This is a genomic window from Streptomyces sp. NPDC055239 (genome assembly GCF_053606205.1).
Map to the genome: position 1 here is coordinate 113,787 of NZ_JBSGRD010000006.1, position 57,671 is coordinate 171,457.

A 57,671-nucleotide genomic window follows, 5' to 3' on the forward strand; every position below is an offset into this window, starting at 1 on the left:
GTCCTGGGGGCCGTCGTCGCCGTTCGCGACGGACGAGGTGGAGGCGGGCTTCCCGTCACGGGTGAACGGGCCGTAGCGCACCTCCATCTTGGACTGGTTGGTGGTGACGAGGTCGGCCTTGCCGTCGCCGTTGAAGTCGCCGGACTTCAGCTGGTCCGTGAAGCCGCCCGGCAGCGGGCCGGCCTTGGTCAGGCCGTCCGCGGAACCCCAGACCACGGCGTCGACCTTGCCGTTGTTCACGACGAGGTCGGTGTATCCGTCGCCGTCGAAGTCGCCGGTGGCACCCGCGCCGAAGCCGCCGTTGTCCTCGGGGTCACCGGGTACGCCGGGGGTGGTGCGGTCGATCTGCTTGGGGTGCGCGGTGTCGGCGCCGGACGCCGAGCCGTACACGATGGAGACGTAGCCCGCGCCGGCCACGCCGTCGACGGTGCCGCCGGGGGCGGAGATGGCGAGGTCGGCGTATCCGTCATGGTTGAAGTCGGTAACCGGCTTGGCGGCCGCGGTGGGGGCGGCGCTGGCTGAACCGGTCGTCAACGCGATGGCGAACGGCGTCGCGAGCGCGGTGACGGCGACTGCGGCTATGAGTGAACGTCGCACTGATCCTCCTGTGGGGAAACTGCTGTGACGTAAGGGAGACAAGGGCTCTACGTCGATGGTTGTGCGCTACAGGTTCACCGTTACGTTGCCTGACATTCCCGTTACAGAAGCCGGTGTTCCTGTTACAGAGCTTGCGACTTACCAGGGCAGATGCCGCCCCCTGGAACTCTGTGCGCCCTGGGCGGCGTCTTGGCTGTAGTCACCACGGAACAGCCGCACAGCCGCACGGAGGTCAGATCAATTCATGGCGCACGACGAGAACGAAGCGGCGACCGACCAGCCGATCGACGGGGTGGCCGGGGCTGACGGCCCCGGCGGGGCGCTCGACGTCGGCAAGGGCTACCGCCGCCCGCTGTACGGCTTCACCCTCCGCGTATCCGCCCTGACCGCCGTGGTCGGCATCGCGATCCTGGCCGGCGGATTCGCGGCGGCGTGGGACACCTTCGAGGGCGTCCGGGAGTACGCGGACCGCAACATCGCCAACGAGGACTCCTACGTGGCCTACGCCGAGGACGCCATGCCGGAGCTGGCGAGGGTGCTCTTCGTGATGACGCCGCTGCTGCTCGTCCTGGGGCTCCTCGTCGTCTCCGTCCTGCACACCGCGTATGCCGTCGGCGACGCCCACGCCACGCGCGACGGCGGCCCGTTGACCACCCGCGAGCTGTGGCGGCGCACCCGCAGCCGCCTTCCCGCCGCTGTCGCGGTCAACGCGCTGACCGGCCTCGCTGTGGGCGCGGTGGCGATGGTGGGCCTGATGCTGTGGACCGTCGTCGAGAACGGCGACGTGCCCGGCGTCGAGCCCACGCCCATCGGCGAAACCGCGACTCCGCAGTACACGCTGGTGGGGTGGGTGCTGCCGTACGCCGTGGGGTACGTCGGCCTGCTGCTGTACTTCCGCCTGTCGTCGGCCACCGCCGAGACGGTCGTCGAGCGCCGCTCCCCGTTCGCGGCCCTTTACCGCTCCTGGGTGCTGACCCGTCGCGCACGCCTGCGCACCCTCGGCACGGGCACGCTGGTCACCGTGGCCACCGCGCTCGTCTTCTGGCTCGCCCTGTACGTCGCCGCTCCCCTCACCCACTTCACCGGGCTCGGCATGCTGTGGCTCAGCGACGACAACGTATGGATCACGGGTGTGCTGGTGATGGTCCTGCCATCGGCCGTGGCCTTCCTCCTGCTGCCCCCGGTGGTCATGCCGCTGGTGTGCGCGACGTTCGCCCGTCTCCACGGGGATCTGCGCGATCGCGAGGAGGCGGGGAGCGTCGTTCGTACGGTGGGGTGACGTCGTAGGGCGGGGCGGGGTGACGAGGTCAGCGCAGGGCGCGTCGCGCCGCGTACACCAGGATGACCGCCGTCACCAGGATCGCCCCGGCAAGGGCGCCACTCGCCGCCCACTGCATGGCGTCCATGTGGGAGAAGGGCAGATACTCCTTCGACCAGCCGACCACCCCGTCGCGCCGCAGACAGGCCGCCCTGTCCTTCTCCTCCACGCAGCTGCCCCAGCCGAGGAGTGAGCCGTCATCGGTCACGTAGGAGGTGTCGACCTCCAGGGCGTTGACGGGGACCACCGGAGCATCGCCTTCGGCGAACCGGCCGCCGCCCGTCGTCTCCGTCACCGTGGGCGCGAACATCATGGTCATCCGCGACCAGACGGCCTTCACCACCAGCAGGGCGACGAACGTCACCACCATCGCGGGCAGCGTGCGCCGCGTCAGGAGCCCGGCGGCGGCGCCGATAAGGAGGCCGAGTACGGCCAGGGCCACCGTGACAGGGCCCGTGGTGTCGAACCCGCCGCTGCTGGTGAAGTCCGCGTTCACGGCCATGTGGTTCGCCAGCGGCGTCCACAGGGCCTTCATGGCGATCCCGGTGGAGAGCGCCGCCACCGCCGCGAACAGGGCGGCCATGCCGAGCTTCGTCGCCACCCAGTTCCAGCGGCTGCGCGACTGTACGCACACGAACTTGGCGGTGCCGCTCTCCAGGTCCCCCGCGAACAGCGGAGCGCCGATGAACACGCCGATGATCACGGGCAGGCCCGCGAGCGCCAGACCCAGCAGGTCGAGCCGTTGGTAAGCGGCGTCGAGGGCCGCGGTCGCCACGGGGGACGGATCCGACACTTCGACGGCCGCCACCGCGTTGCTCGCGTCCTTGGCGAGCCACGCCAGAACCACCGTCGTGACGGCGGCCACCGCGAGCAGCAGGAGGAACGCCGTCCGGTGCTGGCGCCACACCAGCCAGGCCATCCCGCTCGGGCCGAAGCCGCGCGCCCGCGCCCGTGCCTGCCGCCCCGTCGCTCCGGGGGAGCCGCCGCCGTCCGCCCGGAGCGCCTGTGTCGTCGTACTCACTTCACTACCTCCGGACCGGCGCCGAGCACATAGGAGTTGGGGCTGATCAGCGGCGTGGAGCTGCTCTGTGCCAGATAGGCGAGCACCACTTCCTCAAGGGTGGGCGCGGCGGTGTCCCAGAAGTCGCCGACCGGTCCGCCGGGGCGGACAAGGGCGGTGGTGTACCGCGAATCGCCGTGGGTCTCCACGACCGTGTGGTGCTCGAGCCCTCCGGGAAGACCGTCGGGCCCGGTCGGCACCCGATCGGTGGGCGCGGACAGCATCCGGTGGACGCTGATGATCTCGTCCACGTCACCGGCAAGGCGCAGCCCGCCCTCGGCGACGAGCAGCAAGTAGTCGCACAGCGTGTCGAGTTCGGCCACCAGGTGGCTGGAGAGCAGGACGGTGATGCCGCGCTCGGCCACCTCGCCGAGCAGCGCGGCGACGGTCTGCCTGCGCACCAGCGGGTCCAGATCGGCGAGCGGCTCATCGAGCAGGAGCAGGTCGGGGCGCTTGCCCAGGGCCACCGCGAGGGCGACCCGGGTGCGCTGGCCGCCGGACAGCTTCCCCACCTTGGCGTCGAGCGGAATGGAACCGGCCCGCAGGAAGTCCTCGGCCAGCTCCTGGTCCCAGTGCGGGTTCAGCTCGCGGCCCGCCCGCAGCGTCTCGGCGACCGTGAAGCGCGCGAACAGCGGCTTCTCCTGCGGCAGGAACGCGACCCGCTGCCGAGCCTCCGTCCCACCGGCGGGCTCGCCGAAGACCGTTGCCTCGCCCGCCGACGCGTCGCGCAGTCCCGCGAAGATCTCCAGCATCGTCGTCTTGCCCGCGCCGTTCGGACCCACGAGTCCGCACACGCGCCCTGCGGGCAGCCGGAACGTCGCGTCGCGCAGCACCCAGCGGCGCCCGTACTGCCGTCCCAGGCCGCGCACTTCCAGGGCGGTCCGCCCCTTGTTCCGCACGGCCGCCTCTCCTGACGCCCCGCTCATCCCCGTCCCCCGTTCCGCTCGTCCGTACTGCTGCGGGAAGTGCCCGCCGCCGTCTGCTGACGCTCCTGAAGCGCCAGTTCGACCAGATCCCGCACGTCTTCCTCCACCAGACCCGCGGCCAGCGCCCGCCCGGTCCACTCCGCCAGTTCGGCGTAGAGCGGCGACTCGACGACGGGCGCGTGACCCCGGTCCGCTTCCACGGCTGCGGCGGCGATGAACGTGCCCACTCCCTGCCGCAGCTCCACGACGCCGTCCCGCTCAAGCTCCCGATAGGCCTTGAGCGTGGTGTTGGGGTTCACGGCACAGGTCTCGGCCACTTCACGAGCGGTCGGCAACCGGTCACCGGCCTTCAACGCACCGGCTCTGACGGCCCGTTTGGTCTGCTCGACAATCTGCTGGTACGCCGCGACGCCACGGCGCCTCTCGATGTAGTACCGCATCCATCTCACCACTTGTCCACTAGTTAACTAGCTGAATACTGGAGATGGGGTGCTCTGATGTCAAGCACGAGGGCCCCGCGCAACCCGTGGAAGGGTTGGCGGGGCCGCGTGTCGGAGGGTGGCGGGGCGGAGTACACCCGGCATGCCTCAACCGCCGAACATCGCCGCACCTTCACGGCCCTTGGTCTGGTTCGCGGTGACGTAAGGCCGCATTTCTGCCTCGTACGCGGCGAACGCCGTCAGGTGATCGCCGACTGCCCCGGCCAGTTGCCGGGCCAGCGTGCGCGCGCCGATGAGCGCCTGCGACGTACCCATGCCGCTGGTGGGTGCGGCGCAGTACCCCGCGTCGCCGAGCAACGTGATCCGGCCCCGCGACCATGTGTCCAGGTGGATCTGGCAGGCGGAGGCGAAGTAGAAGTCGTCCGCTGCCGTCATCGCCTCCAGCAGGCGGGGCGTCTCCCAGCCGTGCCCGGCGAACGCCTCCCGTACGGCCTGCTCCTGCTCGTCCCGGCCGCGCCGGTCCAGTGCGGGCGAGGCGGTGGCGAAGGACAGGCTGACCATCAGCCTGTCCGGGTCGGCCGCGCTGAAGGCGTAGATCGCCGTGCCCTCGGTCTGCCTCAGCGCACCACTGTGGTCGAAGCCGAGGTGGTTGACGGCGGTGAAGCCGGCGCCGGACATGCCCAGGTGCCGTACTGCGTCGGAGTGCGGGCCGAAGGCGAGTTGGCGCACCTTGGAGTAGACGCCGTCCGCTCCGACGACGAGGTCGAAGCGCCGGGCGGTGGCCCGCTCGAACTCGACCATGACGCCGGTGCCGTCCTGGCTGAGCGCACTGATCGAGTCGTCGAAGAGGTACTCCACGTCGGCGGCGCTGAGCCGGTACAGGATCTGGGTCAGTTCCTGCTTGGGCACTTCGAGTTCGCCCGCGAACACCTCGGCGGGGAGGCTTCCGGTCTCGGCGCCCGCCTCGTCCAGCAGCGCGGTGCCGCGCATCTTCGTGTCGAGCCCGCGAACCTCGTCGAGGATGCCCATCTCCTCCAGTACGTCGAACGCCGCGCCGCGGAAGTCGACGGCGTACCCGGTCTCCCGGAGAGCCGGGGCGCGTTCGACCACGGTCACGTCGTAGCCGTCGCGGTGCAGGAAGTAGGCCAGGGCCGGGCCGGCCACGCTGGCACCCGAGATCAGGACCTTCGTCTTCGTCGTCATGGGCAGGACCGTAGCCATCGTTTGACCATTTGGTCAATCCATATGGATGAACCACTCGGTCAAATCTCCGCTATGCTGTGCGCCATGGGAAACCGAGAAGATCTGCTGGCCGGGGCCAAGCAGTGCCTGATCGAACGCGGCTGGGCCCACACCACGGTCCGGGACATCGCCTCGGCCGCGGGAGTCAGTCACGCCGCCATCGGCTACCACTTCGGCTCCAAGGACGCGCTTCTCACCCAGGCGTTGGTGCGGGCGGTGGACGAACTCGGCGCCGAACTGGACCGAAGCGTCCCAGGGGGCAAGCCGGAAGAGCGCTGGCAGGCGCTGATCGACAGCTTCACCACGCACCGGTCGTTGTGGGTGGCTCAACTCGAGGCCGCAGTGCAGGCCGAGCGCTCACCAGAGGTGCGCGCACACCTCGCCGAAGGGCAGCGCGAGGGGCGGGAGGGCCTCGGCGGCTCGGTGCCGCTCGCGCTGCTGACCGGGCTGATGCTGCAGTGGCTGGTGGACCCGGATCACGCGCCGTCCGGCGCCGAGGTGGTCCAGGAGCTTGGCTCGCTGGCCAGCAGGCTCTAACGAGCCGAGTGCGGGGGCACTGCCGCGTACGTGAGGAAGTGGGCCCAGGTGGCGTTCGCGAAGGCGAGTTGGGGGCCGCGGGTGTTCTTGGAGTCGCGTACGTGGATGGTGCGGGGGGTGGGGGCGATTTCGACGCAGTCGGAGCCAGGCTCGTTGCTGCTGTGACTGCTCTTCCGCCAGGCCACTTCTACGCAGTCGGATCCGGCCTCGTTGCTGCTGTAGCTGCTCTTGAACCACTCCAATTCGGAACCGTCGTCCGTAGCGGAGTTGATGTTCATGTCTCTCCCAGCAGTTTCTCGACGAAGGCCAGTGACTCTCGCGGGGTGAGAGCCTGTGCCCGGATGCTTCCATACTGCATCTCCAAGTACTGCACCTCCCTGGGAGTGGTCACAAGACGGCTGATGTGCTGCACCTCCGCATAGCCGAGAGTGGTGCCGTCTTTGAGCTTGAACAGCCGAAACGAGCCGCCTAGACCCGCGTGATCGTCTAGATCGGTGGGCATCACCTGGATCTCGATGTTGCGCAACCGGCCGACGCTCAGAAGCCGTTCCAACTGGCCCCGGTGCACTGCTCTGCCTCCGATGGGTCGCCGGAGAGTGACCTCTTCCTGTACGAAGCTGAAGACGGGCTCCGGCTTTGTGTGGTCGATGACCTCCTGCCGGGACATACGTGCTCCGACTTCCCGCTCGATGATCTCCTCGGAGTACAAAGGACGGCGCATGCCGAAGATCGTCTGGGTGTACTCCCTTGTCTGCAACAGCGCGTGGATCGTGTGATTGCTGTAGGCGCCAAGCTCCACCGCCTGTGCCTCCAGCTTCGCCAAGTCCCGGACTTTCTTCGGGTACTGGGCCTCCGCCACGTCCTTTTTCATCGCGGCGATTTTGCCGCCCGCGCCTAGAACCCCGTCCGCCTTGTCCAGAAACTCCGGCCGAGGAATCCGCTTCCCGCGCTCGATCTTGTAGACGAGGTTCTCGCCGTACCCCACGGCCCTGCCGAACTCGGCGGCCCCCAGTCCAGCCGCCTCCCGCCAGAGCCTGATCTGGCGGCCCACAGCGACCACCGTCCCCGACTCGTCCTCGGGATCAACGTCCCAGCCGGGCTCATCCGTACCGTCAGTGTTCACCGCGTCCACCTCCGCCGTGCCGCCCGTCCCCAACGGTGCTTACATACTGAGTGTCACGCCGGACAGGCTGTACAGGTCAGGACAGCCGCTGGACAGTCGCGTACGCATGGGCGTCATCGCTGTTCAGCGTACGCACGCCCGGCCACGCTGAGTGACATGAATCAGGAAGTCACCCAAACCAGCTCCCCAACCCGCCAGTTCACCGTCCTGCTCTCAGCGACGCGAAGAGGCGCACGCCTGGCCCGGCTGCTCACGGAGCGTCAACTGGCCGATTGGCGGACGCCGTCCGACGCGGCGGAACACGTCACCGCCGAGCTCACAGCGAACGCGACCCTGCACGGCAGCGTGCCGGGTCGCGGATTTCGGCTGACCCTCGCGCTGGACGCGACCCGCACGCTCCGTATTGAGGTGACCGACACTCGCGGCGACCGGCTCCCACGTACACCGGACCCGGCTGGAGGCCATGCGGAGTTGGAGTCCGGCCGGGGCCTGCTTCTGGTCGCCGCGTACGCGGATCGATGGGGTGTGGAGGAAGGTCCCGCCCCTTGCAAAACGGTCTGGGCGGAGATCGCGCTGCTGCCGGATCGCGGGGTGACGTGACCCGGAGGGGCCCGACGCCAAAGACAAAGAACCAGGTAAAGGGTTGGGGAAACCCCACCCCACCCCGCCAGTCCCTCGCTGTCACCCACAAGGGTGATCATTGCCAACTGGGCTGGCGATCAAGGAACTTGGTAGGAGATTGTCGGCGCTGTCAGGGAGTCGCGACAGGACGCGATACCCCGCGACGTGTAAGTGACGTACAACCGCACGTCACACGAATCGGCCCCCGCCGGGACAGCAATCCCGAACGAGGGCCTGATCACCAAGGAAGAAGACGCTTCCCGATGACTGAGCAGCACTTTAGCGCCCGAGGGCGCACGCACTCCGGCGGTTCCGGTCGATCAAGTCGTTCCCACCGCACCCGACTCGGAGTTGGTCACGTGGTCGAACACCACCCCGAGCAGTTCACCGTCGTCGGAAACCATCTCGCCCAGCACCCCGACCTCTCCCTGACCGCGATCGGCCTCGCGACGCACATTCAGTCGCTCCCGGACGGCGCCCTGGTCGGCATCAAGGTCCTGGCCGCCAAATTCCCCGAAGGGGAGACGCGGATCGCCGCAGGACTGCGGGAGTTGGAGGCGTACGGCTACCTGTCCCGGACCAAGGAGCGCCTGCCGTCCGGACGGATCGTGACGCGGACGATCTCGTACAACGTCCCGAAGAGCGCTGTCCGCCGACCCACCGCACACGCCCCCGCGCCCCGCCTGGAACTGGCGCCGGAGCCCGAGGAGCCCGAACCAGCGGCCCCCGCCGGGCACCACCCGCCCGCTTCGGGGCAACCAGAGCCGGGCGGCCCCCCGACCCACCGCGCCGCCGCCGACCTCCTGTCCGGCCTCCGCACGCTCTCGCCCCGCCTCCTGCTCGCCGAGCGCGACGTGCGCCGCCTCGCGCCCGCTGCCGCCGCCTGGCTGGAGCGGGGCGTGGCCCCCGCCGACGTACAGCAGACGCTCGCGTCCGGACTGCCACCGGAGCCCCTGCGCCACCCAGCTGCCTTCCTCGCCCACCGCCTCACGGCCCTGCTGCCCCCAGCGATCCCCCCTGCACCGAAAGCGCCCCGCCCCGACCCGCTCCAGACCTGCGAAGCCTGCGACCGAGCCTTCCGGTCCCCTGAACCGGGCCAGTGCCGAGCCTGCAGCCACTCCGGCGCGACCGCAGCATAGGAGCCGACCGCAAGAGAGCGTCCTGTGTTCACGACCATGTGGCCGTGAAATGGACGTTTCTACAGGCCTGTGTAGATCCATGAAGAGGCCTGGTGAAGGCCGGTCAAAAGTGATCTGACGGGCGACTCTTCAGATATCTCTTCGCCACCGAACCGAGCGTTCCCGGTCGATTACAGTGCTGCGCAGAAGTGCAGGGGAGAGCAGGGACAAGCAGGGGAGGAGGTGCGATGAGTACCGCAGCAGCCACCGGAGTCTGGGGCCGCTCCGAGCAGCAGGACTTCCGTAGCCGCGTCCGCGGCACGCTGCTCGGGGGCGCCGTCGGGGACGCGCTCGGCGCACCCGTCGACTCGCTGAGCCTCAAGGCGATACGCGAGGCGCACGGAGCCGAAGGGCTCACCGAACCCGCCTCCGCGCACGGCAGGCGCGGCGCCGTCACCGCTGCCACGCAGCTCACCCTCTTCACCGTCGACGGACTCATACGCGCCCAGGTGCGGCGCGACACCGGCGCCTGGCATCCGCCCACCGATCTGCACCGCGCCTACCGCCGCTGGGCGGCCACCCAGAGCGACTGGGGGCCCGACGAACGGCGCAAGGAAGACGGATGGTTGGCCCGCGAGGAGTGGCTCTACTCACGACGGTCGCCTGCCCGCTCCTGCCTGCTGGGGTTCGGGGACGAGAAGATGGGGACGCTCGAGGCTCCCAAGAACCCGGAGGAGAAGGGGACAGCGGCCGTCACCCGGTCCGCGCCCTTCGGGCTCCTGGTCGGGTGGGAGCCGCAGCTGGTGCTTCAGCTGGCCGTGGAGTGCGCGGTACAGACACACGGCCACCCCACCGCCTATCTCGCGGCCGGCGCCCACACCGTCATCGTGCACGGGCTCGCTCGCGGAGAGTCCCTGGACGGTGCCATCCAGCGGACACTCGCGCTGCTTGCGGCCCGACCCGGCCATCAGCCCGTCACCGACGCCCTGAAGCATGCGCTCGGAGCCGTGCGGCAGGGCATGCCCAACCCCTCGCGCGTGGAGGAGCTGGTCGGCGAAGGCGGCGCGGAGGGTGCGCTCGCCGCCGCCGTCTACTGCGCTCTCGTGGGCGAGGACATCCGTCATGGGCTGCGACTCGCCGTCAATCACGGGGGCGCGTCCGCTGCCGCCGGAGGACTGTGCGGGGCGCTGCTCGGCGCGCTGCACGGCGAGACCGCGCTGCCTCCGGGCTGGCTCACCGAGCTGGAGGGGCGGGCCACGATCCTTGAGCTCGCCGACGATTTCGCCATGGAGATGACACAGGGGCCCGCACTGCACGGGCCCGCGGTGTCGTCGCCGGGATGGCTGGCGAAGTATCCGCGGGCGTAGGCAGTAGGTAGTACGCAGCACGCAATACGCCGGACGGGCTGGAGAGTATCCAGCCCGTCCGGCGTTTGAGGACGAACTCGGCGGAGCCGGTGATTTACGGCAAGCGGCCATGGGGGGCGACCGTTTCGTCCGCCCCTCCCGCCGGCGCCGGAACAACCGCAGCGGATGCGGAGCCGTCGTCGTCCGTATTGATCTTCTCGATGATCGCGTCCCGCTCCGGGGTGTCCTCCGGCTTGATGTAGCCGATCGCGATGTAGAGGATCAGCGAGACCGCCAGCGGGATCGAGACCTGGTACTCCAGGGGCACCCCGCCCTCGACGTTCCAGTTGATCGGGTAGTTGACCAGCCAGAAGGCGAGCAGACCCATCGACCAGCTGGTCAGCGCCGCCGTCGGTCCCGACTTGCGGAACGTACGCAGCAGACCCAGCATCATCGGGATCGCGATCGGACCCATGAGGCCCGCCACCCACTTGATGACGACCGTGATGATGTCCTTGAACGCGGGGGAGTTGACCTGCGTGGCCACCGCCATCGAAAGGCCCAGGAAGATCACCGTGGTCAGGCGCGCCGCGATCAGACCCTTGCGGTCGTTCCACCCTCTGGCCTTCTCGGACACGACGGGAGCGACGTCCCGCGTGAACACCGCCGCGATCGCGTTGGCGTCCGATGAGCACATGGCCATCGTGTGCGAGAAGAAGCCGACGATGACCAGACCCAACAGGCCGTGCGGCAGGAGCTGCTCGGTCATCAGGGCGTACGAGTCGGAGCCGTCGGGCTTCTGCGCCTTCACCAGGAGCGGGGACATCCACATGGGGAAGAAGAGGACGACCGGCCACACCAGCCACAGGATCGCGGAGAGCCGGGCCGAGCGCGCGGCCTCGCGGGGGGTCGCCGTGGCCATGTAGCGCTGCGCCTGGTTGAGCATGCCGCCGTTGTACTCGAAGAGCTTGATGAAGAGGAACGCCAGAAGGAAGATCGTTCCGTACGGTCCGACCAACGGCTTTCCGTGTCCCGCCAGTGCGGGCTCGTCCCAGACCCCGAAGAATCCGCCGTGGTCGCCGAGCTTGGACACGACGGCCACGAACATCGCGACACCGGCCAGGAGCTGGATGATGAACTGGCCGAGCTCGGTGAGCGCGTCGGCCCACAGGCCGCCGATGGTGCAGTAGATGGCGGTGATCACGCCGGTGATCAGGATGCCCTGGTTGATCGAGATGCCGGTGAAGACGGAGAGCAGCGTGGAGATGGCGGCCCACTTGGCGGCCACGTCCACGATCTTCAGGAGCATGCCGGACCAGGCGAGCGCCTGCTGGGTTTTGAGGTTGTAGCGGTTCTTGAGGTATTCGAGCGGGGACGCCACATGCAGTCGTGAGCGCAGCCGGTTGATGCGGGGCGCGAAGAGTCTGGAACCGATGGCGATACCGAGCGCGATCGGGAACGACCAGGTGATGAAGGACGTGACGCCGTATGTGTACGCGATGCCCGCGTACCCGGTGAACATCACCGCGCTGTAGCCGGACATGTGGTGCGAGATGCCGGAGAGCCACCAGGGCATCTTGCCGCCCGCGGTGAAGAAGTCGCTGACGTTGTCCACGCGCTTGTGCGACCAGACGCCGATCGCGACCATGATTCCGAAGTAGCCGATGAGCACGGCCCAGTCGAGACTGTTCATGTGCCCCCTCCAGGGGTCCGCCTTGTGAACTGCGCTGAAATGCCGTGCACTTCGCCAGTTTCGTGACATACGGACGTGGGCGGCCTGAAGTGCCCGCTCATCGTGGGTTCGGGCGTGCGCTGCGGACAACCGCCCGTGAGGTCAAGAGCACGTAAAATCGTTCTGTTTGCTGACCTGCGTTCACATCCTTGATCGAGTGTTGTGTATTCACGAAACCCCCGAAACACACGAAAACGGCTGCACGGGACCCAGGTCCCGTACAGCCGCGTCCAGTTCCGGCGCCCCGCGTCTACCGCATCAACTCACCCGCGTTCACCAGCAGCGACTGCCCCGTGATCGCCCGCGCCCTGTCCGACGCGAGGAACACCGCCGCGTCCGCCACGTCCCCGTCCGTGGCAAGGTCCGGCAGCGCCATCCGCTCCGCAAGGCGGCCCCGCACCTCGTCCTCCGGCACGCTCTCGGTGTGCGCGGTGAACTGGACGTACGCCTCGACCGGCGGACCCCACATCCAGCCGGGCAGAACCGTGTTGACCCTGATCCGGTCAGGGCCCACCTCGTGGGCGAGCGAGTACATCGCCGACGTCAGCGCGCCCTTCGACGCCGCGTACGCCGCCTGCCGCACCTGCGAGGGCGCCGCGACGGCCGACTGCGTGCCGATGAACACCACCGAGCCGCCGGCCCGTTCCTTCAGTGCGGGAAGACAAGCCCGGGTCATGCGTAGCGTGCCGAGCAGATTGACGTTGATGACCTGCTGCCAGGTCGCGAAGTCCGCGTCCTGGATGCCCCCGAAATAGCTGTCCCAGGCGGCCACGTGGACCACCGCGTCGATCCCGCCGAAGCGCTCGCGCGCCAGCTGCGCCAAGGCCTCGCACTGGGCCTCGTCGGTGATGTCGGTCGCGCGATACGCCGTGCGCGAGCCCTCGGGGTCGATCTCCTCGGCCGACTTGGCGAGGTTCGCCTCCGTGCGCGCCCCGAGGACGGCGCGCCCGCCGTCGCGCACCACTGCGGCCGCCACCTGATGGCCGAGGCCCGCACCTACCCCCGACACGACGACGGTCTTTCCTTCGAGGAGCGACGGCATGGGGCGCCTCCCGGCTCTGGCAGTTTTGCTGACGGGGCGTCAGAGTATGGGCGTCCACCGGAGGAAGGAAGAGGGAGGAAGGGGAGAGGCATGAGTGACGACACCCGCGAGAACGCACGCGAGCACTCGCCCGACGACACCCGCAGCGAGGTCTACGGCGAGCTGGCCGCCGTCGGGCCCTACGGCGTGCATCCGGGCCACGCCCTGATCACCATGGTCGAGCCGCACCCGGGCCACGAGTACGCGTACAACCGCTGGTACGAGGACGACCACTACTACGCCGGCGCGATGGCGATGCCCTGGATGTACGCGGGCCGCCGCTGGGTCGCTCCCCGAGAGCTGCAACTCCTGCGCTACCCCGAGAAGTCAGCGGTGGCCCAGCCCGTGACGGCGGGCTGCTACCTCTCCACGTACTGGGTCACCGAGGGCCGCTACGACGAGCACATGAAGTGGACCGTCGGCATCAACAAGCGTCTCAACCGAGACGGCCGCGTCTACCAGGACCGCACGCACGTGTTCACGGCCTTCCAGGACCACGAGGCCACCGTCTACCGGGACGGGGCGGCAGGGCCTCGCGACTTCCATGCGCTCGACCACCCATACCAAGGCCTCGTGCTCGAAGTCATCGACGTCGAATCGGGAGAACAGCGGGCGGAGTTGCTGGAGTTTCTGCGCGCCAAGCAGTTGCCGCGCGCCCTCGCCGGATCTCCGGCCGCGATGGTGACGATCTTCCGGCCGACTCCGCTGCCGGGGGACCGTATGACGTACGTGAAGCAGGTCGAGGGAGTCGATACGCGCCTGACGCTGCTCTGGTTCTTGCAGGCCGATCCGCGCGAGTGCTGGCAGGAGCATTTCGCCGGGCGGGCGGACGCGGTGGCGGAGTCCGGCCTGGGGCGGGTTGAACTGGTGGCGCCGTTCATTCCCACGGTCCCGGGAACGGACCTGTACGTCGATCAGTTGCGGTAGCGGATGGCATGGGATGGGTAGGGCCGAGCCCCCTCGGCCGGGACGGCGGGCCAGTCGAGAGGGCTCAATCGGTTCTGCTTATGAGGTTGTTGAGCGCTCGCTGATCCCGTGGTGCTTGTGGCACTGATGGGCCTGATGTGCGAGGAGACGCGGAACGTGCTGGAGATACGTATCAGCCGAGGTGTGATGTCTCCCGGCCGACCTCGGAGACGAACGCGCGCCATGAGTCGGAGGGAAAGGCGAGGACGGGCCCCGCGATGACCTTCGAGTCCCGGACGGAAATTGCGCTTGCAATCGGGGACTTGACCTCGACGCACGCGCCGTTTCCCGTGGAATACGAGGACTTGACCCACGCATTCGTAGCGCCCTGATGAATTGCCATGGTTACTCCGGTTTGCCCAGTGGGTGAGTTGCGGTCACCGCCGAGAGCGGCTGTGCCACCATGTGGTGCTTGCATGTGGTGCTTGATGGCGTGAATGACGCTACTCGCCAACATCGCCGAGTGAAGGGAGCGTTCACTCGACCGGATGGCATATTCCACTGGGGTCTTCCGCCCCGCCGAGGGAAAGGTGTACCGTGCCGCACTCTTTTCTGGGAGTCGGCCGTATACGTGGTGTACGCCCTAGCGCGCGTACTCTTTCGCGATGTCTGCGACGAGTTGGCGTGATTGATCCACATTCAAGGCCTGTGCCCGCAAATGCTCGTACATCACGCTGTACTGCTGGACGTCGTTCGCCTTCTCCAGATAAAGATCGCTCGTGACGCCCTCGATGTAGACCACGCTGGAATCCGCGGCGTCCGGGAACTCGAGAATCGCGTACTGGCCGTTGAGGCCCGGGTGCGCGCCCATCTCGAAGGGAATCACCTGGACGGTCACGTGCGGCAGTTGGGACTGCTCCACGAGATGTTCCAGCTGCTCGCGCATCAGATGCCGGGAGCCGACCACGCGGCGCAGCGCGGACTCGTCAAGGACGGTCCACAGGCGCAGGGGGTTCTCCGGGGCGCTGATGCGCTCCTGGCGGCGGAGGCGGACCTGGACGCGCTTCTCGATGTCCGTCGGCGTGGTCTCCGGCAGCGCGCCGGTGATGAGCGCCTCCGCGTACGCACGGGTCTGGAGCAGACCGGGGACGACCTGTGGGTCGTACACGCGCAGGGATGCCGCGTCCGTCTCCAGACCGATGTAGACGCTGTACGGAATGTCGCCGAAGGAGTGCCACCAGCCCTGCTGGCGTGAGTCCTTGGCCATTTGCATGAGCGAGTCGACGATGCGGTGATCTTCGACCTCATAGACACCGCAGAGATCGCGAACATCGCGCTGGCTAATTGAACGACGGCCGTTCTCGAGGCGGCTGATCTTCGACTGCGAGACCAGCAGGCGCTCGGCGACCTCCTCGGCCGTCATGCCCTTGAGCTCGCGGAGCCTGCGGAGCTCCTGGCCCAACCGGCGTCGCCTGACGGTGGGATTGACACTGGACGCCACGGGACGTGCACCTCCGACTACATGCCTCTACTTTGCGTATCTGCTGTTGAGCAGAGTGCCACCAACGCGTCGCACGCCGCTGGGAAACAGCCGATGTGAAGTGCGAAGTGAAGTGTGAGAAGTACGAGGCGCGATGCGACGTGAAGACGGACGTGAGGACTGGTGTGAAGGGTGCGGCCCGGCTGCGGGGCGCCAAGATGTGTGGCCGCGCGGGGCGGAGGTACCGGTGTCGTCGTCCGGACGTTCCGGTGCCAGTGCCCCGCGCGGCCCAGCGGCTCCCGTACCGGGTCTGGGGGACTGCGGTGCGGCGTTGCTGTTGCCGTAATGCGGTGAGTCTTTTGCTGCTTACTGCTTGCTACTTACAGTTTGCTGCGTACTGCTGTCGAGCGGTTGTGACCGTGCTCAGTGGGCCACGGCGCGTGCCATGGACCCGCGGCGTGGCTGCATCGGGACCCCGCCGGGTTCCGGTGCGGTCCTGGCCGGCTGTCGGCCACCGCCTGGTCCAACTGGTCCGCCTGGTCCACCCGGCCCCGCTGGGGCCGGGCTACGGCGCGGCTGAGCGGCCACACCGTTCTGGACGTCCATCACGGCGTGCGCCACGAGGCCGCCCATCGGGTCGTGCCTGATCAGGTCCCGGAGACGGGAGCGCGATGAACGCCCCTCGTTGCCGGGGTACAGGTGCTTGCCGAGTCCCACTGCGTGAGCGAGCGCGGCGAGCGCCGCGGTCCGCGGGTCCGGCGGGACGCCGGTGCGGATCGCACTGTCCAGCCGGGACCTGATGTCCCGGCTGATTGCCGTGTCCGTCGCTTGGTAGCGAGTCGTCGGCAGCACTCCGCACATCTGGCCCGAAACGGCATGCACCATGCCGCACCGCTCCAGGTGCGCGAGGTAAATCTGGCGCAGCCCCAGTCGGGGCCCGCCAATCCAGTGGACTGCCCGAACCGGACTGCCGCGCCTGCGCAGCAGTTCCAGTGCGGAGTCCAGAGTCGGATCTCCGGTCGGCCGTGGCATCACCACGGCGATACGATCCCCGTCTGGGGCTATCCGTCCGGCCAGCGCCAGCTCCACTAGCTGTGCTCCGGCCAGACCGAGGTCGAGCGACTGCGGCTGCGCTGTGGTACCCGTGGCCGGGTCCAAAGCGAGCAGCAGAAGCTCCTCCGGAATTGTTCTGCGGCTCCTGCCCATCCATGCCTCCCCGCGTGGATGAATGACAGGGTGACCCCTCTCACATTGGTCTGTCGAGAGTGCGTGACCGGTAAGTACGGGAACCAGTAGGTATGTCGTTCTCGTCTACCACGGGGGTTAAGCCCCCACACAGGACACTGGTACATGGTTCGGACAGCGGGTCCGGCCATGTTTTGGCGCAACGGCAACGCGAGCGGCATGGCGTACGAGGAGGCATCGGTGGCGGGCGAGACCCCCGACAGGTCGAAGCAGCGGAAGTCGTCGGGGAAACCGACTGGGGCAGAACCGTCAGTGCCGGCGCCGACGCCGGAGGAACGCGACCCCCGCCTTGCGGTGGCCCGCGAGGTCCCCGCGGCGCGGGAGGACACGGCTACGGCGGTCTTCTCGACGAAGGCGGTGTCGGAGTCGGAGTCGGAGACGCCGGCGAGTGGGGCCGCCGGTTCCGGGGAGTCCACCGGTTCCGGGGACTCCGAGGCTTCCAGGGATTCCGGGGACGGGGATTCCACCGAGGGCGCGGAAGGCTCCCACGGCGCTGAGAGCGCCGAAGGCGCCGAGAGCGAGCCCAAGGGCGGGAAGAACGGCGACGCGCGGCTGAGGGCCGCTGTGGCGGCGTGGGTGGCCAAGGCGGACGGGGAGACCCCCGGGGCCGCGGAGACGGGGACTGCGACCGGCGGGGATGCGGCTCCTGACGAGGACGCTGCGGCTGGCGCCGAGGCTGGCGCCGAGGAGGACGCGAGTACCGCGGGGGAGAGCGCTGCCGCCGACGGGGGTAGCTCCTCCGGCGACGAGCAGAGCGACGCCGCCGACGACGCCCCGGCCGATGCCGATGCCGAGGTTCGCTCGGGCGGCTCGGATGCGGCAGACGACGCGGACGCGGCTCCGGCCGACAGCACCGTCAGCTCTGGTGAGGCCGACGAGCCTGCGGGCGCGGACGCCTCCTCCGGTGACGGGGGTGACGCCGACGTGGCGGACGGCCCCGAGGACGCCGTGCCCGAGGACGCCGTGCCCGAGGACGCTGCTAAGCCCGCCGTCGGCGGGGACGCGGCGAAGGACTCCACGAAGAGCTCCGCGAAGGACTCCGACGAGCCCAAGGACTCCACCGAGCCCAAGGGCGACACCAAGGCCGCTGCCGACAGCGACGCCGCTGATGATTCCGAACCCCCCACCGGCGGGGTCGACCAGGCCACCGCCGTCTTCAAGGCGCCGCCGCCCCCGAAGTCCGTCGACCAGCCGACCACCATGCTCAAGCTGGGCGACCACAAGCCCGGGGCCAAGAAGCCGGAAGACAAGCCCGCCGACAAGGCCAAGCCCGAGGCGAAGTCGACCGCAAAGCCGACTGCAAAGCCGACCGCAAAGCCAACCGCAAAGCCGGAGGGCGAAGCCGAGCGCACCAGCAAGTTCGTCGCGCTCAAGCCCCTCGACGGCGCATCGCCCAGCGGCGGCGCACAGCCCCCTGTCAAGCCGACCCCCGCACCCCCCGCACCTGCGGCGGCCATGCCTCCAAAGGCGCCGGGCAACGCTGGCCCCGAGCGCACCACCCAGCAGCCGCTCCCTCCGAGGCCCCCGCTCGACCTTCTCGCCGAGCTGACCAACACTCCGCCGCCGCCCGAGACCCGGGTCCGCACCACCGTGCGGCGAGTCAAGGTGTGGACGCCGCTGGTGCTGCTCCTGGTGATCGTCTTTGCGGTCGTACAGGCCGTGCGTCCGCTGCCGACGCCCACCCTCACGCTCACCGCGAAGGAGACCGTCTCCTTCGACGGGGGCAAGCCGTCCATGCCGTGGCCGAGTGAGGGCCAGGCGGCGATGGACGTGAACGGCATCGGGACGTTCGGTACGTCCGGCGACCAGAAGCCCGTGCCGATCGCGAGCATCGCCAAGGTCATGACGGTCTATCTCGTCCTGCGCGACCACCCGCTGAAGAGTGGCAACAACGGCCCGAAGATCCCGGTCGACGCCGCGGCGGAGAAGCACTACGAGACGGGCAAGGCGGAGAACGAGTCGGTCGTCAAGGTCTCCGAGGGCCAGAAGATCACGCAGTACGAGGCGCTCCAGGCGGTCATGCTGCCGTCCGCGAACAACATCGCCAAGCTGCTCGCCCGCTGGGACACCAAGAGCGACTCCGAGGACGAGTTCGTCGCGAAGATGAACAAGACCGCCAAGGAACTCGGCATGAAGAACACCCACTACACGGACCCGAGCGGCCTCGACAAGACGACCGTCTCCACCGCCGAGGACCTCGTGAAGCTGGGCCGGGCCGCGATGGAGGACCCGGTCTTCAACGAGATCTCCCGCCAGCCCAGCTACAAGGACCTCAACGGCGACAAGCAGAACAACTTCTTCGGGCTCGTCCCGACGGTCGCCATCGGCATCAAGACCGGCACCACCACCGCGGCGGGCGGCAACATCCTCTTCGCCGCGGAGAAGAAGGTCGGCGGCCAGACCCGCACGATCATCGGTGCGGCCCTCGGCCAGTACGGGCGCAACGGCACGGCGAACATCGACGAGGTCACCGGGGCCACCCGCAAGCTCATCGAGGCGGGCCAGGGCGCGCTCACGTCCAAGACGATAGTGAAGAAGGGCGACGTCGTCGGTCATGTCGACGACGGGCTCGGCGGCACGACCCCGGTCGTCGCCACCAAGGACGTCGCCGCCGCGGGCTGGTCGGGCCTGACCGTGAAGCTGAAGCTCGGCGACAAGGCGGGCGATACGGTTCCGCACACGGCGAAGGCCGGCACCGAAGTGGGTGTGCTGAGTGTCGGCGACGGCAAGGACGGCGCCGTCGAGGTGCCCGTCGCGCTCCAGAGTGACCTCGGCGAGCCGGGCTTCGGCGCCAAACTGAAGCGCGTCGGCTGAGTCACACGCAGGCCGACGTACAAGTACGACGTACAAGTACGACGTACAAGTACGACGTACAAGTACGACGTACAAGTACGACGTACAAGTACGACGTACGAGCACGACGTACAAGCACAACGCACAACGCATACGCACGACGCAGGGCCCGGAGAGAGCGCCCCCACCCTCGGCTCCCTCCGGGCCCTGCGTGCTAGCGTCACAAGCTCGGGGGCAGTACACCGGGGCTGGGCGACGGGGTGTTCCGGGACGGACCCTCCGACACGACCCACGACCACGACCTACGCCCCCGGACGGACAGAACGACACGGGGAGTGCCGCAAGTGGCCACAGCGGAGCCGACGCGAGCCGACGACGCCGATCCTGATTCCGGCACCGGTAGCGGCACCCGCACCGGGGCGCGAATAAAGCTGCCTGCCCAGCGCGCCGATGGCGACGGCGACGAATCTGTCGTACCCGAGCGGGAATCCAAGTGGATGCGGTTCCTGAGGCACCCCGTGACCATCACGACGGTCACCGCGGCCGTTCTGCACGTCCTGTGGTTCTTCATCTTCGCCAACAGCGGCGGTGACCTCGCCGCGCAGGACGCCTGGGCCGAGTTCGTCGGACGGCACCCCGACTCCGCGTACAACCTCGCCTGGTACGGCGGGATGCACCCGGTGTCGTACAGCGTCGTGTCGCCGTATCTGATGTCGGTGCTCGGCGTCCGGACCACGATGATGATCGCCGGGACGATCTCCGCGGCGATGCTCACGATGATCCTGGTCCGCAGCCGCGCGGTGAAGCAGCCGCTGTGGCCCGCGCTCGCGGGTGTCTTCGCGCTGTTCTGCAACGCGGTGTCGGGCCGCGTGACGTACGGCCTCGGCCAGATGTTCGCGCTGATGGCCGTCGCCGCAGTCTTCTGCTGGCCCTACCGCTGGCGCTACAAGCGGTGGGCGAAGGCACTGGTCGCCGCGCCGTTCGCCGCGCTCGCGACCATGGGAAGCCCGGTGGCGGGCCTCTTCGTGGGCATGGTCGCCGCCGCCCTTTTCCTCAGCAAGCGCTACCCCGGCGCGTACGCGCTCGGGATCGCGCCCGCCGTCGTCGTGGGCATCTCGGCGTGGCTCTTCCCGTTCTCCGGTACGCAGCCGATGTCGTTCGGGTCGGCTTCGCTGCCCCTGCTCTTCTGCGCGTTCATCTTCTACGTCGTACCGAAGCACTGGAAGACCGTGCGGATCACCACCGTCGTGTACGCGATCTTCGTGCTCGGCGTCTGGCTGATCAACTCGCAGATCGGCTCCAACATCACCCGCCTCGCGATGTCCTTCGCGGCGGTCGTGCTGCTCGCCGCCCTGCCGTTCGCCGTCCCGAAGACCCGCAAGTGGTACGTGATCGTCGTGGGGCTCGCCGGATTCGTCGGCTGGGTCGGGTTCAAGGCGGGCGACGACGCGGTGCACACGACGCCCGTCGCCTCCTGGACGCGTGAGCTGGCGCCGCTCGTCAATGAGCTGCAGGAGGTCGGCGCGGACAAGGGCCGCGTCGAGGTCGTGCCCGCGCGCAGCCACCGCGAGGCCTCCGCGCTCTCCCCCTACGTGAACCTCGCCCGCGGCTGGAACCGCCAGGCGGACATGGAGCGCAACCCCCTCTTCTACGACGACACCCTCAACTCGGCGAACTACCACGAGTGGCTTCAGCGCTGGTCCGTGCACTTCGTCGTGGTGCCCAACGGCGAGCCCGACGGCGACGGCGGCAAGCGCGAGGCCAAGCTGGTCGAGAGGGGCCTGCCGTATCTGAAGCAGGTGTGGGTGGACTCCAACTGGCAGCTGTACGAGGTCACCGACCCGACCCCGCTCGCCGATCCGCCCGCGGTCGTCGACCGTGCCGAGGCGGGCGGGATGACGATCGAGGTGAAGAAGGCGGGCCGCGTCCTGATCCGCGTCCCGTACTCGCCGTGGCTCAGCATCGTCGACGCCGAGGGCAAGGGCCTCGAGGGGCCGAAGGAGACCGACGCGTCCAAGCGGCAGCGGGAGCTCGACGAGAACACCCCCAAGAAGTTCGACAACCTCAACGGCTGCCTGATGGAGGCCAAGGAGGACGCCGACGGCGACAAGTGGACCGAACTCCTGGCCCCGAAACCCGGCGTCTACCGCCTCGCCGCCCCCTACCAGCTGCCACGCGGCACCGGCTGCCCGGAGGAAATGCGCGAGACCGGGCGCTAGGCGGGCCCCGGCTGGACGCTAACCGGGCCCCGGCCGGACGCTAACCGGGCGTCGGCCGGGCGTTGGCTGAGTAGTACGCCTGCGCCTCCAGCCACCGGCGGTGCCTGCCGCGCCGTACGCCGACGATGATCGCGATGCCGCTGCCCGCGAGGAGGCCGATGAGCGGCACGACGACGGTCACGACGATGCCGCCGACGAAGGACGCGAAGTCGGCGTCGTCGCCGGGGGCGAAGGTGAGGGCGCCGCGCGGGTCGTCGCACTTGACGCGGTAGTCGGCGGCCGTGTCCGTCTTGAGCACGAAGACGCGCTCCCACTCGACGCGGCCCCTGGTCACGCTGAAGCTGCTGTCGGGCGTGGTCACGCGGGGCGCGGCGCCGTAGGGCCCTAAGACGACTTCGCAGTGGGCACGGGCGACGACGGGATTGCGTACGTAGATGGCGGCGTCGTCATCGGGCCCGATGCGCAGCGTGACGGACTGCCCGCTCGTGAACGCCTTGCTGTCGTCGACGGAGTGCACCGCCGCGGTGAACGTCAGCACGAAACTCGCGATGCCGATGCCCACGCAGACCGCCGCGATGACTCCCGCGACGACGAACCACCGCACCCGGGGCCGTAGTTGTCCCGAGTCGATGCGGGGTGGTGGCCCGGGCGGCGGCCCATAGGGATACATATCGGAACGATGGCAGCAGGCCGGTGGTTGGGGAAGGGACCTGAGGATGAGCTGCCGAGTACGACCGGGAACTAGCGCGAACTACCGGGCGCGGAGGGCACCTTCAGGCCATCTGGCCCCTTCCCGTTCGCGTTCTTCGTCCCCGCCACCGTCGCCGTCCCGGCCGGCTCGTCCTTCACGTAGTCCCGCCAGATCCGTACCGGAAAGACGTTCCCGTGCTGCGAACTCTTGCCGCCCACCCCCGACATGGGCAGCAGCTGCGGCTTGTCCGGAGTGGTGCGGAACATCGTCACGGCGGTCGACGAGTGTTCGGTGGTGGCGGTGAACCAGGCCGAGCGGAGACGGTCCTGATCGCCGGTGCGTCCGGCGACGACCGGCTGACCGACGGACGACATGCCGACACCCCGCATCGCGTCGGCGACCTCATCGGCCGTATCCGGATCCAGCGCGCGCCGCGCACCGGGCCTCGCGAGCCCGTCGACTATCTCGTCGCCCTTGACGACCTTGGTCACCGAGTAGGGATCGTGTCGCAGACCGCGGTTGGCGAAGGTGCTGTAGGCGCCTGCCATGCGGATCGCGCTGGGTGTCGACGTACCGATGGGGAAGGTCTTGTCCAGGCGCGCCATGCTGCCGTCGAGCAGCCCGGAGGAGACGGCGGTGCGCCGCACCTGCTCCCAGCCGACTTCCTTGCCGAGGCGTGTGTAGGTGGCGTTGCCGCCCTTCGCCAGGGCCTGGCCCAGAGTGGGGTGACTGGTGTCGTCCCGGCGGACGCTGTCGGCGCCGGAGCCGGGGCCTACAGCGGGCGTGGGCGCGACGGAGCCCAGCAGACGGCCGCTGTCGTCGTAGAAACTGCCGGCCGACACCGGCTGCCACCACTTGCCGCGCCCGCCCGTCGCCCGCGTACTGCCGATGCCGTGATCAAGGGCGGAGGCGAGAACGAAGGGCTTGAAGGCTGACCCGACCGGGACGCCGGAGGTGTCGGCGTTGTTGGTGAAGTGCTTGGTGGCATCGGCGCCTCCGTACAGCGCGATGATGGCGCCGTCGGTCGGCCGCACGGAGGCGGCACCCACCTGCACCCCCTTGTCGGCGCCGCGCTTCTTCGGGTCGATGTCGCGGTCCAGGGCGTGCTCGACGGCCCCCTTCAGGCGCCGCATCTTGCCCTTGTCGAAGGTGGTGTGGATCTTGTAGCCGCCGTGGGCGAGGTCCTTGTCGGTGAGCGAGGTGTTCTGCCTGATGTACCTGTTCGCGGTGTCGACGAGATAGCCGGTCTGCCCGCCGAGACTGGTGGCCCGGGACTGCTTGTGGGGCTCGGGGTAGTCCGTGAACTTCTCGCGCTCTGCGCGCTCCATGAGCCCGCCCTTGACCTGCCGGTCGAGAATCCACTTCCAACGGGCCACGGAACGTTGGTGATTGGCGCGGCTGGTGGAGGGATCGTACTGCTCGGCGCCCTTCAACAGGGCCGCCAGGGCGGCGCCCTGACTGGCATTCAAGTCCTTGGCGGGGATGCCGTAGTAGGCGTGGGCGGCGGCTTCGATGCCGTAGGCACCACGCCCGAACCAGCTGGTGTTGAGGTACCCCTGGAGGATCTCCTCCTTGCTCTTCTTGCGGTCCACCTTCAACGCGATGACGAACTCCTTGACCTTCCGCGTCACCGTCTGGTCCTGGGAGAGGTACGTGTTCTTCACGTACTGCTGGGTGATGGTTGACCCGCCCTGCGTCTCCTGGCCGCGGACCATGTTGACGGCGGCGCGGGCGAGGCCCTTGAGCGAGACGCCGGAGTCGCTGTAGAAGGTGTCGTTCTCGGCGGCGATGACGGCGCTCTCGACGGCATCGGGAATCTCGGAGAGCCGTACGTTCTGCCGGTTCACCTCACCTGTACTCACCATCTGGGTGCCGTCGGCCCAGTAGTAGACATTGGCCTCCCGCTGGGCGGTGGCGTTCTCGTCGGGGATGTCGACAGCGGCGTACACGAGGGCGAAGAGGCAGACGAGGGTGGAGAGAAGGAGGGTGAGCGAGCCGCCCCACAGCCGCCAGGAGGGAAGCCAGCGACGGAGACCGCGTCGGCCGTGGCGGGGGTAGTCGATGAGGCGGCGGCGGCCCGGCTTTCGGGTCCGGGTGCGGATGCGGGTGCGGTTACGGCTACGGGTTCGGACGTGGGTGCGGACGCGGGGCTGTTTGGGCTCGCGTGACGGCTTCACCTGAGTGTGTGTCCCCATGGTGGGGGAGAGGGGCGGGGGCGGGGCGGGGGTTGGGCGGGGAGGTATTAGGGGGTCGTAACAGCAGTGCGCCGGAGGGGGCGGCGGTCTTCCGGCCGTCCCGTCTGCCGGCAGGGCCCGGCCGCAGCGGCTCCCCTTGGCCACGGCCGACCCGCCTCAACCATGGGGGGCGGCCATGCGGGAGTGAACGTCCTCCATGGGAGTTCACCTCACGCCTGCCCGGAGTGGGGCGCTCGACACAGGTTGAAACCGCGACGGTAAGGAAGTCGGCATTGCGATCTCAAGCGGCGGGCTCACCTGCGAGGCTGTGCTGCGTGACATATGCAGTGAGTGTGGATACCCGACCGCCCGGCGGCACCTCGGAGATGGACGAGCTGCAACGGGTCGGCGTCGCCGCCCTTCTTGAGAACGGCTTCGAGTCCGTGGAGGAGATCACGGGCCCCGACGGGATGGAGGTGAAGCTCCTCGACACCTTCGTGGGCGTGTATCCCGGTGGGGCGCTGCTCAAGGTGGTGGTGGACGCTCCGGCGCTGGAGTTCGCCGAGGAGGCGGTCAGGGAACTGGTGGAGGAACTGCTCGAGAGCACGGATCCGCTCTCGGACTGGACCGTCGTGCGGTGCCAGGTGGAGCTGCATCCGGACCTGGCGATGGAGAGCCTTGACGCGGCTGACGGCCCGGATGCTCCGCCGGACGACCTCGAGTCCCGCCGTGCGCGTCTGATGGGCCTCGCCGGGGGAGCCACGCCCGCCGACGCGGCCGGGACGACGATGGAGACCGACGCCATCCGTTCCAAGATCCGCACCATGGCCCCGCGGCTGACGGCCTTCGGCGTGAACGGGAGCGAGGGCGGGGGCGGGGGCGATTCCGGCATCTCGACGGAGGACGCCGAGCTTGCCGCCGGGGCCCTGATCTGGGGCACGGACGTCCTCATGGACGAGCTGTTCCAGGATGTGCACGCGCTGGACAAGGAGGGAACCAACGTCGCCGAATGCGACCGCCCCATGTGGCTCCTCGACGAGTTGCCCCCGCGCTACGCACTGCAGTACGACGCGCGTTTCGCCCGGCGATTCCTGGTGACGGCGATCGCCCTGACCACGCGGCTGACCGTGGGAAGTTTCAAGAATCTGAGCTGCGTGGCCGAGGAACTGGTCCTCAAGCTGCTGCTGCGCGAGGCCGAGGTCACGCTCGAAACCTTCGGCCTCCTGGACGAGGGCGTCTCCGCGGCGCTGGAGCGCTTCGCCGACCTCGTCTACGAGGACATGGACCACGAGTTGCTGTACGACGACTCGATGGACGGAGTCGACGAGAGCGAGGTGGGCGCGGCGCTGGGTATCGCGCCCATGGGGATCACGAGCTGGTTCACACCTTTCGACGAGGACCGATACGTACATCCGTACGCGGCGGACGACCCCGAACTAGACCTCGGATCCGAGAGCGAGTCCGAGGGTGAGAGTGAGGGCGAGGGCGAGACGGACGAAGGCACCGCGCCTGCGCCTTGAGTGACGGCCGGGGAGCCACCCATTACCCGCTCCTTTTCCACACGGATGGGATGACGCCCGTCCACTTCCGGCCAGTAAACTGCGCGCGCTCAGAAGCGTCGTGGGATGCGTCGCGGGAAACCAGGGGGAACAGTGGCACACGGGGGATATCAGGGCTGGGGACCGGGAAACGGCCAGCCACAGCCACAGAGGGGCGGCGCCCCGGACCCGTACGGCCCACCACCGAGCCCGTACCCGCACCCGACCCCTCAGCCCCAACCGCATCCATATCCGCATCCATATCCGCAGCCCGTCCGGCGGCGGCGTTCCGGCTGCGCGTTCCTCTTCGTCTCGCCGCTGATCCCGGTGATCCGTTCCGCCCGCCGCCGTGCCGAGGCGATCTTCAACCAGCCGGGCGCGGGCCGCGTAGAGGACCGGCTCGTGACGCGGGTACAGCTGTGGCGCGCGCTCGTCGGCCTGGCTGCGAGCCTCTTCCTGATCTACGCCTACGGCGCGGACGAGGGCTGGAGCGGCGTCGCCAACGACGGCGTGGTGAAGCTGATCCTCGCCCCGCTGCTGCTCATCTTCACCGGGCCACTGGTCGTCATAGGCTTCATCCGCTACGCGCCCGCCGCGCAGAGGCGCGTGCTCCGCTCCCGCCTGCGTGCGCCGCTCAAGGCGGTGGGCTGGTACGTCGGCATTCTGGTGGGCGTAGGCCTGGTACTGGCTGGCAGCGCCGTGCTCCTGAAACAGAACTACGGCACGCTCCTGAACGGCCTGGTGGCGCTCGTCCTGCTCATCGGCCTCATCTGGCTACTGCCGTTCCTCCTCTTCGCCTCCGCCTACGCCGCCCGCTACGCCTTCAACACCTCGAACGTCCACGCCGCTCTCCCGGCCGCGCTCACCGTCGTACTCGTCTGGGAACTGACGCTCTTCAGCGCCGCACTCGACGGCGGACTGCCGCACGGACCACCGATCGCACAGTGGGCCGCGGTCCTCGGCGGCCCGATCTCGGTGACGGCGGTGGCCCTATGGGAACTCCACCGCATGCGCACCCGCCACGGCGTCCGCATCCGCCCCTGAGACTGAGACTGAGGCGTCGCAACTAGTCCTGTGCACGCGACAGCGACAGGCTGATCCGACGCCGAGTGACGTCGACTTCGAGGATCTTCACGGAGAGGGTGTCGCCCACTCGGATCTCGCTCTCGGCGAATTCGGAGTTGTGCACCAGGCCCTCGAAGCCGTCGTCCCGGTCTTCGATGCGGACGAAGGCGCCGAACGGCACGAGCTTCGTGACGCGGCCGGTGACGATGTGCCCGACCTGCTGGGCGAGTCCCTCCATCGGATCGTCTTGCAGCGCTTTCAGCGAAAGGGAGACGCGCTCCCGCTCCATGTCGACGTCGAGGATCTCGGCAGTGATCTCCTGGCCCACGGCCACGACGTCAGTGGGGAAGACGATGGGCCGCCAGGACAGTTCGGGAATGTTGATCATCGCGGTGAAGCCGCCGATGTCCACGAACGTGACGCCGAAGTCGGCGATCACGGTCACCGTCCCGGTGCGGACCTGGCCTCTGCGAAGGGTCTTCAGGAAGGCCCAGCGCCGGTCGCTCGGAGTCGGCTCGGTCCTCCACCGGGCCCGCAGCACACCGTCACTGTCGGGCAGGACGGCGGTGCACAGCGGATGGCGCTCATCGGTGTAGAGGGACAGTACGGCCGCGGCACGGGCGCCGCTGACATGCTCGGTCAGTTCGGCGAACTGAGTCTCGTCGGCGACGGCGCTGGTGATGTGCCCGTCCTCGTTCTCCCAGACGACTTCGACCAGACCCTCGTCGGGGAGGCCGGCAAGGACCGTATCGACGTCCGGGGAGAGGTCGGGCCAGACGGCCAGCTGGGCGCGCGGCGTGAGGCGGGCGCGTACCGCGTCCACCGTGTCGCTGGTGATGCGATGCCAGCGTGATGCGTTGCCGACGAAGCACTCTTCCAAGAGTGCGGCTCCGGCGACGGACCAGCTCAGTTGTGCCACTCGCGCCCAGAAGTCATCGTCGGCGGGGCGCTGTTCGCCACCTTGTTCGCCGCCCCCTTCGTCGTCGAGAGCCGCGTCGTAGGGGGAGGCGTCCAGGCGCTCAGGGAACAGCCCAAGGGCGCGGGTGCGGGCGAGGGCTGTCTCGGACGGCGTACGGGTACCCACATAGACGTACTGGTCCCACCCGACGTGTACGGCGAAGGCACCTTCCACCTCAAGGCGGCACCAGGCGCCGTTGTCGCGGAGCATCGCCCGGACCAGTTCCAGACCTATGGCCAGGGGCACCGTCGCGCCGTCGTGGTAGCCGGTGAGGTCTGGCGGGAAGATACCTGCCAGTCCGTGGCCGGGTACTGCGGGCTCCAGGCCGAATTGCCAGAGACCGGCGATCTGCGGCTCCCGTATGGCCAGTTGACCGATACCTACACCGACACCGACACCGGCGTCTGCGGCGAAGGCGGCAACCGCCCGCAGATACGCTTCTTCGACCGGCCCGTGGTCGCTGGTCGTCTCGGCGGAGCCGATGTAGCTGCCGCGCTCGTCGCGGTCGGCGGGGTCGTATTTGGTGACCCGGTAGACGTACGGCAGCACGTCACTGCCCGCCATCGGGGCGCCCTGCGAGACGACGGCACGTTATGTAGCTGATGGACGCATGCATTGCCGCGAGTGTACGGATGAAGCTGCTGACCGAACGCATCATTTTGTGGTCGCGAGTCCGGCCCAGGCTCGGCGGCAAACTCGCTGACGCGTGCTCCGTTGCGGAAGACGGTGAGGGGCCGGCGTCCGGCGCGCTCCCTCGACATCTGCCGCACGCGACTGGAGAGCCTGCATGTCGCCTGGAAGCACGCGAAGCCCGCGTGTGTGAACGGCCCAGGGGCCGTTCGCCTGCTGCCGATCCATCGGCAAGGCGGGCTCGGCGCTGGTAGTCGCGGCGGGTGAACTGGACGCCGGTCAGGACGATCAAGTAGTCCGCCATGTCCTCCTGTGGTGCGCAGGTCACGCGGCGATGAGGCGACTGGTGAAGCCGGCGCGGATGAGGGATTCGTACGCTGCATGTACGTCCTCCGGGACCTCCTGCTCGATGGCGAATCCGAGCTTCGGATACTCGATCACCCGCTGGATGTCGCCCACGAGCATGTCCAGGACGAGCTTCTCGTCGCCGATGCTCTTCAGGTAGTCGTCGAACTCCAGGGGCTCCGACGCACAGAGGATCTGGACGTCGGGCCACAGCTTGCAGGCGGTCGCGAACGATCGCCTTTCCATATAGGGCTTGGAGATCAGCAGCACCCTGGTCGGGTGAACACAGGCGGCTGCGAGGACCTCGCGGGCCAGGGTGATGTTCTGCCCGGTGTTCGTCGCGTCGGGCTCCAGCAGGATCGCCTCCGCCGGGACGCCGAGGCCGACGGCGTGCTCGCGGAAATGGACGGCCTCGCCCCGAGGGAAGACCTTGGCAGTGGTGGGGCTGTTGCCGCCGGTGAACACCAGGGTCGGGAAGAGGCCGGAGCGGTAGAGCTCGGCGGAGTGGGTCGCGACGCCGAGATCGTGGCTGCCCAGACCGATCGCCACGTCGACGGGACGCAGTTCGTGCTGCATCTGGTGGTAGTCCCAGATCAACTTGGCCTGGTGCCACTGGTCCTCGGTGATGGCCTGCTGGTCGTTGCGCACGCGATCTTCTCCCTGGTCACCGTTGCCGGGGGCCGGTCGGCCCCTCTCTCATGGCCTTGATGCCCTCGATACTGCGCAGTTGGTGCACGAGTCCGTACTGCGCGGCAGCCTTGGCGGCCTGTCCGAGGACGAGGAGTCCATCATCCCGGGTCGCCTCGTCGGAGAGCAGGATGTGGCCATGAGCGGTGTCCAGTCGCACGCGTTGCATGGGTGAGTCAGCTGTGCCGCTGCTGCGGGCGATGTCGAGGAAGTGCAGCGCCTGTGTGAGGTCGCCGGCGCCGCGGCGGGCCAGGGCGATCTTCTGATGGGCCACCGACCAGTCATCAGGTTCGGTGAGGTCTTCGAAGTCGCGGGTGGCGGACTGCATGACGCGGGTCGCGTAGTCATGCCGACCGTCCTTACTCAGCGCGGTCCCCACCCACAGCCGAGCCCTGGCACGGTCGCGGCGGGAGAGCCGGTCGTCGACGGCGAGGGTCTCGTAGTTGCGGGCGGCGACCTCGAGCTTCCCGGACATCTCCGCGACAACCGCGAGGGACAGGTCGAGCTGGGCGACGCGGCGGGGGATGTCTAGCTGGCTGAAGACGGCGCGGGCGCCGGCGTAGGAGTGATGGGCGGAGAGCGGGCCGAGCACAGCGCCCTGATCGCGCTTGAGGTCCCCGAGCAGGGCGGTGGAGCGGGCGAACAGATACAGGCCCTTCTCATCCAGCTCGGGGGCCTTGAACCGGCTCAGCCATCGCGTCAGGAGACTGTCGGCGAAGGCGAAGTTCTGCTGGGACAGGGCGACCACGACACGGTCCAGGTCATCGGCCCAGGACTCGTACTCCCAGGCTCGAGGGCCGGAGGCGGTGACGCGGCGCCGAGCAGCGGTCAGCGGGCTGGCCATCTCGGACAGGAGCGTCTCGAAGCGCAGGTGGACGGAGGCATCCGCGCGGCCGAGGGCGGTGTCGAGGATGGCCTGGGTGTCGGGTCTTGGCTCGGTGCCGGCGAGCTTGGCCTCCCACTTGGAGACGGTCGCGACGGCCAGGCCGAGCTGCTGGGCGAAGGCCCGCACGCTCAGTCGCAGGGCGAGTCGCAGGGCCTTGGCCTCCAGGCCGGTCCAGTGGTGCACGGTCGCCACACGTCACTCCCTTCCACACGTCATCGAAGCACGGCCGTGCAGCCGCCGGGACGGAAGTGGAACGGAAGTAGAACAGCCGTTTATTGGAACGGAGTTGAGATGCGGCCACGCTTAACACGTCACCACTCGTCGAGCCTCTTGGACGGTCCCCAGCATGGAACCACTCACGGAGCATCGCCCGGTCAGCGGCCCGGTCGTTTACGGCTTTCTGCGGCTGGTGCGGGCCTCCCAAGCACGGCAGCGCGCGCTGGTCGCCTCGCTCGCCGAGTACTGCCGCACCCACGAGCTGCAGTTGTCCGGCGTCTTCACCGACCGCGACGCGGCCGCAGACGCAACGTCAGCGGCGTTCATCGGGCTGTTGGACGTGCTCGCGCTGCCGGACGTCTATGGCGTTGTCGCTCCGGCCATGTCGCACCTGGGCCCCAAGGCCGTAGCCGCCGAACGCGGGCGCCGGATCGAGACGGTCGGCTCTCGGCTGCTGCTGGTCCGCCGCTCCCGCACCGCGCACCCGTCCGTCCCCCGCAGCGGCCCCGTCCGCCGTCGGTGTCCCGGCACCACCCGCGTCCTGGACGCCGAGTCGTGAGGACCGTAATGACCGAGACGATGCAGCGCTTCTTCGATGGGCGGCCAGAATCGGTCTGCCAGGCAAGGACGTTCACCACAGACATCCTCACCGAGTGGGGTCTGCTCGGCCGGGTCGAGGACATCCGGCTCTGTGTCTCCGAGCTCGCTACCAACGCTCTGGTTCACGGCACTGCTCCTGGACACGGCTTCCTGGTCAAGCTCGATGCCGACGAAGAAGTCGTACGCCTGGAAGTGCACGACAGTCGCCGCCAGCACCCCGAAGCCCGCCAGGCCGTCGGCACGGACACCTCCGGGCGCGGGCTGGTCCTGGTCAACGAGCTCGCCGACGGCTGGGGAGCCGAAGACCGCACTCCGCTCGGAAAGATTGTCTGGTCCCGCTTCAAGGACGCGGGAGGGACGCCAGCATGAACGTCGTGATTACCCAGCCCGGCCCTGAGCTGCGGCTGCTGGTTTCGCTCGCCGCTTGCACTCGGCCCGGCACCAGCGAGAGAGCTGCCCCTGGATGCCGCGCTTGCGGCCGACCGGAAGCTGTTCGGACGCGCCCGCACCCGCTGAACCTGGATCTTCCCGTAAAGCACCGGACGGTCGGATGAGAGAGGGAACTGCCATGGAATCTTTCGAACGTGCCCGACTGGACGCCTACTTCGCCCGGATCGCTGCCCAGTTCGCCCCTGACGAGCAGACCACGTCGTTCCTGATCACCCACCTGCTGGCCGAGCGACCCGCGTTCGTCCGCGCGGTCGCCGCGATGACCCGGCTCACTGCGGTACTGCCCAAGCCGAAGTCCGTCCACCCGGGCGCGAAGTGTGAGGTCGAGAGGACATACACGATAGACACGCTTACCCGCGAGATGTTCGGCGAGGCCGACGACGCTCTGGACTACTTCGAATCTCGGGCCGCCGACCGGACCGTCGCCTTACTGGACGTCGGCGGCTACTTCGCCCCCAGCCTTGCCGATGTCCACAGCCGGTTCACCGGCCGGCTCGCCGGGGTGATCGAGGACACTGAGAACGGGCACCGTCGCTACGAGAACCTCGACAAACTGCCTTGCCCCGTCATCTCCGTCGCTCGCTCGCCCCTGAAGGACCCCGAGGACTTCCTCGTCGGCCAGTCCGTGGTCTTCTCCACCGAAGCCGTCATGCGCGGCCGTGGCGACATTCTCCACGGCCGCCCCGCCCTGGTCATCGGCTTCGGCAAGCTCGGCTCCTCGATCGCCCGCCTCCTGCATGCCAAGGGAGTCCAGGTCACCGTGTTCGACATCGACCCGGTCCGGCGCACTCAGGCCCTCTCCCAGGGCTTCACCGTCGCCCGCGACCGGGAGGCCGGTCTGACCGGAGCCGGCTTGGTGCTCTGCGCGACCGGCGCCGTTTCCCTGCGCGGCGAGGACTTTTCCCACCTGCGCAACGGCGCCTACGTCGCCACCGTCACCTCCAGCGAGGACGAACTCGAACTCGCGGGACTTCCGGACGTCTACACCCGAGCGCAGGTCGGCGACTACGTCACGCGTTACCAGACCACCGGCCATTACTTCTATCTGGCGAACGGCGGCAACGCCGTCAACTTCATCCACGGCGCCAGCGTTGGACCGTTCATCTTCTTGGTCCAGGCCGAGATCCTCGCCGCGATCAGGATGCTCACCCGCGGCGACCTCGCCCCGGGCATCCACGAGGTCCGCGCACCCGACCGCGAAGCCATCGCGGCGACCTGGCTCTCCTACTTCAACAGGTGATCACCATGACCGTCACAGCCGACCACTTTCGCACCACCATCGCCGCCTACCTCGACCAGCACCCCGAGGACAGGCACGAACTCGCCGTCGTCCTCGGACTCCTGGAGAACAGCGACGATCTCACCAGCCGCAAGACCCTGCCCGGCCACGCCACCGCCGGCGCGATCCTCGTCGGTGATGACGGCCGAATCCTGCACATTCTCCACAACGCGACCCAGAAGTGGTTGTTGCCTGGTGGTCATCTGGAACACTCGGACATGACGCTCCTGCAGGCCGCAGGCCGGGAGCTCGCCGAGGAGACCGGCATCCCGCCCCGCGTCGTAACCCCCGACAGCGAGATCCCGCTCCACATCGACATCCATCCCATCGACGCCAACCCGGCCAAGGACGAGCCCGCCCACCAGCACTTCGACTTCCGATTTCTCTTCCGTACCACCGCGGATATCGGCGACCTGCAGACCGAAGAGGTCTCGGACGCCGCCTGGCGTGAACTGGACGAGATCGCTGATCCGCGACTGCGGCACCGCGTGGCCGCAAGCCTGGGCTGACTGCCGGGTTTCGCCGGCCGGCCGCCTCGCGTTCGTGCCCTTCGGCGGGCACGGACGCGGGGTGGCCGTTGCGCGGTTCTTCCGTCTCAGGTCGTTAGCGGCGGTGGGCGCGTTCCGAGTGACCCCGGTGCGTGGGAGTGGAGGTGGGCTGCGATGTGGGCGTGTCCGTCGAGGTGCGGTGGGTGCTGTGTGGCCTGCCCGGGAGGCCAGTCCCGGCCGTCCGGATCCGTCGTCGTCCGGTGCTGTTGATGTCAGCTGGTGATGTCAGGCCGTGGGGTGTTCGTCCGGCAGAGGGGCGCGTACGAACTGCGTACGTCGCTCGTCGCAAGCCCCCATGGCGCGGAAGTTCGTTCGTGCCTCCGTGAGGCTCAGTCCGTAGTTGGGACCGCCCCGCACACGGTCGGCGTTGTGATCGTCCTGCCCGTCGTCCTCCCAGAAGCACACGGGGCAGATCTCGAACGTGCCGCGCCCAGCACCTTCGCAAAGGGCCCTCAGCCCTGGCCTCCGACGGTGAGTACCAGCTTGCCGGTGGTGGAGCCGGACTCGATGCGGCGGTGCGCTTCGGCAGCTCGCTCCAGTGGGAGGGCTTCGACCTGCACCCGCATCCGGCCCTCGGCTGCTGCCCCGACGGCACGACGCAGCGCCCGGCCCGCCTGGGCGGGGAAGGCCGCGGAGAACGCGGCGAGGTTGAAGCCGGAGACGCTCTTGTTGCTGAACCACAGCTCGTTGGACGAGATGCCGACGTCGTCGGCGCCCGAGGCGTTGCCCATCACGACCAGGCGGCCCATCGGGGCCAGCAGGTCCAGGCTGGAGCGACGGGCAGGGCCGCCCACCATGTCGACCACGATGTCGAATTCGCCCGCATCGGCGAGGCTGTCCCGCAGGATCGCCTCGTCGTAGCCGAAGCCCCTGGCGGTTTCGATCTTGGCGGCACTGCCCACGGTGCCGACCACCCGGCCCGCGCCCAGCTGCCGTGCGGCCTGGCCGAGTTGGCTGCCCACGCCGCCGGCCGCGGCATGCACCAGTACGCGCTCGCCCGGTTCGATGCGGGCCACCCGGTCGAGCACCAAGAACGCGGTGGTGCTGTTGGACGGAAGCGCCGCGGCTGTCTCCAGGCTCAGGTCGTAGCCATCCAGCGGAGCGATGAGGCCCGCCGACGTGGTGACCACCTCGGCGTAGCCGCCGCTGTCGACGATGGTCAGAGCGGCGACCGGCTGACCCACCAACAGCCCCTCGACGCCGGGGCCGAGCGCCCGGATCCGCCCCGAGACCTCGATACCCGGCACGAAGGGAAGCGGCACGTCCACCACACCCTGGCGGTAAAGTACCTCGGCGAAGTTGGCGCCCGCGTACGCCACATCGATGGAGACCTGGCCCGGACCGGGCTCGGGGATCTTCACCTCGTCAAGGCGCAGAACGTCGGCGGAGCCGAACGAGGGGATGGTGACTGCCTTCATGTACGTGCTGGTGTGCGTCATGAGGATCAGTCTGTCTACGCCGCTCGGCGCCGGACAGTGTCAGCTCATCCTGGGTCTGCCACCACCAGGCTCTCCAGGCCGAGCTTGGCCAGCCGTGACCGGATGGCGCTCGGCTTCCGGCCGAAATGCTTCCCGAGGGTGTCTAGATCCGGTTCTCCTTGCCGGTAAAGCGCAAGGAGGCGAGTGTCGTCTTCCGCCGACCACGGCTGCCCCATTCGCGGATAGCGAGTCCGCAGTTCCTCTGGAGACTCCCGCTTCTTGCCGGGCTCGCCCTGCGGGCAGACGGACTCGATGCTGGCCAGTGGGAACTCCCCGACCAGGGTGCCTTCGAGCCACAGGTTCAGCTGACCATCGTCGAACGTGATCCGGTCGGCTTGGACAGTGGCTGCCCGGCGCAGGACATCAATGTCGTTCGGATCTTGCTGGTAGTCGGTGAACGTCAGACGGAACGCAGTGCGCACGGTTGTTTCCCCCATGACGCCATCCTGCCCCGACTGTCACGTGCGCGGAAGATCGATTTTCGCCCATGCTCTCTGTGCGGTGTGCGGTGTGCGGTGTGCGGTGTGCGGTGTGCTGTTGGCGCTGGCCCGCGCCTCTGAGCGTCTCCAGCGGCAGCTGTACGAGGCGGCAACGATCACCAGCACCGCCGTACCCAGGCAAGCACAAGGGCCCGCGACCAAGGAGGTCGCGGGCCCTTACCCGAGCAGTGCATCCGTACAGATGCTGTCCGTGCCCCCGGCAGGATTCGAACCTGCGACACCCGCTTTAGGAGCGAGGTTGGGCGGTTGCTGGCGCGAGCTGCGAAGACGTGACTTGGAGCAAAGCCCTGAGTCTGCGCTGTTGTCGCCTCCGAGTTCCCGTGAGCCCCCGCCCGTTCTGGCACGAGAGTGGCACGGCCTTGCGGTGGGGCAGCGCCTGCGGGGAATGCTCCGACTCTTCTCCCTCGCCGCCCCAGGCCCGGCGTGTCTCAGCCCAGCGGGACGCGGCGGCGCCAGCGGGCCGACGCCTTTCTGATCCGCCGGGTCTGCAACCAGTCGCCGAACTCCGAGCCCCACCCCCGCGTCTTCAGGACCAGGACGTTCTCCGGATCGTCGGGGCGCTTTCCCAATGTGTCGAGTGCGCCGAGGTGTAGAACATGATCATGGGCATACTCCGCTCCGATGAACACCCAGAAGACGGGGTAGCGGGCAGCTCTCTCCAGCGTGGCGATGATGGCGGCGCCGTCATCCGGCGAGGAGGTCAGCACGACGACAGCGAGTGTGTGGCCGTCCAGATCACCCGTCGCCGCGATGATCGCCTCCAGCGTCGGGGCGAGCGCGAACTCCCCTGGCCCGAAAGCCTTGTTCTTCTTCACCAGACGCTCGGCCGCGTTGCTCTGCCGCTTACCCCGCAGGGCGTCGACCGGGTCACCCTTGGCGAACCACTCGTCGACCCATCGCTCCATGTCCTGCGCCTGGGGCACCGGAACCCGGACCGGCTTCCGCTGAAACACCCAGAACCCGGCGGGCGGCCCACCGAAACTCCTGCGTGCCATGTCCACACAGAACCGCGCGCCGTCGACGGCCAGATAGTCCAGATACCCCTTGGGAGCGCCCACGGCTATCGCGACATTCATACGAACCTCCTGGGCGGCGTTGGACACGGCGGGATCCTGCCACTTCTAGGGCCGGGGTGTCTCCATCAAGCTGTGAGCAATCTTGAAAACCGCCGTGGCGCCAGTCACCGTGGGTTCAAACCCCAGACTCAGCACGCAGGTTGAAGGCTCCTGACGCTGACAAACAGGCCGACTGCCAGAAGGCCCTCAGCGGCGAGGCCACCAAGACCAATAGACCCGACGCTTGCAAAGACCTGAGCCAAGAGGACTACGACACTCTCTCGATGGCCTGGATCATGAAGAACAAAGGCGTCATCGGCCCGGACAGCGACGTCGACACAAGCAAGCTCCTCGGCGCCAACTGCGCCAACTGCGCGGACGGCGAGTTGAGCTGCGGTAGGCCAACTCCTACGGATGCGTGGTTCAGGTGCTGCCAGCCTCTGTAGTTCCTCAACTTGCCCAGCGGAACTTCTGCCAGTGGTTACCTAGTCGATCAGTGGTGTGACCTGCCCTTGAGCTGTGGGCAGTTGTCATCGTTGGTCATCGCTGAGCGTCTTTCCGCGGCCCAGAGACGGCCCAGCAAGGCTCGCGCTTCCGGAGCTCCGCAAGCGATCAACCAAAAGCGAGCGTCGCCAAAGAAGCCACCAGCATCACGGAGGCAAATACCATGACAATCATGGTGAATCGACCATCTGTGATCTTTTCAGGTACCTCAACATTTTCGAGGTTGTGCGGGTCATAGACCACCGCCATCGACTCCCCGACGCGCGCTGGTGGGAACTCGAAGGGCCCTACTGGCACAACCCACTGAGATCCCTCAGCCGGAAACCTCACTTGCACGAAGAGGGTGCCGTGCGACGGGGCGCCCACGTTGACGCACTCCCCGGTGACTGTGACCCCGCGCACCCGCAGCGCCCGCCCGCGCCGAAAGATCCGTACTGCGGCACCAAGCAGGAGTAGCGCCAGTACGGCGCCCAGAATCGCCACCCCAATCACGTGCTGCTCTCCTTAGGTTTCTCAAGAATGACCCATCCCCCCGGATGGCATGCACGCGACGGATTGTGCCACTGATGCTCGTGGGAATCCCGGGCTTACACCTCAGCCCACCACTTCTCCCAGCTCCCATCCCGTCCGCCGTCGACCCACACGTCTGTGGAGCGGGCATGGTTCATGGCGTCCAGGTGGAGCGCGCCACTGTGCGCACGACCGGGACGAAATTCCGCCGGGTACTGGTCCGGCCCATACGAAACAGAGCGTCTTCGGTCTGTGCGGAAATGCTCTGCTAGCGGCTGATCGGGACCTCGTACACGATTTCGCAGAGAGCTGCGGGAACCACAATGTCCGCCGTTTCCACGGGGCGACCGGCCGACCGCCTTGGCGAGATGAGCCGCAAGGACTGGGGTGCCTGCACGAGTGACGACGAACCACCGGAGAGTGGCACATAAGTGGCACGGGCCGGATCATGCAGAAGGGCCAGCCCCGGGGAAAACATCCCTTGAGCTGGCCCTTCTTGCTGTGCCCCCGGCAGGATTCGAACCTGCGACACCCGCTTTAGGAGTTTTCCTTGGGCGGGTCCTTCACCTGCGGAAATGTCGACTGTGGGGCGTCTGCCTGGGCCAACACCTCTCCGTAGTTCTCACGTGTTCGCGGGGTTTCCCGACCTCATGTGTGCTGAATCCGTTCTGCTAGGCGGCCGAGTCGCCTGGAGATACCCACTCGTACGGCACCGATGCCGAGCTGGCGCGGAGGCTACGGGACAGCACGGCGCTCAGGGTTGTTCCGCAGGTCACCTCGTCCTGCGCCGTAGCGGGCGGAGCGAGTCCCAGAGCCCGGTAGAGCCGAACACGGTGAACAACGAAAAGGCCAGTCACGTGACGGCAGTACGTGTCGACGCCGGCCCGAAGAGAACGATGGGAGGCCCAGACAAGCAGTGCGCACGTCGCCACCCACAGCAGCCGTGGCAGCACGCCTGGGATCACGATCGCCCAGAGGGCGGCGGTAGCCGCACACACCAGACCCTGCACCCGGGCAAATACCCGGGTTGCAGCGGCGGTGAGTTCGTCTCGGACGGGTGTCTCCAGGGCCTTGACGAATGGGTCCCAGCAGACGGCGAGGTCGAGTCCGTACATGCGGCGTACTTCGGCCGACACCGAGACGAGCGCGTTGCCCATAGCCGTAGGGAGCAGGTGCTGGGGGTCGCTCACCCGTGGGTACCGCGCGTACGCGGCCCGCCTTCGTGTGGCGCGCCAACCGTTCTGGCTGTTCCAGGCATCCAGGTCTTCGTCGGCCAGACCAGCTGGTGGGGCATGACGCCAGGCGGCCAGGTCACTGCGGCGGGCGTGATGATGGGCCATGCGGTGCCGGGTGTACGCGAGCGCGATCCGTGAGGTGCCCCATCGGCCAGCGAGCACCTCGAGCACGAAGCCGGCCGACGCCGTCAGCGCCCACGCGGACATCACCACGACCGCGGTTGCCGCCGCCGTGAGGACGACAGGCCCCCACGGTCGCTGCGCGGCGATCGTGCACGGCACGTCGGCGGCGAAGTCAGGTGTGCGGCACAGGCGAGTGCCTGAGCCGCGCATCCACAGCATGATCAGTACGCCCGCCAGCCAGAACAGGAGGAGAGGGCCGCCCATGACTGCGCTCCATCGCTTCGCGATGGGCTCGAGTAGTCCTTTGACCAGGTCGCCCAACTTTGCCGCCTAACCCAGGACGAAAGCGTTGCCGGGGTGGACCGGGCAGCAGTCGGCGTCGAAGGGGGAGTCCATGTCACCGTTTGCCTCTTCGGAGCAATCGGCCACCGGGCACGTCCAGACGAGGGCGGATGGATCCGGACCGGGGAGGCTCGCGAAAATCGGCAGCCGAAGCCCTGGGCTGTCAGTTGACGCTTCTGTGTCCGAGCTCGTGCCCCAGCGTTCCGGCAGCGTAGAGACAGCCGAGGACACGGAGTCCTCGGGCGGCGCTGTGTATCCAAGGCCCTGGTGGACAAACGCCGCCCAGTACGAAGGGTCTCCAGCCGGGGCTTTGGCCCTGGTCTTCTTCCCTCGGGTCCCCGCCCGGGCCTCCCTCAGAGCGCGCAGCTGCGCTGTGCGCAGTGCCTCGGCGGGCGGCAGCCCCTCCAAGTTGAGCAGCGTGTGGAAGTCCCGCATTAGTGCGGCGGTCGCGGCATCGTCCACCGCCCACAGCGACCCCACCACGGCCGCCGCGCCCGCCGATCCGAACGCTGTAGCTATACTCAACGCGCCGTCATAGTGAGCGCCGGGTACTGCCGTGGCACAGGCCGACAGGACGACCAGCGGGCCGAGGCTCGGCCCCTGGCTCGCCCAGCGGAGCCGGTCGAGGACCGAGGACACGCTGAGACGTTGTCCGTTTGCCAGCACGAGGTGCGACTCGGCGGCCAGAGCACGACTGCGCGCATGGCAGGCGAAGTGGGCCACGGGGTAGGCGGGCGCGGGGCTACCGACCGGGTCGCTCAGTGCCGACAGCACCGCTCGGGGTGTGGCGGGGACCGATCCGGGCTCGCCGGACCCGCCGAACCGCCGTCCTTTTGAGTAGTACCAGCGGTATAGATCCTCGCCCTCCTGTCGGGCATGCGGCAGATCCATGGTTGGGTCGACGACCACCACGCCGCTTCCCGTGAGCGGCAGGAATGCGCGCAATGTGTACCAGGACAGAGCGTGCGCCGAAGGCGCGTAGCTGAACGCTACTGATTCGATCGCGAAGCGGTGCTCCCACCCTCCGGGCGTCTTCGCACGGTGCCGGGCCGCGTGCCAGGGGACGAGGCCGAGGGTTCCAGACGGAATAACAACGACACGTGGAGTGTCCTCAATCCCCACCGCGGTGAGATGTTCGTAGAGCTCCCTGATTGCTGCCTTCCAGGCCCAATCGCAGACGCCGTGAAGCGCCTTCCGCCAGGACGAATCGGCCGGTGGATTGACAGCTTCGCCAACGCGTAGCTGCTCATTGTGCGCTGCCGTGAAGCTCAGCAACTCGGGTGCGTGCAGCAGAAGGAGGGGCAGCCGCAGCGAGGTGATATGCCCATTCCGGTGGACGATCAGAGCCCATCCGCAGTGCCGACCTGCCAGGAGGTGCACCACGGCATCAATGCCGAGGGAACCGCACCACTCGGAGATGTCTCCCGGGGTCGGTACGGAGGCAACGTCGTTGAAGGCATCGCGCAAGGATTCTCGCATGCCTTCAGGCAAGGGCAGGAGGCGCTGTTCCCTGACGATCTCGGCCAGTTGGCGGTAAGGGACGCTGGACCCCGAGGCACTCCCGTCTGAGTAAACCGTTAGTTCGGTGTCTAGCCCTTGCCCACGCGATCGGAGTCCCAGCCGACTGATACGGGCCCCGAGAACGTCAGCTCCTGCCGCTGCCGCTGTCAGTACGGCTCGCCCCGACTCGATGACTTCCAGAGCGGCGTGGCGCTCACCGGCTTCCAAACACCAGCGAGCCAGTACGTCCATCTCGGCGGCGACGAGTCGGGCCTGCTCAACGGGTCCGGAGCCAGGATGTCCCATCACCACCTCAACGACGCGGTGGTGCATCTCGTCGCGGATCGCCTCAACGTTGTTCCGAAGTTCGGCTGTCGTCCGCGGTCGACGAGGACGCCCGTGTGACGCGGCCCGCTCGTCGAGTTCAGCGCGGGCACGGCGCCACACCTCGGTCTCGGTGCTTTGGCCGTAGTCCCTTTGGCCACGTCGCTCGGCACGAGCCATGCGTTCCGTGGCCAGCGCCATGGCTCGCTCCAAGAAGCTGGCGGCCCGCGTCTTGACTCTCTCGTGGAAGCGGGGGTCGACCAGTACGTCGATGAGAGCCATCGCGGCCGTATCGAGGGCATGGACGCCGTGAGGGTCGTCCTCGTCGTGGGCAGTTGCCGGAAACGTCCGTAGGTCGTGCGCCGTCAGTAGGGCACGTCCGTACTCGACGGTCTGCAGCGCCAGCGTTTCGGAGGGCTGATCGGACCACAGTAAGCAGTGCTTGAGCAGATCGGCGGCGACCGTTGCGTCGGCCGGTGCGCGCAGCACGTCGGCACGGGCGAGCAGGCACTGGGCGAGTTCGAAGGCCGCCGGAAGGTGAGCCCCGTCCGGTCCCACGGCGGCGCGCACCGCTGCGACGGCGGTCAGGACCGCGTCGTCCAGAGCGCGCAGGTCGCCCGCGCGCAGGTACTCGGCGTAGTGTGCGGCGGCTAGCGCCGCGAAAGACCGAGCACGGCCGAGGAAAGCGCGAGCTGTGCGCAAGTCGTATGCGGCGTTGCTTATTTCAAAGCGCCACAGCAACGCCTCACCGAGCGTGCCGAGCCAGGCCATACGGGTCGGGCTCAACTCCGGTAGGGCGGGGGATTCCAGGGCGTGGGTGAGGACAGTGATCAGCCGTTCCAGACGGGTGAGGCTGCCCTGACGCTCGAAGCTGAGCCGAAGGGTCGTGACGAACGCCCCCGTCCACTCCGCCCATTCGGCCGGGTCGAGTTCACCGGAACCGGCCAGGGAGAGGGCATCATCGAGGGCGGCCGCCGCTCTGTCTAGGAAGTCCGGCTCGACCGAGCGTTCGTACATGGCGAGGCAGCTGTAACCGAGACTCGCGTACACCGCCGGTGGGATGGAATCGCCTTGGATGTCGTGCACATCGCGCGATGCCCGTGCGCGCGCGAGGCTGAGATGGGTCTCGTAAGCCCTGTCCAGGTAGGAACTCTCATCTGAGAGCGCGTAGTGATATCGCTGCAGAGCCCCGATCGCACACAACCAGCTTGTCCACACGCCTTGTTCGACGCGTAGTGACGTTGGGTTAGTGGTCTCCCATAGAGAATCGGCTGCGGCTTTGAGATCGCCGACGTCACCTTCAGCTTGGTACCGCATCCGCAGCGCGGCCCCGAGCACGCCCGTCCACACCAGGGACGCGTCGCGCTCACCGGCTCCTTGAGCGAGCCAGATGGCCGCCTGCGCGTTGTCGACCGCCCGGTCGAGGTCCGAAGATCGCCCAATAGCCTCGTAGCGCAGCAGCAGGGACTGAGCCAGATCGCCGAGGGTGAAGGTCCATGCCCAAGGAAGCGGCTCATCTGTGCTGGAATCGATGGCCGTCTGTAGCCTGTCGACTGCCTGGTCCAGTGCTCCGGTGTCGCGGGTGCTGACTGACCGGAGGAGTCGGGTACGGTCGAGGGCGGAGAGCTGGATGTGCTCGGCGGTAGGGGCGTCGTCGACCTCATCTGAGGACGCGTTCAGCGCGTCGCGGATCTGGCAAGTGAGGACTAGCAGAGAGAAACTAGGAATCTCGCTCTCGTAGCCACGGGCGGCTGCCAGGGCAGGCCGAGGAGCTCGATAGGCCGTTCGGTCCCCGCCAGTGTGCACGCGAAGCAGGTCACGCAGCTCGTCCAACCGGTCCCCATCGTGTTCGACTCGTCCCTGAAGTTCGGTGCTTCGGGGCACGGCATATGGGGCGGGCACGTCGGGGAGACGATCGAGCCGCCTCCGTAGGGCCGGAAGGTCCGAGCCGAGGGCACTAGCCGCACCGAGCGCCGCGACGGCGTCGAGGAGCGTGCCCTCACGCCCCGCGCTCTCGTATGCGTCTAAGGCCCGCTCCCCGATGAGCCCTGCACGTCTCTCGAGCGGCAGCTCCCGCTCGTTCCCCCGGAGCCAACGGGCAGTCAACTGCTCTACGACAGCGACGAAATGCTGATGCTCTACCCGTGCCACTGCTGCCCCTCCCCGTACTGCTCCGGCAACAAGGGCACATTACTCGCGCCGGGGCGTCAGCGATGAGAATCGTCGGGAGACCGGGGCCACCGGCGCGGGCAGACTTGAACTGCCGACACCCGCTTTTCCCTGTGGAGGGTTATGACCTGCGGGGACGCCGGGGCCGTGGTCGTTGGCCTGGGCCGGGGAACCACTCGTGGCGTCAACTGTCTGTGATGCCTTGCTGGCTCTTCCTCTCTACTGCCGAAGAATGCTCATGATCTCGCTTGCCTTAGCGATCGCGGCCCTTGGGCCGTAAACCGCCATCGCCGTCAGCACTGCGGCACTGCCAGCGAGAACGAGATCGACACCTGCCGGAAGCCCCATCAGTACGCTGAGACAGAACGCTCCGGCTGCGGCAACGACGACTGCCGCCAGCCGAAGCCCTTCTCTGCTTGATACGGGAACCGCGCCGCGCAGGCTCTGCTCGGGCAGGAGCGTGCTCACCCTTCCAGCCGCGAACGCGTTTCCGATCTTTGCCAGGAGTGCGGCCAGGGTTCGAATCCCGGCGTCGCCTTTCGCATCCACTTGTGTCTCGGCCTGTTGGAGCTTGGCGACCACAAGTGCCGCGTGATGCTTGGCGTTGAGTTGCCGTGGAGACCCGCGACCGACACTGCTGGCGATTCTGTGAACGCGTAGCAGAGAGCGTCGGACGGTGGAGCATGTGTCGTCTAGGTGGCGGAGCGCTTGGTGCCTGTCACTCGTTCCGGCACTGGCCACAGCATCGCACGCCTCGATTGCGGCCATGATCGCCAGCAGCAGCCGGTAACCCGCGATGGCCTTGCTACGTTGGGCTACCCACGTCAGGAGGGGCAGTGTCACAGCGGCCAACATGAGAGCTGATGGAGTTAGGCTCGGCTGCAACTGCTGCGTCTCGATCGTTTTGATCACGGCAATCAATAAGTCACCGGTACCGAGTCCGACCACGAAGGTGAGCAGCGAGTATCGGAGCTTCACGGACCCAGCTGTCTTCTGGCCGGCCTCACGGAACGACTGAATCGGCAGACCTGCCAGACCAAGCCGTTGCAGTGCCTCAGTTGTCGGTGTGATGTCTTTCTCGGAAGTTCTTGCATTCCAAGCCAACCACCACACCTGAAGTGGTGGAATTCGGCGCGCGATCCAGGCGAGGGAGCGGTAGGTCACGACCACGAGGGCGGTAAGTATCACGCCACCGATCACCGACCGTTGAACCGCGGCTACACGCTCCAAGTCAATGTTCATGGAGCGATCCTGGCGTAACGCACTGACACTCACGGGCGATCCGTCCTACGTGGTGACCTTCGCTGAAGGCCAGCCATAGCCGTGGGCATCGACACCATGCGCGAACGTTCGAATTCGGAGGTTTCTCGGGGAACCTCACCGGAACGCGTTCGCATGTCCGGCGCCTGCTAGTCAGGCGCCGTCGGTACCTGCTCAACCGGCCTCGGTATCGCACCTGGCACATCCATCGCTGAACTCAGCCCTGTTCCCGGCGACGTCTACGCCGGCTACGAAGAACCCGACGCCGAGTCAAGGACGAAGGCCCCGCGCCTGGATGCTTACCGCTGTCGAGGGCCGTGTTCTCCGCCGCGCCCTTCGTCCTCGTCATCCACCTCCTCCGCACCGCCTACGACACCGAAGGACGAGCCGACGCGGGCTACGAGGAGATGGCGCCGCCCAATCCAGGGGACAGCCGTTACCGAGGCACGGTCACCGCCGTAAGTTTGCCGTCCCCAAGGTGGAGCCAGCCCCGGCCAGGAGTGAGAGGGCGGCCGACAACGGAGTCTCCCGGCTTGATGCCGATCCAATCACCAGCATGCCGTTCCTGAGGAGACAGCAGGAGGCCGCGGTGGGCTCTCTTCGCTTTGCCCAGCCAGGGGTAGCTCGGCCCGAGCTTGTCTTCATCGCCTGCCAGGACCAGCGCTATACCCTCTTCGAAGCCATGCTCTAGCAGGTTCCGCAGCACACGTCGGGCATCGCACTCTCCCAAGACCTCCGCGTCGTCCATCACGACAACTACCGGCTGTTCAGCGGACGCCACTGACAGGGCCTCCTCAAGTTCGTCGTGCCCGATGTCGCCTTGATCGAAGCAAGCAACCACGCCGTCCCGATCGGCCAACCTCCGTAGAGGCGACGGCCTGGGCGTGGCCAAGGCGAGCTGGGCGCCAGATGCGAGGAGGGAGCGTGCGATGTTCACCAGCGCCGTGGAGCGACCTGACTTTGCGGGCCCGGCCACAACGAACGCGGGAGCCGTGCCGGAGGCCAGATCGGGGCCATAGGCGGTCAGGTCGGCGCCCCCGACACCGGCAAGTGCCCACAACCTCGGTGCCGCCGGGTCGCGCAGTGTCCACGCTTCATCGAAGCTGATGCTGGATGGCAAGGACGCAGAGCGTTTCTGCACCTCCAACGCATCATGCGCCGCGTCCCACAGGCCGAGCAACAGGACGTGATCTTCTTGCGCCAGGCTCGCCATGTGGGAGAAGGCGACAAGTGCCTCCCGTTCGGGCAGCTCATCGTGGGTGTACCAGCGGATCCACGCATCCGACGAGATCCCCGTCTGCTTCTCCATATCGGTGAAGGACCACTTGCGCTTCAGCCTGTGTTCGTCAAGGCGGCGATGCAGCGTGACCAACTCCAGCCGAGCCGGGGAGCGGTCCACCTCGAACTCTCTGCTCCTTACTCCGTAGAACGTCGCGTTCGCCGGCCGTTGTTCCTCCGCGGCGTCAGCCATCCTGACGAAGCCTTCACTACGGCGAACTACACCAAGGAACACTCTCAACGCGTCCTTGTCGTGCCACAGAGCCTGCGCCGCGTTGAGGATCAGTCCCTTCAATGACTCATGCGCGTAGTTGAACTGCGCAGAGTTTTGAGTGGCGTTGGTCGGTGGCTCCTTGCCGGTTGGTGGCTCTTCTGCGGCCTGCCCACCTGGGGCCCCGGTGTCCTGCTTCGGCAAGCCCTCGGAAGCGGCAGTCGCGTCGTTCACGTCACCGTCTCCGACGGATGCTGTGGCATCTGCCGGCGGGTGTACTGATGCTTGGGCGACCGTTTCCCTGACGACCTGCTTCCACAGAGCCTTGAAACGATCAACTTGGCCGTCTACGTCGCTGTGTCGAGCGAATTCGGCCAGGACACGGGCGATCAACTCAAGGCGGCCCCACGGCGGCAAGTCTGGCTTCTGGAAAGTGTCCAACACTGCTTGGTGATTCACGATCCAGTAGTCCTGCGCGTCCTTCCCGACACGGTCGCGAATAGCGCGTGCTGACGGGAGTCCCGCGTCCAGCCTCAGATCGTGGAGCTCGTCGTTCAGCTTCTTCAGGTCAGGCTGGTCAGCTAGATCGGGCCTCTTCCACGGCTGAGCGACCACTATCTCTGCCCCCTCCTGGTGCTTCTGCATCGTTTTCAAATCAGGCGCGCTGGCGCCTGTACTCACGGGCGTCAGGATCTGTCATGCGTGTCATGCAGCGGCTGTTCTTGGCCGATGCTGTCAGCAATCGTCTTGAGCCGTCAGGCCCGTCCGGGAAGCACCCACGCTGAATGCACAAGCCAGTCGATGCCATACGGAAGGTAGATCCTCATGGAACAGATCAGCGTGCGCCTCGTAGTCCTCCTGCTGGTCGGAGCCCTCGTCATCGCCCTGACGCTGCATGCACCCGAAGTCGGCGCGGCCTTGGTGGGAGCCACTGCAGTGGTGGCACTACTCGCCCAACTCATGGGCCGCGAATGACTCTGCCCGGGCGGAGAAGCTTGCAGCCATGGCTCACCAGATCTCCCAATCTGTGGCTCGATACCTTGCGTACGGCTCTACCGAACCCAGGGCACATCTGCGGCTTCATTGAACCTGTGGTGGTGGGTCTCCGCGTCGGTGCCGGTCTTCCTCAATGTCGGCCTGATTCAGCCAGTAGGCGATGTTGTTGCTGATGGTGGTGATGATGGGATGAGCAGGGTCTACGAGGCGTCGTGTGTCTGTGAGCATCCGAGTGAGAATGCGGACGGCTTCTCCGGGCTGGCCAGCGCGTCCGCGCCACATGGCGAGCTTGTCCAGTACCGACAATGTGGCGACGTGATCAGTGCCAAGGTGGCGTTCGATGTGGGTCAGCAGGGCCTGGTAGGTGTCGCTTGCCGTCTGTGCGTCGCCCGTTTCGCCCTGCCAGCGGCCAAGGCTATCGAGGGTCGTCAAAGTTTGGAGGTGGCCAGGGCCCAAGACGCGTTCCTGGTCGGGGAGGAGCTCTTGCAGTGCGGCGATGGCTGCCTGGGGTGCTCCTGCAAAGCCACGCATGACGGCGAGGCTGTGGCGGGTACTGAGAATCTCTGCGCCTTCAGGCACGAGGCGGCGCTGGTGATCACGGAGGACATCCTCCAGCGCTTGTACAGCCTTCTGGTGCTCTCCTGCCCGGCCCAAGCACAGGGCGTGGCTGTGTCGGGAGCTGAGTGTGTCGGGGTGGTGAGGGCCGAGGACTCGGGTTCTGTCGGCGACGACGGCGGCGAGGTTCTCGGATGCGGTGGCCGGATCGGTTCTTTCCTGCAAACGGGCGAGGTTGTGGCGCGCTGCGAGCAGCTCGGGATGATCTGGGCCCAGGACCTCACCCATGTCAGGGATCAGCGCCTGATATCCGTCGATCGCCTTATCCGTCTCGCCCGCTGCTCCCTGCCAACGGGCAAGGCTTTGCCTGGTGGTCAGAGCGCGCAAGTGCCGGGGCCCGAGCGCTCGTGTCTGGTCGGGTAGCAGCGCTTCGAGCAAGCTGACGGCCTCGGCAGCGTTGCCTGCTTCGCCCAGCCAGCGGGCCAGATTGTGGCGGGCGGTCAGGGTGCCATCGGCATCGGGACCGAACTCCTCTTCCATGAGGGGGATCAGCGTGCGGTAAGCGGCAGCAGCCTCTGCTGCGTCACCCGCGACGCCCTTCCAATAACAAAGGTTGTGGAGAGTAGCGAGTATCGCCCCACGGCTCGCTTTGTTGCGCTGCCGGACAGCGAGAATCTCATTGAGGGCCGTGATGGCGCCGCTAGTGTCGCCGGCCGCACCTCGCTCGACTGCAAGGTTGTGACGAGTGACGAGCGTCTCGGGGGCCTCGTAGCCGAGCAACCGGGTCTGGTCCGTCTCAAGACTTTCCAGGGTCTGGATCGCTCCGGCATGATCTCCGGCTTGGCTTTGCCAGCGGGACAGCTCGCTTCGGGCGAAAAGGGTGCGCTGGTGGTCGGCTCCGAGGTGCCGGTGGGCGAGGGGGCCGAGCGCGTCGAAATGGTCTCGTGCCCAGGAAATGTCGCCGGATTCACCCGCGCTGGTGCCCAGTCGGAAGAGGACGGTGTACGCGATGTCGTCCTGCCACAGGGGGTGGTTCTCGCCGTCCTGGTCGTGGGTGGCCAGCGAGCGGGCGCTGGCCCGCAGCCGCAGTGCGTGATCCTGGTCATCCTCGGTGTCGGGCCAGATGTCAAGCAGGGCGTGGGCAGCCGCCGGCAGGACGGTGTCCCTACGTTGTGTCCGGACGTCGGGCGATGAACCAGGAGGTTGCTGCTCGCGCACGGCACGCTGGATGAGCTGGTGCACGCGGACCAGCCATGCGTCGTCACAGCCCTCGCGGGTGTGATCGATGAGATGGAGTCGGTCCAGCGTTGCCAAGGTGTGCTCGGTATCGAGCTCGTCGACGGGTCGGCCTGTTCTGCTGCGCTCGGTCAGCCAAGCGCGTGCGGCGCCGCTGGTGAACAGCGGGGCCGGAATGCCGGTTGTCCCGTCGAGGACGGCGGCTAGTTCCAGCATGGGGCGAGCCAGCATGCCGGTGTGCTGGTCGGCCTGGTCGACGGAGATGTCCCACAGCGCTGCCAGTGAGCTGGTCGTAGAACTGCCGCGCACGGCAGGGATCAGTCGTTCAAGGGTGAGCCGACGGTCTGCGAGCAGGCTTCGGTAACGAGGGATGCTGCACGAGGCGTTGTAGTCGAGGTATGCGCCGGCCCGCGACAGCGCCAGGGGAAGATGACCAAGGTCATCGGCGAGCCCCGCCAGATCCGCGTCGGCATCGGCGGGCACCGCCCGTTGCAGCGTGTTGCGCAGGTGGGTGAGGGATTCCTCGGCCGTGAAGACGCCAACCGGTAGGAATGGATGTCCACTTGCTGTGACGAGATCCCTTTCGCGGCTGCGCGTGGTGACGATGACCCTCCCACGACCGGCGGTGCATCGAGGCACCCACAGTCCCTCAAGTGCACCGGGGGAGTGCACGTCGTCGAGGACGATGAGCCAGCTGAGTTCGGTGACACGGAGCCAGTTGAGGAATTGCTCAGCGGCATACGTGGTGTTCTCACCGCTGGGGACCAGCTCAAGATCGCGGGCTGCCTGAGCATAGGCACCGGTCACGGCAGGCGTGTTGTTCGCCGTCACCCACATCAGCATGTCCACTCCACCGCCTGCCTCGTCAGCGGCACGGCGGCAGTAGTCGGCGGCCAGGCTGGTTTTGCCGACGCCTCCGGCTCCTGTGATCACGCGCCCTCTGACAGCTGCGCTGGCTGCGTCCCCGATGTCACTGTCCTCGGGGCCATCCAGAGCGCGTGCCAGGGCATCGCGATGTCCCCGCTCGACGAGCACATCGGCTGGTTCGGGGACCAGGCCTATGCGCAGCGGCTTTGCACTGCGAGGCTTATCGCCAAGCTGCTTCTGCGTGCGGGTCCCGGACGCCGCAGTGTCGCGGCGGGCTGTGGTTCTGCTTTGCTCGGCCGCTCGGCGTAGGTTCTCCCACCGAGCACGGGACTGTGGCCCGGGCCTGCAACCGGCCCGGCTATCGAGGAGTTCGGTCAGGAAGGCGAAGGACGCTCCGGCCCGCGGAACACTCTGAGCGCTGAACCACGTGCTGAGAGTGCTCTTGGTCAGGGCGACGGGAGGAGACTGCCGCTTGCCCAGCTGGATGATCTGACCGAACGTGAGCCCAGATGCTTGCCGCCTTGCCCTCAGCTCCTCGGCCAGGCGTGAGGCTGCCGCCGGGACGTCCGCCATGCCATTCCCCGTTCGTTCCGAACCTTCTACGAACCCTATTCCTTGCCTGTCTGACCACCACATACCTGTAGTTCGGCGGGACTTACTGCTCGCCGAACCCCGATCCGAACAGGTCAGGTGACCTGTGACCGATCGCTTGGTTGGTCAAGTCCACGGATGGGTTAGATAATGCGCATTCTCTGTCGTAAAGCGCGGTATGTATGGCGAACGCCAAGGCTGCGGCGGCGGATCGCCACTCTCGTTGTGCGGTGGATTGTCGGTGCCGCGCTGCGGACGCTGGCGGGCCTCTTGTGGGGGTGGTGGACCAGCTAGTGACGGACTTCGGGGCCGGGTTGGTCATCGCCACTAGAGACGGTGCGGGGTGGGGTCTGATCCTGCTGAGGCCCCGGTGTCCGCCGAATCGTTGAGAAGAGAGCTGGCGATCGACGTGGACAGATCGAGGCTGATACTCGAATCGGTACGGGCGAGCGGCAACGTCAGCGTCCGAGACCCACGTCCTTGATCCCGCGTTGGAGTACGGACTGCCGAGGTATCCACGGGCCCGGCCGGGAGGGGGCAAAGAAGACGAGCTGGGCGCTGGAGCTGTGGGCCGGGGGCAAGTCTGGGCAAGTTAGCGGTTGGCGCGGATCATGACGGTGAGGACTGGCGACGCTGGTGAGGGTTGGCTTTGCCCGATGTCTTCGTAACCCCACGATTCGTAGAGTGCGTGGACTTTCCCCTCGCCAGCGGCCGGGTTGACCATGAGCGTGACGTATGGTTCATCGCGTGTGGCGAGGAGAGCGTCGTGGATGCGGCGGGCGGTGCCGGTCTTCCGCCAGGCTGGCCGGACGCCGATCTCCTTCAGGGCCACGGTCGGACGTTCGGTGTACTTGTCCGCCGGCGTCGGGCTGGTGCGCTGCCAGTAGCGGTCGGCGTGTTCGATGGTGTTGCCGTAGGCGTAGCCGACCGGGTGCCCGTCCGTGTACGCGATGACGGCTGTGAACCCTGGCTCAGTGCCGTGCCGGTCGATGCGTTCGCCGAACGCGGTGACTGCGTAGTTCGGCAGGTGGAGGAGCGGGGCGCGCACGTCGGCGTACACGTCAAGGAGGTCGCCGCGGACGGTGTCAAGGGTGGTGAACGTGCGCAGTTCGATGGAGGGCGCCGTGGTCATGCGGCCATCCTCCAGGTGGCGGTGTGCTCGATCCAGGTCTGTGCGGTGGAACTGCCCGGCGCGGTGGCGCGCAGTGCGGCCCCGAACTCCTGCAGCATGCGCGTGACCCTAGCGTGATGGGTGGCGGCCTCGGCGGGGATCTTCATTGCGGTGGCCGTGGCGGCGTCGGGGGCGCCCTGGGCGAGCTGGGCGTGGGCGAGCCGGGTGGTGGTGATGGCACGGGAACGGATCATGTGGGGCCGGAGCGCGGACATGCAGCGATGGGCGTGGTACTCGGCGGTCGAGTAGTCGCCGAGCGCCAAGTGCGCGGAGAGGGCCAGGGAGTCCAGTTCGGCCTGGTCGTAGAAGGCGAGCATCCACATCGGCCGGTAGTCGGCGGGGTCGGCACGCAGCATGGCGTCCTGTGCCTGCTCGAAGGCTCGGTGGGTGCCGGTGCGGTCCTGTGCTGCGCCGTGGATGGCGCCCTGGCGGGCCAGGCCGAGGGACGCGAACAGGGGGTCCCGGCGTGTGAGGTGCAGGTTGCGGGCGACGTCGTTGGCGGCGAACGCGTCCGCCGGTCGGCCCATGTGGCGGTACATGGTGCCCGCGTGGCTCCAGATGCGGAACTTGATCGTCTGGTCGCCGGACATCTCGGCGAGGGCCTGGGCTTCGCGCATGTGCGCCTTGGCGACGTTGTAGCGCCGGCCGTCGATGGCGGCCCACATCGCGGAGGAGCGGAAGGCGGCTGCGGAGGCGTAGAGGTTGCTGCGTACGCGCTGGGTGGCGCTGCCCGCGTTCTGGAGGTTGAGCGCCTCGTCGGCGAGGGCGGCGGCCCGCTGCTCGATGCCGAGTTGTCCGCCGTGGCGGTGGTCGCTGGCGATGATCTCGGCGAAGCGCTTGTTCAGGCGGTTGACGTCGCTCATGCCGATATGGCGCGGTGACGCGGCGCCGGGCGCGGCTGCTGCTGCGGCAGCCGCCGCGATGCTGCCGACGAGGGTGCGGCGCTTCATGTCGGGGTCCTCCTGCTGCGGTGGGGCCGGGGTGGACGAAGGCCGGCTTCGTGGCACGAACCCTAAAGCGACGGCGGGTAATCCGGTGACGTCCTCAAGTGCCTTGCGGGCAGCTGACTTCGGCCAGATGACCCGGCCCGCTTTCCACGATCGCCGCTGCTCAGGATCAGCTGTCCGTGGTAGCCCCGGTAGCGAGGCTTCAGCGAAGCCCGCATCAGGCCCTCCAAGCGGTCGACCAGCTTCTCGTACCGGCGCCGGGCCAGCTCGTCCTTCGCGGGCATTTCGCACAGCTCCCCACCTCTGCCCACAGCCCCATGTGTGCCATATGTGTGCTGCGAGTACGAAGGCCCTCCCGTCCGTTGGACGAAAGGGCCTCTGACCAGGTGTTTCTCTGTGCCCCCGGCAGGATTCGAACCTGCGACACCCGCTTTAGGAGTTCGATTGGGCTGGCTCTAACCCTGGCTGCACCGCGGTCGCCATGGCCAGGCTAAGGCGCCCAGGTCCTCAGCTATCCGGAGCCGTTGATGTCAACGACGGATGTCAATTGGTAGCCGCTCCTGCCCCCGACGAAGCCGTCGCATCGGTGGACGCCTTCTTGCTGTCCCCGCCCGTCACTTCGTGAAAGAAGCCCGGTACACCAAGGATGATCGCGGGGACAGCAAGTGCCCACCACCACAGGTAAGCGCCGCCGTGGAGAGCGGCCCACGTGCCGAGGCCGATGCCGCCGAGGCTGAGAAAGACCCCCACGCCCACCCCAACCGCGTCTCTCTTAAAAGAGTCTTCGCGCTGGCACATCTCGCTGTACCTCTGAGCTGTCGCGTCTACTTGGGACGTGAGCACCGTCTTGGCCGCTGTACCCTCCGCGACAGAGTCAACAGCTGCGATTTCTGCAGTCAGCCGAACCATGATCTTGTCTGAACTTGATCGGCGACTTGCCCGAGCTGCGAAGAGGCCCGTGAGCAGGGCGATTACCACTGGCGAGAATGCCGTTACTGCCTGCGTAGCCGAGGCGACCTGCAACCGTCATTCCCATCGTCGAGGGCGATAGCGCCCACAGTACCGAGCATGACTACGTAGAGGGGGTGTCCGTCCCCGGGCGCTCTGTAGTCCGTGCAGAGGGTGCCCCCAGCGGACTGGAGCTAACGGCCGATGGGGATCTCGTAGACGATCTCGCACAGAGCGGCGGGCACCACGATGTCCGCTGTCTCCACAGGCTGGCCCTGATCGCTGTAGTACGTCCGGCGGATGTGAGTGATCAGTGCCGCCTTCTGGATACCTAGGAGTGATACCTCTTCGGCGGTCGCTTGCCGCGGTTCCGGTTGCTCCACGGCGTGGCTGACGGTGATGCCGATCTGGGCCATGCGGTTTACGACGCCCGCCCCGGCGTGCGGGCCTCCCTCGGGAAGGACGACGAGAGTGCCGCCGGTGAGCTCGTACGGCTCCCAACTGGTCGACAGCTGAACTGGCTTGCCGTCAGCGAGGAACTCGTAGGCGGTGCGGACGCACAGCTCGCCCTCGGCAATGCCAAGGCGCGAGGCGACCTCGGCTGGCGCCGGAACTTTGGCATCGGTCCGACTCTCCCAGTCCCCTTGCCTGCCCACGGCCTTCATGTCCGCGCGGAACGGAGAGCTCTGGGGCTGCTCGCGCGCCGCCGAGCGGACAACGCGTACACGCTGCCGCGGCTCGGCGACGTAGGTACCAGATCCGGCACGCCCCTCCAGTACCCCCTGGGAGATCAGCAGCTCCTGGGCCCGGCGCACAACGTTCTCGCCCACGCCGCACTCCTGGGCGATCTGGGCGCGGGACGGGAGCCGATCTCCGGGCGTCCACTCGCGCTCCGAGATCCGCCGCCGCAGTACGTCGGCGATGCGGAGATAAGGCGGCTGCTCAGGCATATGGAAAATCTAGTCCACTAGCTCTAATCTAGTTAACTAGCTTAACTCAAAGTGATCGCTGGTGACGGAGGCTGCCCTGTGCCTGCTTCAGAAGTGAGCGCGGAGGTCATCGCAGCTCGGTTATCGGCCCTCGGGCTCACCACACGCGTGGAGGAGCACGACCGAGAGACGTCGATCGAAGCGGAGGTACCGGAATCGCTCTCCGCCGAGTCATGGCGGGAGGCCCTGGAAGTGGTGGCGATGGCCGACCGATTCGGACTGCTCGCCACCAGCTTGAACAGCCGCACCCTCTGGGCGGCCGTACGCAAAGCGGTCCCGACGACGGGCCCTGTCGACGGACCGAGCCATCAGCAATAGGAGCGAGCAGCATGTTCATCCGTATCGGACGTTCCCTCTTACTCGCCTGCGAGAAGCGTGGACGGCAGGACTCGCCCGCTGCACCTCGCCTCGCGCCTACCGGCATCTCGTGCACCCTGGCGGGTGCCTGCTGATGCCACCCAGCCAGCGCCCCCGCATCACGCATACGGGGGACGTCCCCTACCGATCGAGCGCGTGCCGGATCGGTACGCACCACGCGTGCAGGGAGTCTTCCCCCACCAAAACGCCGTTCGACGTTCCCGTGGTCTACGAGGCGTGCGATTGCCCCTGCCACACGACGGCCAATCGGCCGGCACCCGCGGAGGTACCGCAGTGAGGACATGGACACCCAGCGGCGCACTGGCCTCCACGGTCGAGATCACTGCGGCCAGCGTGTTGCGCGGCGACGTCATCCGAGTGGGCGGCCAGCCCTGCCGTGTGGCCGACCTCGTTCAACTGGCGGGCGGTGCCAAGCAACTCGTATTCGAGTCAGGCGAGCTGCTGACCCTGCACCCGCGGAGCCGACTCGCCGCACTTCGGATGACGAGAGGGAGGTGATCCAACCAATGCCTTCTCGCCGCCAGAGCATCGCCGCCGACCTCCGCGAGGAGATCACGACGGGTCGCCTGAAGCCCGGTGAACGCCTCCCCTCCGAGACTCAACTAGCCGCCCAATACAAGGTCAGCACGGCAACGCTACGGAGTGCTCTGGCAGTACTCCAAGGAGAGGGCCTGATCGAGAAGATCCACGGCAAGGGGAACTTCGTTCGTCGCCCCCTCCGTAAAATCACCTACGTCGGCGGCGATGGCACACCGGCCCCGCAGACCACCCCCGACACAGGGCTGCGCATCACGGTCCGCACCACCAAGATCCGGGCGAGCGGGCATCTGACAGCTCTATTGCGAGTGTCGACCGGTAGCGCCCTGACGGAGTTCTCCTGCCTCAGCTACGAGGCGAAATCACCGCACAGCCTGGCTCGCATCTACGTCCCTCGCGACCTGGCGCCAGCCACTGTGCTCAATGAACCGCGCATGTACGAGGGAGCGGCGGCCAGATTCGCGGCACTGCGCCCAACGTCAGCCGAGATCCGCGAAACAGTCAGCGCCCGCCTCCCGACACCAGACGAGGCCTCGACCCTTCGAATTAGCTCCGCCCTGGCGGTCCTCGCGATCACACGCGTGACGGCCGACATCACCGGACGCGTGGTCGAGGCCGCGCTCCTGGTGCTCCCAGGGGACCGCGCCGACGCGATCTTCACTACCAACCACGCAACCGACGCAGGACGGACGGAAAGATGACCTCCCGAGACGAGTTGCGGCTCCTCCCTTGGTCAGGACCAGACGGCAAGCCCTGCTACCTCAGCACCAACGACAGCAGCGGCCACATGTCCCGCCTGGCCGACAACATCGAGGCGGTACACCTCGGGATGGCAGCGGAACTGCTGGAGCAGTCACAGGAAGTACTGGACGGCGAGGACGTAGAGCCAGATCGGCTGCGCCTCCTGGCGACGGACCTACAGGGAGCCTTGCGGAATGCGCTCCGCGTAGCGATCAGCCGCAGCACCTCTAAACGGTGAGTGGCCTACGACCACCGGTTCAGCGCCCGCCTCGGTCGCCCCAGCACCCGCTCCCTCGGCGATGTGGCACCTCGGTCGGTATCTCCCCCCTGGCAGCCAAGTGCTTAGAAGAGACTGCCACTCTTCGGTCCGAGCACGGAGCGCAGAATTCCAGCAGTCGTAACGGGTCCGGACAGCACGACGTGGCGGGACCGTGATGCGGTGCCATGCGATACGCGGGTGAGATCCGCACGACTGTCACCTGCTTACGCCTGTCGTGATGCCTCAATGACGCGCGGCGAGGGTTTCCGCCCCATGGCTTGTTCGCGCCCTACCTGGACGGTGAGTGCATGGTCACTCTGAAAGTACCTGAAGCATCAACTGGTCTGGGCACAGTGGCGCGCCTAGGGGGTGGCCGGTGGCTTACATTCCGATACTCAAGGGCAAGGCGGGCGAGTTCATGGCTCTCGAACATGCCTCACAGGAGGTGTGGTCGAGTATTCGTCCGGTGATGGAGGTCGTACCGGACATCAACGTGAGAGACGTCCTGGAGACATTCTGCGAGCACGCGATGGAGGCGATACCGAACGGCGCAGTCTTAACTGTGGACTGCGGAGCGCTCCCGGCAACGTGCGTCTTGGAAGGCGATGCTGGCGGACCTGTCGCTCGGGTGAGTGAGTCTCTCGATTTGAGGGGCAGAGCCATGTGCCCCGTCTTCCGCAGCACGGACTCACGCGCTGTGCTGGACGAAGTAGCCGCTGCCAGCACTCGACACGGCCATGGAGCATGTTTGCGCGTTTCCGTGGCTGATGACGCGAGCGGGCCTCTGCTTGACCGGCCTCAAGTTCAAAGCTTGCTCCGTCAGTTAAAGAGAGAGCCCGAGGAGATCGATCTCCTAGTCGATGCAGGCCCAGTCCGGTCTAGCGCTGAGCGAGATGGGTTGGTCCAGACAGCTCTCGATACGCTGGAGCGCTTGTCGTGTTGGCGGTGGCGCCACAGAACTATTGCCGCCGGCGCCTTCCCTGTGAACCTGACAGGCTTCCCGCGAGGCTGTGCGACGCCCGTAGCCAGACAGGATGCGCAACTGTGGCAGAGAGTTGCAGATCAATGGTGCGGCGAGCCGCCAGACTTCGGGGACTTTGGAGTCACGCACCCGCG

General features: G+C 67.5%; 49 protein-coding genes (2 of these 49 cut by a window edge). 19 read left to right on the top strand and 30 right to left on the bottom strand.

Translation table 11 applies throughout. From position 1 onward, the window contains the following. Positions 1 to 597: the start of an FG-GAP-like repeat-containing protein gene (locus tag ACWFRJ_RS20895; protein ID WP_453532697.1), read on the bottom strand. 804 nt of this gene lie to the left of the window's left edge; only the first 597 of its 1,401 coding nucleotides appear in the window; its start codon is at positions 595 to 597; its stop codon lies off the left edge, out of view. Between the two features lie 244 nt (positions 598 to 841). On the opposite strand from ACWFRJ_RS20895, the gene ACWFRJ_RS20900 reads away from it, so the two are divergent. Next, positions 842 to 1,876 carry a hypothetical protein gene (locus ACWFRJ_RS20900; protein WP_453532700.1) on the top strand — a complete coding sequence of 345 codons (1,035 nt, stop codon included), beginning with the start codon at positions 842 to 844 and terminating at the stop codon, positions 1,874 to 1,876. Between the two features lie 28 nt (positions 1,877 to 1,904). Here the strand turns inward: ACWFRJ_RS20900 and ACWFRJ_RS20905 are convergent, their stop codons facing one another. From ACWFRJ_RS20905 to ACWFRJ_RS20920, 4 genes are all read right to left on the bottom strand, one after another. After that, positions 1,905 to 2,936, bottom strand: a complete 1,032-nt coding sequence (locus tag ACWFRJ_RS20905; RefSeq protein ID WP_453532703.1) for an ABC transporter permease — start codon at positions 2,934 to 2,936, stop codon at positions 1,905 to 1,907. Next, positions 2,933 to 3,901 (bottom strand): ATP-binding cassette domain-containing protein, encoded by a 969-nt coding sequence (locus tag ACWFRJ_RS20910; RefSeq protein WP_453532706.1) that lies wholly within the window; start codon positions 3,899 to 3,901, stop codon positions 2,933 to 2,935. The genes ACWFRJ_RS20905 and ACWFRJ_RS20910 overlap by 4 nt, the downstream gene beginning before the upstream one ends. Continuing rightward, positions 3,898 to 4,341: a GntR family transcriptional regulator gene (locus tag ACWFRJ_RS20915; protein WP_453532709.1), complete on the bottom strand. Its 444-nt coding sequence runs from the start codon at positions 4,339 to 4,341 to the stop codon at positions 3,898 to 3,900. The genes ACWFRJ_RS20910 and ACWFRJ_RS20915 overlap by 4 nt, the downstream gene beginning before the upstream one ends. A gap of 147 nt (positions 4,342 to 4,488) precedes the next feature. Further along, on the bottom strand, positions 4,489 to 5,544 hold the full coding sequence (locus ACWFRJ_RS20920; RefSeq protein WP_453532712.1) for an FAD-dependent monooxygenase: 1,056 nt from the start codon (positions 5,542 to 5,544) through the stop codon (positions 4,489 to 4,491). An 84-nt stretch (positions 5,545 to 5,628) separates the two neighbouring features. Here ACWFRJ_RS20920 and ACWFRJ_RS20925 point away from each other — a divergent pair, with 84 nt between their 5' ends. After that, positions 5,629 to 6,120: a TetR/AcrR family transcriptional regulator gene (locus ACWFRJ_RS20925; RefSeq protein ID WP_453532713.1), complete on the top strand. Its 492-nt coding sequence runs from the start codon at positions 5,629 to 5,631 to the stop codon at positions 6,118 to 6,120. On the opposite strand, the gene ACWFRJ_RS20930 is transcribed toward ACWFRJ_RS20925, so the two are convergent. Together ACWFRJ_RS20930 and ACWFRJ_RS20935 are read right to left on the bottom strand one after the other, a co-directional pair. Then, positions 6,117 to 6,398 (bottom strand): DUF397 domain-containing protein, encoded by a 282-nt coding sequence (locus ACWFRJ_RS20930; RefSeq protein WP_453532715.1) that lies wholly within the window; start codon positions 6,396 to 6,398, stop codon positions 6,117 to 6,119. The genes ACWFRJ_RS20925 and ACWFRJ_RS20930 overlap by 4 nt on opposite strands. Next, the gene (locus ACWFRJ_RS20935) at positions 6,395 to 7,243 is read right to left on the bottom strand and encodes a helix-turn-helix domain-containing protein (RefSeq protein WP_453532718.1); all 849 of its coding nucleotides are present in this window, start codon (positions 7,241 to 7,243) and stop codon (positions 6,395 to 6,397) included. The genes ACWFRJ_RS20930 and ACWFRJ_RS20935 overlap by 4 nt, the downstream gene beginning before the upstream one ends. Before the next feature lie 156 nt (positions 7,244 to 7,399). Between ACWFRJ_RS20935 and ACWFRJ_RS20940 the strand changes: the two genes are divergently transcribed. From ACWFRJ_RS20940 to ACWFRJ_RS20950, 3 genes are all read left to right on the top strand, one after another. After that, positions 7,400 to 7,843 carry an ATP-binding protein gene (locus ACWFRJ_RS20940; RefSeq protein ID WP_453532721.1) on the top strand — a complete coding sequence of 148 codons (444 nt, stop codon included), beginning with the start codon at positions 7,400 to 7,402 and terminating at the stop codon, positions 7,841 to 7,843. Positions 7,844 to 8,223: 380 nt separating this feature from the next. Further along, the gene (locus ACWFRJ_RS20945) at positions 8,224 to 9,003 is read left to right on the top strand and encodes a helix-turn-helix domain-containing protein (protein WP_453532724.1); all 780 of its coding nucleotides are present in this window, start codon (positions 8,224 to 8,226) and stop codon (positions 9,001 to 9,003) included. 227 nt (positions 9,004 to 9,230) lie between these two features. Continuing rightward, positions 9,231 to 10,349, top strand: coding sequence for an ADP-ribosylglycohydrolase family protein (locus ACWFRJ_RS20950; protein ID WP_453532726.1), 1,119 nt, complete (start codon positions 9,231 to 9,233; stop codon positions 10,347 to 10,349). Positions 10,350 to 10,443: 94 nt separating this feature from the next. Here ACWFRJ_RS20950 and ACWFRJ_RS20955 read toward each other — a convergent pair whose 3' ends face one another. Further along, on the bottom strand, positions 10,444 to 12,021 hold the full coding sequence (locus ACWFRJ_RS20955) for a sodium:solute symporter family protein (RefSeq protein WP_453532729.1): 1,578 nt from the start codon (positions 12,019 to 12,021) through the stop codon (positions 10,444 to 10,446). Between the two features lie 289 nt (positions 12,022 to 12,310). After that, on the bottom strand, positions 12,311 to 13,102 hold the full coding sequence (locus ACWFRJ_RS20960; RefSeq protein WP_453532732.1) for an SDR family oxidoreductase: 792 nt from the start codon (positions 13,100 to 13,102) through the stop codon (positions 12,311 to 12,313). Between the two features lie 90 nt (positions 13,103 to 13,192). Here ACWFRJ_RS20960 and ACWFRJ_RS20965 point away from each other — a divergent pair, with 90 nt between their 5' ends. Further along, a complete protein-coding gene (locus ACWFRJ_RS20965) occupies positions 13,193 to 14,068 on the top strand; it encodes a hypothetical protein (RefSeq protein WP_453532735.1) in 876 nt (291 codons plus the stop codon). Between the two features lie 172 nt (positions 14,069 to 14,240). On the opposite strand, the gene ACWFRJ_RS20970 is transcribed toward ACWFRJ_RS20965, so the two are convergent. The 3 genes from ACWFRJ_RS20970 to ACWFRJ_RS20980 form a co-directional block, all read right to left on the bottom strand. Continuing rightward, positions 14,241 to 14,450, bottom strand: a complete 210-nt coding sequence (locus ACWFRJ_RS20970) for a DUF397 domain-containing protein (RefSeq protein ID WP_453532738.1) — start codon at positions 14,448 to 14,450, stop codon at positions 14,241 to 14,243. 240 nt (positions 14,451 to 14,690) lie between these two features. Beyond that, a complete protein-coding gene (locus tag ACWFRJ_RS20975; RefSeq protein WP_453532741.1) occupies positions 14,691 to 15,548 on the bottom strand; it encodes a helix-turn-helix domain-containing protein in 858 nt (285 codons plus the stop codon). A gap of 402 nt (positions 15,549 to 15,950) precedes the next feature. Further along, positions 15,951 to 16,733: a GOLPH3/VPS74 family protein gene (locus tag ACWFRJ_RS20980; protein ID WP_453532744.1), complete on the bottom strand. Its 783-nt coding sequence runs from the start codon at positions 16,731 to 16,733 to the stop codon at positions 15,951 to 15,953. A gap of 168 nt (positions 16,734 to 16,901) precedes the next feature. On the opposite strand from ACWFRJ_RS20980, the gene ACWFRJ_RS20985 reads away from it, so the two are divergent. Together ACWFRJ_RS20985 and ACWFRJ_RS20990 are read left to right on the top strand one after the other, a co-directional pair. After that, complete coding sequence (locus ACWFRJ_RS20985; RefSeq protein ID WP_453532747.1) at positions 16,902 to 19,586, top strand: D-alanyl-D-alanine carboxypeptidase; 2,685 nt, start codon at positions 16,902 to 16,904, stop codon at positions 19,584 to 19,586. A gap of 323 nt (positions 19,587 to 19,909) precedes the next feature. Further along, on the top strand, positions 19,910 to 21,784 hold the full coding sequence (locus ACWFRJ_RS20990) for an MFS transporter (RefSeq protein ID WP_453532750.1): 1,875 nt from the start codon (positions 19,910 to 19,912) through the stop codon (positions 21,782 to 21,784). A 40-nt stretch (positions 21,785 to 21,824) separates the two neighbouring features. Here the strand turns inward: ACWFRJ_RS20990 and ACWFRJ_RS20995 are convergent, their stop codons facing one another. Next, the gene (locus ACWFRJ_RS20995; protein WP_453532753.1) at positions 21,825 to 22,454 is read right to left on the bottom strand and encodes a hypothetical protein; all 630 of its coding nucleotides are present in this window, start codon (positions 22,452 to 22,454) and stop codon (positions 21,825 to 21,827) included. A gap of 71 nt (positions 22,455 to 22,525) precedes the next feature. Further along, positions 22,526 to 24,652, bottom strand: coding sequence for a transglycosylase domain-containing protein (locus ACWFRJ_RS21000; protein ID WP_453532756.1), 2,127 nt, complete (start codon positions 24,650 to 24,652; stop codon positions 22,526 to 22,528). A 350-nt stretch (positions 24,653 to 25,002) separates the two neighbouring features. On the opposite strand from ACWFRJ_RS21000, the gene ACWFRJ_RS21005 reads away from it, so the two are divergent. After that, positions 25,003 to 26,169: a hypothetical protein gene (locus ACWFRJ_RS21005; protein ID WP_453532759.1), complete on the top strand. Its 1,167-nt coding sequence runs from the start codon at positions 25,003 to 25,005 to the stop codon at positions 26,167 to 26,169. Between the two features lie 345 nt (positions 26,170 to 26,514). Beyond that, positions 26,515 to 27,231 carry a hypothetical protein gene (locus ACWFRJ_RS21010; protein WP_453532762.1) on the top strand — a complete coding sequence of 239 codons (717 nt, stop codon included), beginning with the start codon at positions 26,515 to 26,517 and terminating at the stop codon, positions 27,229 to 27,231. Between the two features lie 22 nt (positions 27,232 to 27,253). Here ACWFRJ_RS21010 and ACWFRJ_RS21015 read toward each other — a convergent pair whose 3' ends face one another. From ACWFRJ_RS21015 to ACWFRJ_RS21025, 3 genes are all read right to left on the bottom strand, one after another. After that, positions 27,254 to 28,774 (bottom strand): S1 RNA-binding domain-containing protein, encoded by a 1,521-nt coding sequence (locus ACWFRJ_RS21015; protein ID WP_453532765.1) that lies wholly within the window; start codon positions 28,772 to 28,774, stop codon positions 27,254 to 27,256. A 390-nt stretch (positions 28,775 to 29,164) separates the two neighbouring features. Then, a complete protein-coding gene (locus ACWFRJ_RS21020; protein WP_453532768.1) occupies positions 29,165 to 29,833 on the bottom strand; it encodes a YdcF family protein in 669 nt (222 codons plus the stop codon). Positions 29,834 to 29,849: 16 nt separating this feature from the next. Further along, positions 29,850 to 30,950, bottom strand: coding sequence for a helix-turn-helix domain-containing protein (locus ACWFRJ_RS21025; RefSeq protein ID WP_453532771.1), 1,101 nt, complete (start codon positions 30,948 to 30,950; stop codon positions 29,850 to 29,852). 154 nt (positions 30,951 to 31,104) lie between these two features. On the opposite strand from ACWFRJ_RS21025, the gene ACWFRJ_RS21030 reads away from it, so the two are divergent. From ACWFRJ_RS21030 to ACWFRJ_RS21045, 4 genes are all read left to right on the top strand, one after another. Then, a complete protein-coding gene (locus tag ACWFRJ_RS21030) occupies positions 31,105 to 31,533 on the top strand; it encodes a hypothetical protein (protein WP_453532774.1) in 429 nt (142 codons plus the stop codon). An 8-nt stretch (positions 31,534 to 31,541) separates the two neighbouring features. Then, positions 31,542 to 31,943: an ATP-binding protein gene (locus ACWFRJ_RS21035; RefSeq protein WP_453532777.1), complete on the top strand. Its 402-nt coding sequence runs from the start codon at positions 31,542 to 31,544 to the stop codon at positions 31,941 to 31,943. A gap of 199 nt (positions 31,944 to 32,142) precedes the next feature. Then, the gene (locus ACWFRJ_RS21040; protein ID WP_453532780.1) at positions 32,143 to 33,264 is read left to right on the top strand and encodes an NAD-binding protein; all 1,122 of its coding nucleotides are present in this window, start codon (positions 32,143 to 32,145) and stop codon (positions 33,262 to 33,264) included. A 5-nt stretch (positions 33,265 to 33,269) separates the two neighbouring features. Continuing rightward, a complete protein-coding gene (locus ACWFRJ_RS21045) occupies positions 33,270 to 33,812 on the top strand; it encodes an NUDIX hydrolase (protein WP_453532783.1) in 543 nt (180 codons plus the stop codon). Positions 33,813 to 34,076: 264 nt separating this feature from the next. On the opposite strand, the gene ACWFRJ_RS21050 is transcribed toward ACWFRJ_RS21045, so the two are convergent. The 9 genes from ACWFRJ_RS21050 to ACWFRJ_RS21090 all read right to left on the bottom strand — a co-directional run bounded on the left by ACWFRJ_RS21050 (position 34,077) and on the right by ACWFRJ_RS21090 (position 47,021). Further along, positions 34,077 to 34,307 carry a CPCC family cysteine-rich protein gene (locus tag ACWFRJ_RS21050; protein ID WP_453533518.1) on the bottom strand — a complete coding sequence of 77 codons (231 nt, stop codon included), beginning with the start codon at positions 34,305 to 34,307 and terminating at the stop codon, positions 34,077 to 34,079. Further along, positions 34,304 to 35,290, bottom strand: a complete 987-nt coding sequence (locus ACWFRJ_RS21055; RefSeq protein WP_453532786.1) for a quinone oxidoreductase family protein — start codon at positions 35,288 to 35,290, stop codon at positions 34,304 to 34,306. Before ACWFRJ_RS21055 ends, ACWFRJ_RS21050 begins: the two co-directional genes overlap by 4 nt. A 44-nt stretch (positions 35,291 to 35,334) precedes the next feature. Beyond that, positions 35,335 to 35,766: a hypothetical protein gene (locus ACWFRJ_RS21060; RefSeq protein ID WP_453532789.1), complete on the bottom strand. Its 432-nt coding sequence runs from the start codon at positions 35,764 to 35,766 to the stop codon at positions 35,335 to 35,337. 491 nt (positions 35,767 to 36,257) lie between these two features. After that, a complete protein-coding gene (locus ACWFRJ_RS21065; protein ID WP_453532792.1) occupies positions 36,258 to 36,905 on the bottom strand; it encodes a hypothetical protein in 648 nt (215 codons plus the stop codon). 591 nt (positions 36,906 to 37,496) lie between these two features. After that, entirely contained in the window at positions 37,497 to 37,880 is a 384-nt protein-coding gene (locus tag ACWFRJ_RS21070; protein ID WP_453532795.1) for a hypothetical protein, read from the bottom strand. 689 nt (positions 37,881 to 38,569) lie between these two features. Then, positions 38,570 to 39,520, bottom strand: coding sequence for a hypothetical protein (locus ACWFRJ_RS21075; protein ID WP_453532798.1), 951 nt, complete (start codon positions 39,518 to 39,520; stop codon positions 38,570 to 38,572). A gap of 66 nt (positions 39,521 to 39,586) precedes the next feature. Next, the gene (locus ACWFRJ_RS21080; RefSeq protein ID WP_453532801.1) at positions 39,587 to 43,255 is read right to left on the bottom strand and encodes a CHAT domain-containing protein; all 3,669 of its coding nucleotides are present in this window, start codon (positions 43,253 to 43,255) and stop codon (positions 39,587 to 39,589) included. Between the two features lie 555 nt (positions 43,256 to 43,810). Beyond that, positions 43,811 to 44,833 (bottom strand): hypothetical protein, encoded by a 1,023-nt coding sequence (locus ACWFRJ_RS21085; protein WP_453532804.1) that lies wholly within the window; start codon positions 44,831 to 44,833, stop codon positions 43,811 to 43,813. Positions 44,834 to 45,287: 454 nt separating this feature from the next. Beyond that, entirely contained in the window at positions 45,288 to 47,021 is a 1,734-nt protein-coding gene (locus tag ACWFRJ_RS21090) for a hypothetical protein (protein WP_453532807.1), read from the bottom strand. 144 nt (positions 47,022 to 47,165) lie between these two features. Between ACWFRJ_RS21090 and ACWFRJ_RS21095 the strand changes: the two genes are divergently transcribed. After that, complete coding sequence (locus ACWFRJ_RS21095; protein WP_453532810.1) at positions 47,166 to 47,315, top strand: hypothetical protein; 150 nt, start codon at positions 47,166 to 47,168, stop codon at positions 47,313 to 47,315. Positions 47,316 to 47,420: 105 nt separating this feature from the next. On the opposite strand, the gene ACWFRJ_RS21100 is transcribed toward ACWFRJ_RS21095, so the two are convergent. From ACWFRJ_RS21100 to ACWFRJ_RS21115, 4 genes are all read right to left on the bottom strand, one after another. Next, positions 47,421 to 50,567: a tetratricopeptide repeat protein gene (locus tag ACWFRJ_RS21100; protein ID WP_453532812.1), complete on the bottom strand. Its 3,147-nt coding sequence runs from the start codon at positions 50,565 to 50,567 to the stop codon at positions 47,421 to 47,423. Between the two features lie 610 nt (positions 50,568 to 51,177). Beyond that, positions 51,178 to 51,717, bottom strand: coding sequence for an N-acetyltransferase family protein (locus ACWFRJ_RS21105; RefSeq protein ID WP_453532815.1), 540 nt, complete (start codon positions 51,715 to 51,717; stop codon positions 51,178 to 51,180). Then, entirely contained in the window at positions 51,714 to 52,994 is a 1,281-nt protein-coding gene (locus ACWFRJ_RS21110; RefSeq protein ID WP_453532818.1) for an XRE family transcriptional regulator, read from the bottom strand. Before ACWFRJ_RS21110 ends, ACWFRJ_RS21105 begins: the two co-directional genes overlap by 4 nt. A gap of 851 nt (positions 52,995 to 53,845) precedes the next feature. After that, positions 53,846 to 54,601: a GntR family transcriptional regulator gene (locus ACWFRJ_RS21115; protein ID WP_453532821.1), complete on the bottom strand. Its 756-nt coding sequence runs from the start codon at positions 54,599 to 54,601 to the stop codon at positions 53,846 to 53,848. A gap of 78 nt (positions 54,602 to 54,679) precedes the next feature. Here ACWFRJ_RS21115 and ACWFRJ_RS21120 point away from each other — a divergent pair, with 78 nt between their 5' ends. The 4 genes from ACWFRJ_RS21120 to ACWFRJ_RS21135 all read left to right on the top strand — a co-directional run. Next, positions 54,680 to 54,958, top strand: a complete 279-nt coding sequence (locus ACWFRJ_RS21120) for a hypothetical protein (protein ID WP_453532824.1) — start codon at positions 54,680 to 54,682, stop codon at positions 54,956 to 54,958. 566 nt (positions 54,959 to 55,524) lie between these two features. Beyond that, positions 55,525 to 56,256: a GntR family transcriptional regulator gene (locus tag ACWFRJ_RS21125; RefSeq protein WP_453532827.1), complete on the top strand. Its 732-nt coding sequence runs from the start codon at positions 55,525 to 55,527 to the stop codon at positions 56,254 to 56,256. Further along, complete coding sequence (locus tag ACWFRJ_RS21130) at positions 56,253 to 56,534, top strand: hypothetical protein (protein WP_453532830.1); 282 nt, start codon at positions 56,253 to 56,255, stop codon at positions 56,532 to 56,534. Before ACWFRJ_RS21125 ends, ACWFRJ_RS21130 begins: the two co-directional genes overlap by 4 nt. Before the next feature lie 397 nt (positions 56,535 to 56,931). Further along, positions 56,932 to 57,671, top strand: partial view of a beta family protein gene (locus ACWFRJ_RS21135; RefSeq protein ID WP_453532833.1) — the 5' portion only. 310 nt of this gene lie beyond the right edge of the window; 740 of the gene's 1,050 nt are visible here — the first part of the coding sequence; the start codon lies at positions 56,932 to 56,934; its stop codon lies beyond the right edge, outside the window.

Coding starts and splice junctions, on each gene's coding strand:
- ACWFRJ_RS20900 (WP_453532700.1), top strand. CDS start 842: ATGGCGCACGACGAGAACGAAGCGGCGACCGACCAGCCGATCGACGGG.
- ACWFRJ_RS20910 (WP_453532706.1), bottom strand. CDS start 3,901: ATGAGCGGGGCGTCAGGAGAGGCGGCCGTGCGGAACAAGGGGCGGACC.
- ACWFRJ_RS20915 (WP_453532709.1), bottom strand. CDS start 4,341: ATGCGGTACTACATCGAGAGGCGCCGTGGCGTCGCGGCGTACCAGCAG.
- ACWFRJ_RS20920 (WP_453532712.1), bottom strand. CDS start 5,544: ATGACGACGAAGACGAAGGTCCTGATCTCGGGTGCCAGCGTGGCCGGC.
- ACWFRJ_RS20925 (WP_453532713.1), top strand. CDS start 5,629: ATGGGAAACCGAGAAGATCTGCTGGCCGGGGCCAAGCAGTGCCTGATC.
- ACWFRJ_RS20930 (WP_453532715.1), bottom strand. CDS start 6,398: ATGAACATCAACTCCGCTACGGACGACGGTTCCGAATTGGAGTGGTTC.
- ACWFRJ_RS20940 (WP_453532721.1), top strand. CDS start 7,400: ATGAATCAGGAAGTCACCCAAACCAGCTCCCCAACCCGCCAGTTCACC.
- ACWFRJ_RS20950 (WP_453532726.1), top strand. CDS start 9,231: ATGAGTACCGCAGCAGCCACCGGAGTCTGGGGCCGCTCCGAGCAGCAG.
- ACWFRJ_RS20955 (WP_453532729.1), bottom strand. CDS start 12,021: ATGAACAGTCTCGACTGGGCCGTGCTCATCGGCTACTTCGGAATCATG.
- ACWFRJ_RS20960 (WP_453532732.1), bottom strand. CDS start 13,102: ATGCCGTCGCTCCTCGAAGGAAAGACCGTCGTCGTGTCGGGGGTAGGT.
- ACWFRJ_RS20965 (WP_453532735.1), top strand. CDS start 13,193: ATGAGTGACGACACCCGCGAGAACGCACGCGAGCACTCGCCCGACGAC.
- ACWFRJ_RS20970 (WP_453532738.1), bottom strand. CDS start 14,450: ATGGCAATTCATCAGGGCGCTACGAATGCGTGGGTCAAGTCCTCGTAT.
- ACWFRJ_RS20980 (WP_453532744.1), bottom strand. CDS start 16,733: ATGGGCAGGAGCCGCAGAACAATTCCGGAGGAGCTTCTGCTGCTCGCT.
- ACWFRJ_RS20985 (WP_453532747.1), top strand. CDS start 16,902: ATGTTTTGGCGCAACGGCAACGCGAGCGGCATGGCGTACGAGGAGGCA.
- ACWFRJ_RS20995 (WP_453532753.1), bottom strand. CDS start 22,454: ATGTATCCCTATGGGCCGCCGCCCGGGCCACCACCCCGCATCGACTCG.
- ACWFRJ_RS21015 (WP_453532765.1), bottom strand. CDS start 28,774: ATGGCGGGCAGTGACGTGCTGCCGTACGTCTACCGGGTCACCAAATAC.
- ACWFRJ_RS21030 (WP_453532774.1), top strand. CDS start 31,105: ATGGAACCACTCACGGAGCATCGCCCGGTCAGCGGCCCGGTCGTTTAC.
- ACWFRJ_RS21035 (WP_453532777.1), top strand. CDS start 31,542: ATGACCGAGACGATGCAGCGCTTCTTCGATGGGCGGCCAGAATCGGTC.
- ACWFRJ_RS21040 (WP_453532780.1), top strand. CDS start 32,143: ATGGAATCTTTCGAACGTGCCCGACTGGACGCCTACTTCGCCCGGATC.
- ACWFRJ_RS21045 (WP_453532783.1), top strand. CDS start 33,270: ATGACCGTCACAGCCGACCACTTTCGCACCACCATCGCCGCCTACCTC.
- ACWFRJ_RS21055 (WP_453532786.1), bottom strand. CDS start 35,290: ATGACGCACACCAGCACGTACATGAAGGCAGTCACCATCCCCTCGTTC.
- ACWFRJ_RS21060 (WP_453532789.1), bottom strand. CDS start 35,766: ATGGGGGAAACAACCGTGCGCACTGCGTTCCGTCTGACGTTCACCGAC.
- ACWFRJ_RS21065 (WP_453532792.1), bottom strand. CDS start 36,905: ATGAATGTCGCGATAGCCGTGGGCGCTCCCAAGGGGTATCTGGACTAT.
- ACWFRJ_RS21075 (WP_453532798.1), bottom strand. CDS start 39,520: ATGGGCGGCCCTCTCCTCCTGTTCTGGCTGGCGGGCGTACTGATCATG.
- ACWFRJ_RS21085 (WP_453532804.1), bottom strand. CDS start 44,833: ATGAACATTGACTTGGAGCGTGTAGCCGCGGTTCAACGGTCGGTGATC.
- ACWFRJ_RS21095 (WP_453532810.1), top strand. CDS start 47,166: ATGGAACAGATCAGCGTGCGCCTCGTAGTCCTCCTGCTGGTCGGAGCC.
- ACWFRJ_RS21100 (WP_453532812.1), bottom strand. CDS start 50,567: ATGGCGGACGTCCCGGCGGCAGCCTCACGCCTGGCCGAGGAGCTGAGG.
- ACWFRJ_RS21105 (WP_453532815.1), bottom strand. CDS start 51,717: ATGACCACGGCGCCCTCCATCGAACTGCGCACGTTCACCACCCTTGAC.
- ACWFRJ_RS21115 (WP_453532821.1), bottom strand. CDS start 54,601: ATGCCTGAGCAGCCGCCTTATCTCCGCATCGCCGACGTACTGCGGCGG.
- ACWFRJ_RS21125 (WP_453532827.1), top strand. CDS start 55,525: ATGCCTTCTCGCCGCCAGAGCATCGCCGCCGACCTCCGCGAGGAGATC.
- ACWFRJ_RS21130 (WP_453532830.1), top strand. CDS start 56,253: ATGACCTCCCGAGACGAGTTGCGGCTCCTCCCTTGGTCAGGACCAGAC.